Genomic DNA, 56,387 nt, shown 5'->3' with positions numbered 1-56,387 from the left:
GTATTTTTAAACCCCGCATCAGTAAAGTGTTATTTGCGGTCAGTAAAGCCGACCATGTCACACCGGATCAGCATCAGGCGCTGACATTATTATTGCAGCAGCTGTTGCTGCAGCATCTGCAGAGCGTGAAATTTCAGCTTTGTCCGTACGAAGTGATGGCGATAGCCGCTATCAAGGCCAGCGAAGCAGGTTTTGTGAAACAAAATGGTCAGCAACAGCCCTGTTTACGGGGTATCAGTGCAGCAACAGGTGAAGCCTTGACTTATTATCCGGGCGACGTGCCACGCTACTGGCCGGATCATCAGCTTTTTACCGAACATCATTTTGAGTTTCAGTCATTGGCACCTTTGCCATGGCCTAAACAGCAAGTGCTGCAACATATCCGCTTGGATCATCTGCTTGAGTACCTGTTAGGAGATAAACTGACATGACCGATTTAAAACAAGCGAAAAGCTTTAAAGAGGCCGATTTTATTAGTTCAGATCTGGTTTCAGAACTGCCGTTGACCAAAGCACAGCAGTTTGAACAGACGGATTTTGTGGTCGAGCCACACGTCGAGCCGGAACCACCAAAACGCAAGCCTGTGTCTGCTTTGCTATGGGCTGGCGTCAGCAGTGTTGTGCTATTAGTGGCAGTGGCTTTATACAGCGCAGTAACTACTATCCAGCAGGCTTTTACAGCACCTGGTATCAGTACTGTGCTGGAAGCCTTATTTTGTGTTGCTTTATTTACCTTAGGCAGCTTGCTGCTGCTGCGTGAATGGCGTTTATGGCGGCGTTTAGCAAAAACCAGAAAGTGGCAACAAGCGCATCAGCGTATTCATGCCAGCATCCAATACGGTGAAGCTGAACAGCTGTGTCTGGATATCGCCGCCGTTTTACCTGAATCCACACAACAGGATGTGGCCGACTGGAAAGCACAAAAACAAACAGAACACAGCGATCAGGAACTACTGGATTTGTTTGAACTAAAGGTGCTGAGTAAAGCCGATGCTCGTGTGCGACAACAAATTCATCAGGCTTCAGCTGATGCCGCTATGGCGGTTGCCGTCAGTCCTTTTGCTTTGGCCGATATGCTGTTGGTGCTCTGGCGCACCAGTAAATTGTTACGTCAAATGGCAGAAAGTTACGGTGCTTCATTAGGGCAATTGCGTAGTCTGCTTTTGATCAAACATTTATTTGCCGCTTTACTATGGGCGGGCAGTTCCGAGCTAGCGCTGGATTTAGGTTCAGATCTGATAGGAGCTGAACTGACCAGCAAATTGTCGATGCGGGCAGGGCAGGGGTTAATAGCAGGTATGTTGGTCGCCCGCTTAGGTTTAGCGGCGCAGGAGTTGTTACGGCCTTTGCCATTGGCGCAAAGCCAGAAGCTAAGTTTGCTGGATTTAAGCAAAGCCTTAGTGCGGCGTCTGCTGGGCAAAGCTGCTCCTTTGTCAACTTAACGCTACATCTCTCCTTGTTTTGGTGAAAACTGACGGTGCTGCTTCAGACCGTCAGATGTCTATATGCCTTGTTGCTGATCTGCCTGCTCGGTATAAAAAACTCATAAAAAATAAAACAATAGCAATGACAGGTGTTTTTATGAGTAAGCAGCAGTACAGTCATCCTGATACGGTATGTATCCATGCCGGAAAAACCGGTTTAAACCCACATGGCGCTTTAGCCACTCCTTTGTACCAAACCTCCACTTTTGTATTTGACAGTGCCGAACAAGGCGCCGCTCGTTTTGCTGGTGAAGAGCAAGGTTATATCTACACTCGTTTAGGTAACCCAACCACACGTGAGCTGGAGTTGAAAGTTGCAGCTTTGGAAGGTATGGAAGATGCCGCTGCAACAGCAACAGGCATGGGCGCTGTCGCTGCTGCCACTATGGCCTTTTTACAACAAGGTGATCATCTGATTGCCAGCAAAGCCATTTATGGCTGCAGTTTTGCGCTGTTTAATCATCAGTTTGCCCGCTATGGTATAGACGTTAGTTTTGTGGATATGACAGATCACAACGCCATCAAAAAAGCGCTTAAACCGAACACAAAAATGATTTTTGCCGAAACGCCCATCAACCCAACTTTAACAGTGCTGGATTTAGATTTTATTGGCCAGTTTGCCAAACAGCACCAACTGATTTCTGTGATCGACAACACTTTCCTTACGCCTTTACTGCAAAAACCGGCGGACTATGGCATAGACCTGATTTTGCACAGTGCCACCAAGTACCTGAACGGCCATGGCGATGTGGTAGCAGGCATTATCGTGGGCAGTGCTGAACGTATTACGCAAATTAAGCTGACTACCCTGAAAGATATGGGCGCAACTATCAGCCCGCATGATGCTTGGTTGATTATCCGTGGCTTAAAAACCTTGTCGGTGCGAATGGAACGGCATTGTCAGAATGCACAAAAAGTTGCGGAATATTTGGAATCACACCCGGCTATAGGCCAGGTCTATTACCCGGGCTTAAAATCGCATCCGGGTTACACATTTATCGGCAAACAAATGAAAGCTGCTGGTGGTGTGTTGGCCTTTGAGCTCAATGGCAGCCTGGATGATGGCCGCTATTTTATTAATCAGTGCGAATTACTGAGCCTTGCGGTCAGTCTTGGCGATGCAGAGTCGCTTATTCAGCACCCGGCTTCAATGACTCATAGTCCTTACACGTCAGAAGAACGCCAAATGGCCGGTATCAGTGATGGCTTAATTCGTATTTCTGTCGGGCTTGAGCATGTCGAAGATATTATTGCCGACTTGGAGCAAGCCCTCGCCTTGATGCGCAAACGGCAGCAAAGCTAAGTACTTTGTTGTAACCATAGCTTTACAAAACCAGCAGAGTTGACGTGAACGTCAACTCTGCAATGGGTTAACAGCCGTTGTCCAATCCTCTAGTATCGGCCGCAACTAAAAGGTTGATAAAACCACTATAAGATCGAAACAACAGGGTTCTATGAGCAAATCAAGTAAATACATATCGCACCAGTCGGATGAAGATGGATTTATTCACTGGTCGGCTGAAGAAAATCAAATCTGGGCTGAGTTAATGCAGCGCCAGCTCTCCTGTATTGAGGGCAAAGCCTGCGATGAATACCTGGATGGACTGAAAAAACTTAATTTGCCACTGGATCGTATTCCGCAGCTGGCAGAAATTAATGCAGTATTAGAGCCTGCTACAGGCTGGAAAGTGACTGAAGTACCAGCACTCATTAGTTTTGACCGCTTTTTCCAGCTATTAGCCAATAAAGAATTTCCGGTTGCCACTTTTATCCGCAGCAGGGAAGAGTTTGATTACCTGCAAGAACCCGATGTGTTTCATGAAATATTTGGTCATTGCGCCATGCTGACTCATCCTGCTTTTGCCCAGTTTACCCATACTTATGGCAAATTGGGCTTAGCAGCCAGCAAAGAGGACCGGGTCTATCTGGCACGTTTGTATTGGTTTACCATCGAATTTGGACTGTTAAGCAGCAAAGATGGTTTGCGGATTTATGGCGGCGGTATTTTATCCTCACCTGGTGAAACGTTATACGCCATCAGCTCAGAAGTGCCGGAGCGTAAAGCTTTTGATGTGGTCGATGTACTGCGTACGCCTTACCGTATCGACATTATGCAGCCTGTGTATTTTATGATTAATTCGATTAACGATTTATTTGATGTATCCCAATTGGATTTGATGGCTAGGGTCCAACAGGCTCGCTCCTTGGGTTTACATGCACCTAAATTTCCGCCTAAAGAAAAAAAGGCAAGCTAAGCTCTGCCGATAACTGAGAACACACTGATGTCTGAATTAAAACAAGCTAAATGTGAAGCCTGCCGTGCTGATGCTCCCAAGGTATCGGATGAAGAATTAGCCCAACTGATGCACCAGATCCCGGACTGGACCCCAGTGGCCCGCGATGGCATTTTGCAACTGGAACGTGAATTTAAATTTAAAAACTTTAAGCTGGCCTGGGCTTTTCATCAGAAAGTGGCGCAGCTGGCTGAAGATGAAGGTCACCATCCGGCCTTGTTGCTGGAGTGGGGCAAGTTAACCGTGACCTGGTGGTCGCACTCCATTAAAGGCCTGCATAAAAACGATTTTATTTGTGCTGCCAAAACAGATGCGTTGTTAGCTTCTTAATATCTGCTGTTGTAGGGGGTGGGCTTGTCCCATCCCGTCTTATCCGTAACTCAGAGTTCTAACGGTTCGATCCCTGCCAGTCGTGACTCCCCATGCTCCGTAGATAGTTCAAAGGGGTTGTGCATATTTCTTTACAAATAATACTGGTCTGCCCGAGCCTCTTTACCGTATGATTAAAGCTAAGCACAAGCTTGAGGTGGTTTTTTATCATGAGGTTAGAAATTCATTGCCAGGACCGACTGGGGATTACCCAGGAAGTGTTAAATATCCTGGTCAGTTATCAGTTGGATTTACGTGGTATTGAAGTGGATCCTACTCTTGGGCGGATTTTTGTATCATTCCCTACCGTTGAGTTTGAAAAGTTTCAGGAACTGATGGCGAAAATTCGCCGTATTCCTGGTGTTGACGATGTCAAAACCACAGCTTTTATGCCATCCGAACGAGAACACAACGAGCTGAGCACTTTGTTACGCACTTTGCCTGATGGCATTATTGCGATAGATACCCGTGCCAATGTCACCATTATTAACGAAGCCGCGCTTGAAGCTTTATCTATGGAGCGTAGCGCTATTGAAGGTCAATCGCTGACTGCCATGGTCAAGGGTTTTAATTTAAGCCGTTGGCTGGAAAGTGATGATGTGCTGGCGCAAACCCGCAGGGTAGAAATTCAGAATAAGCGTTTTATAGCCGATTTATTGCCTGTGTTGGTGCCGGGTGATGCTGGCAACGATATTCTGGCCGGCGCTGTACTGAACCTGAAATCTGAAAGCCGTTTAGGCGAGCAGATGGTAGTGTTTAAAAAAGGTGATCAGGAGAGCTTTAATAACTTACATGCCCATAGCAACTTAATGCGCAAAGTGGTGCGTGAAGCGAAAAAAATGGCTCAGCTGGACGCCCCTATTTTGATTATGGGGGAAACCGGCACAGGTAAAGAAGTTCTGGCCCGCGCTTGCCATGCCGCCAGCAGCAGAACAGGCAAACCTTTTTTAGCGGTCAATGTGGCTGCTATGCCGGATTTAGTGGCTGAGTCAGAGCTTTTTGGCCATGGCCCCAATGCTTTTCCAGGGGCCAGTGAAGCGAAAAAAGGTATTTTTGAACAAGCCAACAAAGGCACAGTGTTTCTTGATGAAGTAGGTGAGATGTCGCGTGAGCTGCAAACCAAGCTTATTCGCTTTTTACAGGATGGTAGTTTCCGCCGTGTTGGTGACGAAAACGAAGTGAAAGTGGACGTGCGGGTGATTTGCACCACACAAAAAGACTTACCGGCCATGGTGCAGGAAGGCAAATTCCGTGAAGACTTATTCTACCGTTTAAACGTACTCACTCTGAATCTGCCACCACTGCGCGAACGTAAACAGGATGTGGTGCCTTTAGCCGAGTTTTTTATCGCCCGTTTTGCCGCCCGCTTGGGTCGTAAAGCACCCAAGATGACAGACTCCTGCGCGCATTTTCTGCAGCATTACCCATGGCCTGGCAATGTGCGTCAGCTGGAAAATGCCTTGTACCGTGCAGTGACGTTGCTCGAGGGCTATGAGCTGGATAAAGAGCATATGCAACTGCCAAGTTACACCAGTGACTTTGGTTATCTGGAAAAAGATTTTGATGGCACGCTGGATGAAGCGGTACGTAGTTTTGAAGCGGATTTATTACGCAAACTCTATCCGGCTTATCCAAGTTCACGTCAATTGGCGAAAAAACTGGGTTTAAGTCACACAGCTGTGGCGAATAAATTGCGCGAATATGGCATTAACCGTAAGAGCGTAAAAATTTAAATACGCTTTGTGTGATTTGAACTACAAATAACAGGCCCTAAAGCTGGTTTTAGGGCCTTTTTGTTGCTTATTTAATCAAAGTGGCGTTTTTGTCAGTTATTCTGTACAAAATCGACCTTTTTCCGAAATTCTGCCATCCGTTGAGCCTCTCTTCCTTTTTTTTCCGGCAAGCGCAAGATAAGCACAAACTTGCCTTATTTATGTCTGGAGACACTCTGATGTTTGACCCTATTAACCCTTTGGGTACCGATGGTTTTGAATTTGTTGAATACACTGCGGCTACAGAGCAAGGTATTACTGATCTGAAGCAACTGTTTAAGTCTTTAGGTTTTACTGAAGTGGCGAAACACCGCTCTAAAGAAGCCTGGTTATACAAACAAGGTGATGTGAATTTTATTGTGAACGGTCAGCCAAATTCTCAGGCGGAGCAGTTTGCAGCTGAACATGGCCCGAGCGTCTGTGCTATGGCCTTCCGTGTCAAAGATGCAGCCGAAGCTTTACAACATGCTGTGGCCAATGGTGCCAAACCTTACCAGAACCAGGTTGGCCCTATGGAGCTGAATATCCCAGCTGTATACGGCATTGGTAGCAGCCTGCTGTATTTTGTTGACCGTTATGGTCAGAATTCTGTCTATGACGTTGATTTTAAATTCTACGATAACTGGCAAGCTGAAATGGCAAAAAACCAGGTGGGTTTAGACGTCATCGATCACCTGACGCACAACGTCCGTCGTGGCAATATGGCTCTGTGGGCTGGTTTTTATGAGCGTATCGGCAATTTCCGCGAAATCCGTTATTTTGATATTGAAGGCAAGCTGACAGGCTTAGTCTCTAAAGCTATGACTGCGCCTTGTGGCAAAATCCGTATTCCAATCAATGAGTCTTCTGATGATAAATCTCAGATAGAAGAGTTTATCCGTGAGTACAAAGGCGAAGGCATTCAACATATTGCCATGACCACAGAGGATATTTATGAAACTGTGCGTACACTGCGTCAGCGTGGTATGGACTTTATGCCAACCCCTGATACCTATTACGAGCGTGTAAACGCCCGTGTTGAAGGCCATACTGAAGATCTGGACCAGTTAAAAGAGCTGCGTGTGCTGATTGACGGTGCACCGATGAAAGACGGTATTTTATTGCAGATCTTTACCAAAACTGTGATTGGCCCTGTATTCTTTGAAATCATTCAGCGCAAAGGCAATGAAGGTTTTGGCGAAGGCAACTTCAAAGCTTTGTTTGAATCCATTGAAGAAGATCAAATTCGTCGCGGAGTATTGTAACTATGCGTAAGTGGGCGTCTTTTCCGGTAAAAGAAGGCGAAATTTCCCGTCAGGCTCATGCTGATTTCCCAGACAGAGCGATTTATGAGCGTGAAGTGGGCCGCAGTGGCTTTTTTGGCCCTGCGACACATTTCCATCACACCCATGCCCCAACGGGCTGGAGTGACTGGGAAGGGCCGTTAAAACCACGTTTGTATAACTTTAACGACATAGCCGGTAATCAAAACGTGTCGCCATGGCAGGTGCCTACTTTATTGCACAACGCGCACTGTAAAATGCGGACCTGGCGTTTAACAGAGTCGATGGATTATCTGGTGCGCAATGCCGACGGTGATGAGCTGTTGTTTGTGCATGAAGGTGCGGCAGAACTGTATTGCGACTATGGCCATTTAAGCTTACGTGACGGTGATTATGTGGTGATCCCACGTTCCACCATGTGGCGTTTAGAAGTCACAGAGCCGCTGTTTTTATTGCTGATTGAAGCGACCAATGACTCCTTCCAGTTACCGGAAAAAGGTTTGGTGGGTAATCATGCTATTTTTGATGCGGCGATGATCGACACACCAAAAATTGATGATGCTTTTAAAGCGCAATACAGCGAGCAGCAGAGCAGGGTGCAGGTAAAACGTCACGATCAGGTGTCAGTTATTACTTATCCCTACAATCCACTGGATGCGATTGGCTGGCACGGTGATTTGGCGGTGATGCGGATCAACTGGCGTGACATACGCCCTTTAATGAGCCACAGATACCACTTACCGCCATCAGCGCACACCACTTTTGTCGCGCAGCGTTTTGTGGTTTGTACCTTTGTACCTCGTCCTATTGAGAGTGACCCGGGCGCGTTAAAAGTGCCGTTTTACCATAACAATGACGATTACGACGAAGTGCTGTTTTACCACGCAGGGGATTTTTTCAGCCGCGACAATATTGAACGTGGCATGGTGACTTTCCATCCTGCTGGTTTTACTCATGGCCCTCATCCTAAAGCTTTTCAGGCCGGTCGTGAGTACAAAAAGAAATTTACCGATGAAGTGGCTGTCATGCTGGATACCCGTGATGCACTTTTTGTGGGGGACGCGGCTTTAGCCACTGAAAACCCTGACTACGTAAATAGCTGGAAAATTAAACCGGCTGCGGTGTAAGGATCAAAAATGAAGTTAGCAAGTTTAAAAAACGGTCAGCGTGATGGCCAGTTGGTTGTTGTCAGCCGTGATTTATCCCGTTGTGTAGCGGTATCGCATATTGCAGCTACTATGCAACAGGCATTGGATCACTGGTCTGTGGCCGCTCCGCAGCTTTCAGAGGTTTATCAGGCGCTGAATAGCGGTTCTGTGCAAGGCGAACAAGCCTTTGAGCAGGCGCAGTGTGAATCGCCATTACCACGGGCTTATCAGTGGGCGGATGGCAGTGCTTATGTCAATCACGTCGAGTTGGTGCGTCGTGCCCGCAATTCCGAAATGCCACCGAGTTTCTGGACTGATCCTTTAATGTATCAGGGCGGCTCAGATGACTTTATTGGCCCATGCGATGCCATTGAAGTAGTCAGCGAAGACTACGGCATCGATTTTGAAGGTGAAGTGGCAGTGATCACCGACGACGTGCCTATGGCCATCAGTGCCGAAGAAGCCCGTCATAAAATCCGTCTGGTCATGCTGGTGAACGACGTGTCTCTGCGGGGTTTAATTCCAAACGAACTGGCTAAAGGCTTTGGTTTTTTCCAGTCTAAACCTGCGTCGGCCTTTAGTCCTGTGGCCGTGACTCCGGATGAATTAGGCACTGACTGGCAAGATGCCAAGCTGCATCTGCCTTTGGTATCGCATTTAAACGGTAAGCTGTTTGGCAAACCAAATGCCGGTGTTGATATGACCTTTGATTTTGGTCAACTGGTTGCTCATGCGGCGAAAACCCGCAATTTGGGCGCTGGAGCTGTGATTGGTTCTGGTACTGTGTCAAACAAACAAGGTACTGACTACGGTACTTCGATTGATGAAGGTGGTTTAGGTTACAGTTGTATCGCCGAAATCCGTATGATAGAAACCATTCGTGATGGCGCGCCTAAAACCTCATTTATGAAGTTTGGCGATAGTATTCGTCTCGAAATGCTGGATAAATCCGGCCATTCCATCTTTGGTGCTATTGAACAAAAAGTAGTGAAATACGGCGTTTAATTGACGTGATGAACAAAGCCGGTCGATTTCTCTGTCAGGGGGACGACTGGCTTTTTTGTATCTGCTTTACAGGGTAAATCACAACATGAAATTACATGGTTACTGGCGCTCCAGCGCAGCCTACAGGGTACGTATCGCGTTGAATATCAAAGGTCTGGAGGCAGAGCATTGTCCTGTGCATCTGGTTAATAATGGCGGAGAGCAGCATAGTGCGGGGTACCAGCTATTAAATCCGGCACAACTGGTGCCGACACTGGAAGATGGCGATCTCAGCTTGAATCAGTCACTGGCCATCATTCAGTATCTGGAAGACTGCTATCCTCAGGTTGCATTATACCCAGCGGACCCAGCGCTGAAGGAGGCTGTGATGGCTTTTGCGTTAGATATTGCCTGTGACATTCACCCTTTGAATAACCTGCGGGTGCTGCAGTATCTGACCGGGCCTTTGGCATTATCCGAAGCACAAAAAATACAGTGGATAAAACACTGGCTTGCTGTTGGTTTTACTGCATTGGAAAAACGTTTAGCGGCAACGGCTGGGCGTTATTGTTTTGGCGAGACTGTTACTGTCGCCGATCTGTGTTTAGTACCACAAGTGTATAACGCTTTGCGTTTTCAACTGGATATGACGGAGTATCCTTTAATCAGCGCTATTTATCAGCGTTGTAATGCATTGGAGGCTTTTCAAAAAGCAGCTCCGGAGCAACAGGCTGATGCTGTTTAAGTCGCATCAGGCCAGTGTATTTGCTAGGCTAGTGTTATTGAAGTAGTAAGAGAGTACAGCAGAATGAAACTGCCCAAAAAACCTGTAAATGCGGTGTTGTTTTATATTGGAACCATGGGATTGTTGACTCAGGTGCTGGTTAGTTTTTACTTACTGACTCAAGGCCGCACCATGGAGTGGCACTGGTGGTTTCACTGGCTGGCGCCAACACTTTGTTTGTTGTGGGGCCTGATCCCAAGACTGCAATTGCAAAAGGAAAATTAGAGGGCATGAAGCAAAAGTTGTTTAGCGTCCCGGTGTAAACATACCCTCAATACGCACTTCACTGACCCCGTCTTTGTCAAAATGAAATTTGATTTGCGCCATATTTTTGTGGAAAAAGTATGGCGTATTATCAAAAGTCAGCACATAACCACCACGGGCTTTATCTTTATATTTCGGATCGGTGTTTTTACTGAGTTTAAAATTGTGTTTTCCCAGTGACCATTCAAAACCTTGCAAAGGTTTGTTGATCCAATCTGTGACCCAGATTTGTTCATCCTGATGCAAAACCAAGGCTAAGGTATATTTGGATGGCAATTCAGCAACTTCAACCACCTGAATACCCGCCTGAAATACTTCAGTACCATTTTGCTGTTTAAAGGAAAAACCAAACTGCAGGCTTTGTTTTGTTCCGTCCAGCAAGGTCAGCTGGCCTTGTCCAGGCACAGTAAAATAGGCCCATGTGGTGGGAACCCATAGCAAAAAGAGCAACATCAGGCTCGTTTTAACCATACAACACCTCAAACTCCATGTGAGACTTCAGTCAGTTAGCTTGTCAAATACAAAGTGAGTTCTTGACCAGGCTGTAAGTACTTATTTGTTTTAATATTATTCCATTTCACGATATCAGCAACTTTTACCTTAAAGCGCTGAGCTATGCTGGCTAAGGAGTCACCAGGCCTGACTTTATAGGTCATGCTTTTTGCCGCAACTGTTGTTTGTGGCTTTGACTCACTGTGGTAGGTCAGCTTTTGGCCTGGTTTCAATTGAGCTTTGGTGTCCAGTTTATTCCAGTTGCTCAGTTGCTCAGTACTGACATTTAGCTTTTTGCCTATCTCCCATAAGCTATCGCCACTTTTAACGGTGTAAGTTTGACCCCCTGAAGCTGTTGTACTGGATTTGTTAGTCGAACGAGCGGTTACAACGGGTTCTTCAGGTTGTACTAAGCCTGGGATGGTCAACATCTGCCCAATCTTTAGCTGACTGGAACTTAAATTATTGGCGCGCTGCAGGGCTTTTACTGAGGTTTTATGAGCCGCTGCAATCTTACTTAAACTGTCACCTGATTTGACCTTGTAGCGACCAGTGGAAGCAACAGGAGCTACTTTTACTTTGGGTAAAGCGGCTATCTGCTGATCTATATCATCAGCACTGCGAAAAGGGACCACTAATGGGTAACTGGCACTGGGCACTGTAATGGTTTTAAAACCCGGATTCAGGCGTCTGAGTTCCGCGACTCTCAGGTTTAACAGGTCTGCAGCTTTGATTAAGTCCAAACCTCTGTTGATTTGGATCACTTTAGTTTGTGGCTGATTAGCCAGAACAGGCATAGGAATAGCATATTTTTCATGATTTTTTAACAGTTCTGCCAAGGCCAGTAGTTTAGGGATATAAGCGGTGGTCTGTTTTGGTAAATCTAAAGACCAAAAATCTATGGGTTTTCCTTTGGATCTGTTGCGTTCTATTGCTCTAAAGACCCGACCTTCACCAGCATTAAATGCAGCTACTGCACTTAACCAGTCCTGATCTACATTACTATACAGGTACTGCAAGTAATCCATAGCGGCGCGGCTGGACTCAATCACATCGCGGCGACCGTCATACCAGGCATTTTGTTTTAAACCAAAACTACGAGCTGTTCTTGGGGTAAATTGCCAAATTCCCAGTACTCCGGAAAATGAGCCAGCTTTAGGATTATAAGTACTTTCGACTATAGGTAGCAGTGCCAGCTCAAGCGGCATATTACGCCGCTCAAGTTCAGTCACTATGTGATACAAAAAGGGCTCTGCATTGTCCGAAGCTGTTTTTAACAACCTTTGATTACGGATAAAAAACCGTTTCTGGGTTTCAATATCATCATGCTCTGGTATGTCTAAAGTCATTTGAGCAGCAATACGCTGCCACAAATTATCGTATTGAGCTAACTTTGCATCAGGTTCTAAAGGGGAATTATGTTTCAATAAGGCGTTGGCAACTTGCTGTGCTGTGGCCGCTTTGTCCTGAATGGGAGCATCAGAAGCTGATGTCTGGTATTGATCCTCAGCAGAGCCTGCTGTTTTATCCTGTGAGGTTGGAACGGCACAACTGGCCAGCAGTGCAGCCGCTACAGCGACAGATAATTTTTTCAGCATTCACTTTTCCCAAAATCAAAAATCCGCCTTATGTTACCTGCTCAGCCTTCAAAAGCAAGGTTGTCGATCAAAATCGATCTTTGGCGGATCGTAACGCGGTGAACAGATCCACAGCATTGTGTTGTTGCCAGCGGTGTTGTAATGCGGCATCTTCAGCCCTTAAAAAAGGGTTAATTTGCCGCTGTACAGCTAAGGGGGTGGGCAAGGTGGCTTGCTGTTGTTCCCTTTGTTGTTGACACCAGTGTTGATAGTCCGCAAGTTTTGTATTGTCCGGATCGGCCCAGCGGGCAAAGTCCAGATTGGCCAGCGTATATTCGTGGGTGGCGTACACTAGAGTTTGATCGGGTAATGTCAGAATACGTGACAAACTCTGCCACATTTGCGCTGCTGACCCTTCAAACAGACGACCACAACCTGCGTTAAATAAAGTATCACCGCAAAACAGAACGGGCGCTGAATAGTAGGCTATATGACCTAGCGTATGACCAGGAAGTTGCATCACCTGAAAAGTTAAATCGAAATCGGGTAGTGCAATCTGATCGTTGTCCTGTAACCAGATATCTGCATAGGGGATTTTTTGTTGTTCTAACGCCGGAGCATAAACTACAGCATTGGGCCAAAGCTGCTTTAGTTCGTTGATGCCACCGGTATGATCAGGATGATGGTGGGTAATTAGGATCACCGCTAATTGCAGCTGCTGTTGTTGCAGGTAGTGCTGCACTACTGCGGCATCACCCGGATCGACAATCAAAGCCAACTCTGCTTGGCGCAGGCACCAAATGTAGTTATCCTTAAAAGCGGCTAGAGCGGTGATGTCTGGCATAAGTAATTTCCATAGCTGATGTTCTGATGAAGTGAAGTGTACCTGATGAAACCTGCGTTAAGTTACCACAGTACAACAGTACCCCGACAGTGGCAGCAATTGCCGCAGGGTGAACTGATGGCTAAAGCTTTAGAGCAGCAGCTAAGTCAGTGGTGGCCAAAAATTTTTGGTTATCATCTGCTCAAAGTTGGAAGTTTAAGTAGTGGCTTAGATACTTCCGACTGTAACATCAAGCACCAAATTTGTTTAAACGAGCACCTTGAGCAGGCTTCTGTAGTGGCTGACCCTGATGCTTTACCTTTTCTGGAACAATCAATAGACGCTGTCTTACTGGCGCATTGTCTGGAGTTTTATCCGGATCCTCACCATATAGTGCGTGAAGCTCACAGAGTGCTGATGCCGGATGGCTACTTATTATTAAGTGGTTACAATCCGTTAAGCAGTGCCGGATTACTGAAACTATGGCCTGGTGTGAAGCAGCAATTACCTTGGGCTGGCCGTTTTTTTACCCCGTCTCGCGTGAAAGACTGGTTGCATTTATTGGGTTTTGAAGTGATGTACGAGCAACGTTTTTTCTGGTCTAGTTTACTTGGACAGCACAATCCTGATAGCCGCTGGCAGAAATGGTGTGAAACTTATTTAGGGTATTTTGGCGCTTCTTATGTACTGGTTGCACGTAAAAGAGTACTGCCTTTAACTCCAATACGGCCGAAATGGCAACGAGCGCCAGCTTTTCAAACTGCGGTAAAAGGCATTAGTGCCCGGCAAGGGGTCAATCAGGATTAGGAGGTTTTGGGCTGTTTTTGCAGCCACTGATCCAACTGATTGGCAAATTGTTGTTTATCTTGCTGACCCAAAGGCGCCGGGCCAGATAGATGTACGCCACTGTTGCGCAGTTCTTCCTGCAAATTGCGCATGGTGAGTCTGTCGCTGATATTGTCCGGAGTCAGTAATCTGCCTTTACTGGTGATACAAAGCGCACCTTTAGCCACAGCAGCAGCTGCCAGCGGAATATCGTTGCTGATCAGCAAATCTCCTTCAGCTATACGTTCTTCGATATAACGGTCTGCTACATCAAAACCATGTTCAACCTGCACTGCTCTGATATAAGGGCTGCGTGGAATTTGAAAGCTATGATTCGCAACCAGATAGAGCTGGACTTGTCGGCGTTCTGCCGCCTTAAACAACATCTCTTTTAATACTTTGGGGCAGGAGTCTGCATCAACCCAGATTGGCATCCTGATGATCCTTTAATAGTTGTCTGGCTTGCTTGTGGCTTAATTTCATAAAAAACAGCAATGGGTCGGCAATACCAGGTTGTTCGGCTTCAACAAAACCTAACTGGCGATAACACTGCACCGCTATCTGGTTGTTCTGATAAACAAACAACGAAAAATCCCGTTGTGGCCGCTGTTGTAAACCTTGCGCAATCAAACCTTTAATCAGCGTTTTGCTATGGCCCTGACCTCGGCTATCTGGATGCACTAATAAACGGGCCAGATGATTGCAATCAAAACGATCACAAAGCTGGCCAAAGGCAACACGTTGTCTGTGCTGATACAACCAATAACTTTGTGTGCCCGGCAAATACAGTTGCTGTAAAAATTGCAAGGCTCTGATGGGAAACTGAAAGCCTTCGCCACCCCATTGATCCAAGTCTTGTTGTGAATCAAACCAGATGTGTAAATAAGCAGATTGTTCTGGTGTCACTGGACTTAATTGATAAGGGGCATGTTTCATAACTTATCCTCCAGCGGCGTGATCTGGTATCCCTGTTGAGTTAGTTGTTCAATTAAGCCCTGATCTCCGGCCAGGTGCAAAGCGCCGACCACAACAAAAAAAGGCTTAGTTTTAGGTTCTGCGACCAGCTGTTTCACCCATGCATTGTTCCTTTTAACAATAAGGGTCTGATAAATAGCTGGGTAGTTCTTTAAATCGTCCAGGTATAAGTGGTCTAACTGCTCCAGATCGCCGCTGCGCCAGGCTTTTCGCATTGCATCAAAGTCTTCGCTACTGTCTTTTAAATCATCCATGGTGCTTTTGATCAGTGTTTCAGCACCGCTGTTATTCAGCTCTGTAATCACATCCAAATGCTGTTGCATAGTTTCAAGGCCTGCCAATTTCTTACCGGATTTTTTGGCTTCATCTTGCAAAAAGGCGTCGACTCCCGGTGCATTGGCCCCTTGAGCTTGCAGTTGAGTGGTGGTCAGCATAATGGCGGCAAATGCAGGTCTAAAGCGGGTGATTTGCTCCAGTGGTATTTTATGTTGTCTGCAGTAATCAGCCAGTTGTTTTGCCAGGGACGCTGAGAGGTGTTGCAACAAGTTTTCGCCTGAAGGGTAGGAATTTAAACTGATCATTTGCTGTATGCCCGAGGGGCTTGATAATTGCTCTAGATCCGTTTCCAGCACTAAGGACTCACTCTGCTGCAGTGCCAACAGGTATTCAGGCGGTAAAGGGTAGTCCTGGGCGCTTAGCATATGAACTGAGCCGGCAAGATAAAAATGCTGTTTGCCTTTGCTGACTTTCCAGACGCCATCGGCTGATACGGTGCTGCTAAGCAGCAGTAGAATACAAGAGAGAAAAATACGGGTCACTGCACAAAACCTCTGGTGTAAAACATCTGACTAATCAAAAGAGCCTACTTTGCCTCGTAGTTTTTTGCGTTCTTTGTGCTGAGTTTTTTGCTTCAGCCTGTCCATTCGAGCGCCAAAAGTGGGTTTGGTTGCACGCCGCTTTTTGGCTTCAAAACTGGCACTTTGCAGCAGTTGCATTAATTTAGCCACCGCATCTTCTTTATTCATATCCTGACTGCGGTAAGCTTGAGCTTTAATCACTATCACGCCACTTTTACTGATCCTGTCATCCGGATACTGCAGCAGCTTTTGTTTAAACTCATCCGGCAAGCTGCTGCGTTCTATATCAAAACGCAGTTGTACCGCTGTAGATACCTTATTGACATGCTGACCGCCGCTGCCCTGAGCCCGGACAAAACTGAATTCCAGTTCATCCAGATCAAGCTCAAGGCCAGCTTTGATTTCAACTAAAGTTACCACATCAAATCATCCGGAATTTGATAAGCAGCGTACGGATCATCTTCCGCCTGCACTTCGGCACTTTGTCCTGTGTTGTGCAGTACTATGATGGTTTCAGCCAAACGTTGCTGGATTTTCTCCGCCACTTTCACCGGGATCACATAATACTGGTCTGCAAGTTTTGCTATGGCTGCCTGGCCTTTGGTTAATTCAGCATGGATACGGTTACTGACATATAAACGTTTGACCAAACTGCCATCGGTGAAGTTAAAGGCGGTTTCACCTTTATGCGTGATGGTATTAAGCTCGACCAGCTGTTTAACCTGTGCTGCTAATGCTTTTTTATCCTGTTCAGCTTTGCGTTGGCGGTTTAATTCCTGATCGCGCTGCAGTTGTTGCTGTCGGCTTTGCTCAGCGAGCACTGAAGCTTCATTGACGACTGATCCATTTTTTCCAGCTTGCACCCGCTCTTTATGCTTTTCTTTTTTGATGGCTTTTAATTTTTTCTCATTGCCAAAACCGGCTTTGAGCAATTGTTCCTGCAGTGATTTACTCATACAAAAGTCCTGTCAGTTCGATGGCGCTATTGTTTCATGTTAAAGCCGCGCTGCAAAGAGCAGAAGGCCAGACTAACTGCCTATGCTAAAAATGCGTTATGATAAGGCACTTTTATTGAATTTGTCCGGGACCTTATCTTGTTATTTCACGATCTTGCGTTAGACCCTCGTTTAGTCCGTTCTATCCAGCATCTTGGCTTTGCGAAACCAACGCCAATTCAGCAGGAGGCTGTGCCTGCCGCTATGACGGGCAAAGACTTAATGGTTTCTTCGCAAACCGGTTCAGGAAAAACTCTGGCTTATTTACTGCCAATGATGCAGCGCTTGTTACGCAGCAGACCTTTATCCAAACAAGATGCCCGGGCTTTAATTCTGGTGCCCACCCGTGAACTGGCGCATCAGGTCTATGCCAAATTACGTTTGTTTGTCGCCAATACGCCTTTAACCAGCGCTTTGATTGTCGGTGGTGAAAACTTTAATGAGCAGGAAAAAATCCTGAAGCGTCAGCCAACTATTATAGTGGCAACACCTGGCCGTTTTATTGATCACCTGCAGCACAAGACCTTCTTTATTCAGGGCCTGGAAATGCTGATTTTAGATGAAGCAGACCGGATGCTGGATTTAGGCTTTATGCCACAACTAAATGAAATCAATAAAGCGGCTGATCACCGCTTACGTCAGACGCTGATGTTCTCAGCCACTTTAGATCACGCCGAAGTGAATGAACTGGCGATGTCCTTGTTAAAGTCGCCGCACAGAGTTTCAGTGGGCGCTTCTTATCAACAGCATGAAGATATAGAACAGCGTTGTTATTTTGCCGATCATTTATCCCACAAAGAGGCCTTATTGGCTTATTTGTTAAAGCAGGAACAAATCAGCCAGCTGATTATTTTTACTGCGACCCGCGAAGATACCGATCGTCTGGCAAAACTATGCGACTCTTTAGGTTATCCGGCTGTAGGTTTAAGTGGCAAGTTAACTCAAGGTCAGCGTAACGCTGTGATGCAGGGGTTTTCCGCCAATAAACATCAGGTTCTGGTCACCACTGATGTCGCGTCACGTGGACTGGATTTATTGCAAGTCAGCCATGTGGTGAACTTTGATTTACCTAAACATGCAGAAGAGTATGTGCACCGTATAGGTCGTACCGGTAGAGCTGGTGCTAAAGGTATTGCGATCTCTTTGGTAGGTCCAAAAGACTGGGTTGCTTTTTGTGCCATTGAAAGTTTTTTACGCCGTCCTTTACCTATGGAGAAAGTGGAGTCTTTACCGGCAAAATTTAAAGGAGTGGATCTGCATGCACCGGTAAAAGCCGTGAAGAAAACTAAGCCAGTGGTCAGAAAAGCTAAACCAAAATCAGCAGATACAACCACCCAAACCAAGCCAGCAGCAAAACCTAATTTTTATCAGGCGGGCGATGATGGCATGACTCCAGTGAAGAAAAAGATCAAATAATTTACAGTAGTATGTTTTTTATTCGGAAAATAGTGCTACACTCAGGTTGTTACTTTGTAGATTTGTTCGACAGTTTTTATTGCAAGCAATTGTTTTGGCTGAAGAATTATTTAGAGTAACTGGAACGGCCAAAACCAGAAAAACTATTTTTCTGTCGGATCAGTAATAGCTATTGACCACTTTGTCGGGTTCACTGATAATGGGGTCGTAATATGTACTAGCTCGAACACGGCCGGTAATATTTAAGTCGCCAAACAATTGGCAAATTTAGTTAAAGTAAGAGAATGTTATGTCACAATTAATTTCCGGTACCGTTAAGTGGTTCAACGAAGATAAAGGTTTTGGTTTCATCGAGCGTGAAGGCGGCAAAGACGTATTCGTACATTTCCGCGCTATCAATGGCACAGGCCGCAGAACTTTAGTTGAAGGTCAACGCGTAACTTTCGAAGTTACTGAAGGCCAAAAAGGTCCTCAGGCTGAGAACGTAACTGTTACCGGTTAATAGTTTTCTGAAAAAGAGCCAACTTTAAGTTGGCTTTTTTTATGTCTGAAATTCAGTAGAGTTTAACTCTAACCAATTGTTTTTACTTAGTAATTTTTATTTTGTTATTGAGCAATGCTTAAAGCTCTAACGATAACTGGGCCTGAGCTTCCTGCGCTTTTAATCCAACATGAATACCCACCAGCCGTACTTTTTTACCATGACCTCTATGCCAGGCTTGTTCCAGTAACTGTTTTAAGCTGGCCATATCCAATTCGGGTTGTTGTTTCTCTACTGTGGTTTGTTGAAAATCAGCAAATTTCAGTTTAATGCCTATTTTCTGAATATGAGCTGTTGCTTCACAGCGCTCAATACGGCGCCGAAGTTTAGGTAAAAGCTCTGACAGACTTTGTTGGCCTGCATTCAGATCGGGTAAATCTTCCGTATAAGTATGCTCAACAGCTACAGACTTTCGTGGGTAGTCATTTTGTACATCACGGCTGTCGCGGCCGAAACTGCGTTCTATCAAGGTTTCAGCAAAACTACCAAAGTGTTTCACCAGCGTATGCAAAGGCGCATTTTGTATATCGACGCATTTATAGAAACCTAAGGTTGCCAGTCGTTCAGCAGTTTTTTTCCCAACACCTGGGATTTTATGCAAAGGCAGGAATTTGACGAAATCGCTGACTTTGTCAGGCGGTAACACAAATAACCCATCAGGTTTATTTTCATCACTGGCAATTTTGGCGAGAAACTTATTCGGCGCTACACCAGCTGAAGCTGTTAAACCAGTTTCTGCAAAAATGACCCGGCGAATTTCTTCAGCAATGCGGGTCGCGCTGCCAGAAAACAAAGTGCTGTCGCTGACATCCAGATAAGCCTCATCTAAAGACAGTGGCTCTACCTTGTCAGTATACCGATGAAAAATGGCTTGAATTTGTAAACTGGCTTCCTTGTATTTTTCCATATTACCGGGTAATAACAGCAGATGAGGGCAGAGCTTTAGGGCTTGTCCTGTGGGCATAGCAGAACGCACACCATAAACACGGGCAGGGTAGTTGCAGGTGCTGATCACACCTCGTTCGGTGCGACTACCACCTATTGCCAGCGGAATGGTACGCCAGTCTGGTCTGTCCCGCATTTCTACCGCGGCGAAAAAACAGTCCATGTCGATATGAATGATTTTTTTCATTTACAAAGCACTGTTGGTTTATACAGTTGTATGATTGACCAGTTTTTGCATTTTGTAAAGGTGAGCACTGTTTATATTTACAGTTAATCATCTGACTCAACCGACCACTGCTTAGATATTGAGGTTTGGATGTTTAGATGGCTATTTAATAGCTGCATCTTTAGTAGATTCCATGTAGAATGCTGCGCAGTTTTTTGTAAATAGTCTGGCCCTTTTGGCCCACTGGGAGCAAGCATGTTAAAGCGCGAAATGAACATTGCCGATTTTGATCCGGAATTATGGCAATCCATTACCAACGAAACCCAACGTCAGGAAGATCACATCGAGCTGATCGCTTCTGAAAACTATGCCAGCCCACGTGTATTGCAGGCTCAGGGTTCTCAGTTAACCAACAAATACGCTGAAGGTTACCCGCATAAACGTTATTACGGTGGTTGTGAGTACGTGGACGTGGCTGAAGATTTAGCTATCGCCCGTGCCAAAGAATTGTTTGGTGCAGATTACGCAAACGTGCAACCGCATTCCGGTTCTCAGGCCAACTCAGCGGTATTTTTAGCTTTATTAAATGCAGGCGATACTATTTTAGGTATGAGTCTGGCGCACGGTGGCCACTTGACGCACGGTGCTTCAGTCAGCTCTTCAGGTAAATTGTACAAAGCTGTGCAATACGGTCTGCATCCTGAAACTGGTGTGATTGATTATGCTCAGGCTGAAGCTTTAGCTTTGGAACACAAACCAAAACTGATCATTGCTGGTTTCTCTGCCTATTCAGGCATCATCGACTGGCAGAAATTCCGTGAAATCGCTGACAAAGTGGGCGCTTACCTGATGGTAGATATGGCGCACGTAGCTGGTTTAGTGGCTGCTGGTTTATATCCAAACCCTGTGCCAGTGGCTGATGTAGTCACTACCACCACTCATAAAACTTTAGCTGGCCCTCGCGGCGGTTTAATTCTGGCCCGTAAAAATGAAGAGATCGAAAAGAAACTGAACTCTGCTGTTTTCCCTGGTGGTCAGGGTGGTCCTTTGATGCATGTGATCGCTGCTAAAGCCGTTGCGTTCAAAGAAGCGCTGCAACCAGAATTTAAAGTCTATCAGCAGCAAGTGCTGAAAAACGCTGTGGCTATGTGTGATGAAATGATCAAACGTGGCTACAAAATTGTGTCTGGTGGCACCCAAAACCACTTATTCCTGATGGATTTAATCGACAAAAACATCACGGGTAAAGAAGCGGATGCTTGGTTAGGCCTGGCTCATATCACTGTAAATAAAAACTCAGTGCCAAATGATCCTCGTTCTCCATTTGTCACCAGTGGTTTACGTATCGGTACTCCTGCTATTACCCGTCGTGGTTTTAAAGAAGCAGAAGCCCGTTTAGTCGCCAGCCTGATCTGTGATGTGCTGGACAGCCGCGGTGACGCTGGTGTGATCGACAAAGTACGTGCCCAAGTGTCTGAAGTCTGTGGCCGTCTGCCGGTTTATGCCTGATTGCCAGCTATGACTGAACAAAGATAGAGTGTTATGATGGCCGCCTAATGCGGCCATTTTTTTCGGAGAAATTCCGTGTTTTGTCCTTTTTGTCGTGCCGACGATACCAAAGTTATAGACTCCCGCTTAGTGGCGGAGGGATCTCAAGTAAAAAGACGACGTGAGTGTGGCGCCTGCCATGAACGTTTCACCACTTTTGAAGCTGCCGAACTGGTGATGCCCCGTATCGTGAAACGCGATGGCTCCCGCGAGCCTTATAATGAGGCCAAATTACGTAGCGGTGTAATGCGTTCACTGGAAAAACGTCCTGTACCGACTGAGCAGATTGAATCTCTTATCAGCAAAGTGGAAAGCTTATTACGAGCCACAGGCGAGCGTGAAGTACCAAGCCAGTTACTGGGCACACTGATTATGGATGAGTTGGTGAAACTCGATAAAGTGGCTTATGTGCGCTTTGCGTCCGTCTACCGCTCCTTTAAAGATATCCGCGAGTTTGGCGAAGAAATTGCCCGGCTTGGAGACAACTAAGTGAGTTTTACTGAACTCGATCATCATTATATGGCCCTAGCCATAGAACTCGCCTCTAAAGGCCGTTTTACCACTGCACCTAACCCCAATGTAGGTTCTGTCATTGTGCGCGACGGCGAAGTTGTAGGAGAAGGTTATCATCGTCAGGCCGGTGGCCCACATGCTGAGGTATTCGCCTTGCGTCAGGCGGAGCATCTCGCTTTAGGCGCCACCTGTTATGTTACCTTAGAGCCTTGCAGTCATTATGGCCGCACTGGTCCTTGTGCTTTGGCGCTGGTGAACGCCGGTGTAAAAAAAGTCATAGTGGCAATGCTGGACCCTAATCCTTTAGTGGCTGGTCGTGGTATTCAAATACTAAAAGACGCTGGCATTGAAGTGCAGGTTGGTCTGTTAGAAGAGCAAGCCCGCGCCTTAAATCCTGGTTTTTTAAGCCGGATGGAGCGGAAAAAACCTTATATCCGGCTTAAACTTGCCACCAGTCTGGATGGGCGTATTGCGCTTGCCAATGGCAAAAGCCAGTGGATAAGCTCGTCTGAATCCCGTTCTGATGTGCAGCTGATGCGAGCTCAAGCTCATGCCATTTTGTCGACTGCTACTACTGTGCTTGCTGACAATGCCCGTTTAACGGTGCGCTCTGAAGGCCTGGCTATACCCTCTTTAGAAGATGGCTCTGTGCGTCAGCCGATACGGGTTATTTTAGACCGCAGCCTTAAATTAACGGGTCAGGAGCTTTTGTTTTCACAAAATGGCCCCATAGTGCTGGTGCATGATAAGCAATTCAAACCTGCATTTGAGCACCCGCAAGTCCGTTTTATTGCGCTCGATGCTGATGAGTCAGGACTGAATTTAAACGAATTAATGCCTGTACTAGCGGCAGAAAACTTCAATGACCTGTGGGTTGAAGCTGGTGCTGTGCTGGCTGGGTCGTTGTGGCAGGCGGGGTTAGTGGATGAACTCATCGTCTATCAGGCGCCCGTGCTGTTAGGTGATAAAGCCAAAGCCATGCTGCAGTTACCAAACTACAATGAGCTTTGCGAAGCTCAGCATTTTGTATGGACTTCAGTCGAAACACTGGGGCCTGATTTAAAATTAACAGCAAGGTTAGAACCATGTTTACCGGAATAATCGAAGCGACTGGACGGGTGAGTGCCATTAAAGCGTCAGGTGTGGATTTAAAGCTGACTATTGAATCCGACAGCCTGGACTTTTCTGATGTCAAACTCGGCGACAGTATTTCCAGTAATGGCGTCTGTCTGACTGTCACAGCTTTGCGTGGTAAAAGTTTTGATGCCGATGTGTCTGGTGAAACCGTCAAACGCACTTTATTTGGCCAGTACAAAGCAGGGCAGTTACTGAACCTGGAAAAAGCCTTGCTGGCGACAGGTCGCTTAGGTGGTCACCTAGTCAGCGGTCATGTCGACGGGATCAGCAGCGTTGAAAAAATTGAGAAATTTGGTGAAGCCTGGCAAGTCTGGGTAAAAATGCCAAAAGATTTAGCACATTACATCGCTGAAAAAGGTTCGATTACGGTGGATGGCATCAGCCTGACCGTCAATGAATTAAGTTCTAGCGCTTTTCGTTTAACCATAGTGCCTCATACGGCACGGGAAACCACTTTGATGAGCCTTAAAGCGGGCAGTCAAGTGCATCTGGAAGTGGATTTAATAGCGCGTTATTTAGAACGTTTGCTGCAAGGCCGCCAAGGCGCTGGTAGCAAAGGCGTGACTATAGATTTATTGCAACAACGTGGTTTTTTATAACGCAGTAAGGCCCGGGGCCTGAGGTGAAGTATGCAACTGAATACACCAGCAGAAATTATTGAAGATATTCGTCAGGGTAAAATGGTTATTCTGATGGATGACGAAGACCGCGAAAACGAAGGCGATTTAGTGATGGCGGCCGAATACGTCACGCCTGATGCAGTGAATTTTATGGCCACTCATGGCCGTGGTTTAATTTGTTTAACGCTGACTAAAAAACGCTGTGAACAATTAAAACTGCCTCTGATGGTGGATAAGAATTTATCGCCATTCTCAACTGCTTTTACTTTATCTATTGAAGCTGCTGAAGGCGTGACTACTGGCATATCAGCAGCCGACCGCGCCCGCACTGTCAAAGCGGCAGTCGCGCGTGATGCCAAGCCTACAGATATTGTTTATCCAGGCCATATCTTCCCTTTAATGGCACAGGATGGCGGTGTGTTAGTGCGTGCCGGTCATACGGAAGCGGGCTGCGACTTAGCCCGGATGGCGGGTTTAGAGCCTGCTGCTGTCATTGTTGAAATTTTAAATGAGGACGGCACTATGGCGCGTCGTCCGGATTTAGAAATTTTTGGCAAAAAACACGGCATTAAAATTGGCACCATCGCCGATTTAATCGAATACCGTAACCTGCATGAAACCACTATAGAGCAGGTGGCGAGTTGTCAGTTACCTACTGAATTTGGTGAATTTAATCTGGTCACTTTCCGTGACACCATCGACAATCAAATTCATTTTGCTTTGGTCAAAGGTGTGGTCGAAGCAGAACAAGCGACTTTAGTCCGTGTGCATTTACATAATACCTTCAGTGATTTGTTGTTATCTGACCGTGGCGCCAATCGCAGCTTCTCTTTGCACTGTGCCATGAAGCGTATTGCAGATGAAGGTGGTGTGCTGGTGCTTTTAGGCAAAAATGAAAGCAGTGCAGAACTTGTGCAGATGGTACAAAACTTTGAAGCCGAAGATAAAGGCGAAAAAGCCAAGACCGATCTTTGGAAAGGCACCTCCCGTAATGTGGGTGTGGGTTCACAAATTCTGGCCAGTTTAGGCGTGAAAAAAATGCGTTTGTTAAGTGCACCGAAAAAATACCACGCACTTTCTGGTTTTGGCTTAGAAGTTGTCGACTACGTTTCGGAATAGTTACATAAATGGCGTCGCCACAGCCCAAGATTTACTAGCTGAGATTTGGCATTGTTGTGTTATCATGGCGCCCGTTTTTTTGAATTCTGGTTTTTTAAAACCATTTTTTGCAGCTAAATTGCAATAAGGACCTCCAATGCAGGTGATTGAAGCAGGGTTAACCGCTAAAGGTAAAAAATTTGCCATCGTTGTGGCCAGATTCAACAGCTTTATTGTCGAAAGTTTATTAGACGGTGCTGTAGATACCTTAAAGCGTGTTGGTGACGTCGCTGATCAAGACATCACTGTGGTTCGTATCCCAGGCGCTTTTGAAATGCCATTAGCTGTACAAAAAGTTGCAGCCAGTGGTAAGTATGACGCGATCATCGCCTTAGGTGCTGTGATCCGCGGTGGTACACCTCATTTTGAATACGTGGCTGGCGAATGCACTAAGGGCCTGGCTCAGGTGATGATGCAGCACAGTATTCCTGTTGCTTTTGGCGTATTGACTGTAGACAGTATCGAGCAGGCTGTTGAGCGTGCTGGTACCAAAATGGGCAATAAAGGCGCAGAAGCAGCGATGTCCTCGCTGGAAATGGTAAACGTTCTCTCTCAGTTGTAGGATTTGTTGATGAAACCTAATGCACGTCGTTTGGCCCGTTCTTTGGCCGTTCAGGGAGTTTATAGCTGGCAGGTCAGCAAGAACCCTATTGGTGATATTGAACAGCAGTTATTGCTGGAACAAAACACCAAACATCTGGACGTGGGCTATTTCCAGGATATTTTGCGTGGTGTGGCTGTGAATCATCCTGTATTGGATGAAGCTGTAAAGCCGTTTTTAGACCGTCCATTTGAAGAAATTGATCTGGTCGAAAAAGCCATACTACGAGTATCAGCTTACGAGCTGAAATACCGTCTGGATGTGCCTTACAAGGTGGTGATTAACGAAGCCATCGAACTGGCGAAAGCTTTTGCGGCCGATGACAGCCACAAGTTTGTCAACGGCATACTTGATAAAGCCGTCAAACGCCTGCGAACCGAATAAAAAATGGAGAGCCGGCGTAAGTCGGCTTTTTTATGGGTGAATTTGAGTTAATTCAACGTTGTTTTGCCGAGGCGGGCCGTAAACGCACTGACGTTGCCATTGGTATTGGCGATGATGGTGCTGTTGTGCAGGTGCGTGACGGCTGTGATCTTGTGATCACCACCGACAGCATGGTCGAAGGCATCCATTTTTTCCCGGACGTCGATCCGCGTTCGCTTGGGCATAAGTTGGTGGCAGTCAATGTCAGCGATTTAGCCGCTATGGGCGCTGAACCCTGCTGGCTATCATTAGCTTTAACTTTGCCTAAAGTCGATGAAGACTGGCTGGTGGCTTTTGCTGAAGGTTTAAGTGAAACGGCGGATTATTACAATTGCCAGCTGATAGGTGGCGATACCACCCGTGGTCCTTTAAGCTTAACTATGATAGCCAAAGGCCTGGTGCCTAAGGGCAAAGCTATTACCCGTGCCGGGGCTCAAAACGGTGACTATCTGTATGTCACAGGCACTTTGGGAGATGCGGCTTTAGGTTTACAGCTGGTACAAAACAAAGTTGAGATCAGCAAAAAACACCGGGCTCATATACTGCAACGTTTTCACTATCCAACAGCCCGTGTGGCTTTAGGTCAGGCACTGCGTAATATTGCCAGTTCTGCTATGGATGTTTCCGACGGTCTTGCAGGCGATTTACCTCATATTTTACGTCGCTCCAAAGTAGGGGCTGTGGTCGATGTCAGCAAACTGCCTATGTCGCAGGCGTTAAAAGACAGCTGCAGCGCAGAACAGGCATTGCAATATGCCTTGTCCGGTGGTGAAGACTACGAACTGTTGTTCACCGTACCGGAAAATCGCCGTGGTTCGCTGGAAGTGTTGTTATCTCCTTATGGCGTGCCTGTAACCTGCATTGGCCGTATTACCGGTGCTGTGGGTAAACTGGAGTTTAAACAGGGCGAATTGCCCTTTATCTACCAGCATCAAGGCTTTGAGCACTTTTAATGACATCTCCTCAAAAATCCGACCCTAAATTTGACTTGAGAAAGTGGACGCATTTTCTCGCTTTGGGTTTTGGTTCTGGTCTGGCGCCAAAAGCACCCGGTACTTTTGGTACTTTGGCGGCTTTACCTTTAATTTATCTGCAGTCTTTATTGAGCCCTCAGCTTGCGTTGGTTTGGGTGTTGTTCGCTTTTGTGCTGGGCTGTTATGTTTGTGGTCAGACAGCCAAAGATATTGGTGAACATGATCACGGTGCCATCGTCTGGGATGAAGTGGCAGGTTATAGTTTGGCCATGTGGTGTATTCCGTTTGAATGGCAATACCTGTTGGCTGGTTTTTTACTCTTCCGCTTTTTTGATATCGTCAAACCCTGGCCTATTCGTTTGCTGGATAAAAAAATCCATGGCGGTTTTGGCATTATGATTGACGATATGCTGGCTGGTTTCTTTAGCTGGCTGATCCTCTTCGCGCTGGTGCAGTGGCAAGCTTTTAGTTAATATAAATTTTTCCCTGCAAAGCGGTGATCTTTGTGCGTTTTTCGCTTCTGGTTTTTTTAGCCTTTTTTTCTGTAGCCGCAGTCGGCCAGAGCCAGTCCGGTTCTATTTATGATTTTGATATCAAGCACTGGAACAGTGCCGACGGCCTGTCGTCGAATTCCGTTCGGGCGATCAGCCAGGATCAATTGGGTTATTTGTGGGTGGGCACTTTATACGGTTTAAATCGTTTTGACGGCCATCGCTTCACCCAGTTCAGTACTAAAACCAGCCGCCAGCTTGCCAGCAACTCCATCAATAAACTCGTGTTGGATCAACAAGGTTATATGTGGGTGGGCACTAAAGCTGGTTTATCTGGTTTTAATCCACAAACCTTGAAGTTTGATCGATACCCTATCTTGGCTGAAGTGACCTCTATAGTGCAGGTAGCTCCGGATGAAATATGGGTGGCAGCCGAAAATTTATTTAAAGTAAAACAAGGCAAAGTCAGTCGTATCCGTAGCATTAAAGAATCAGTGGTACAGATGGAAATGGCTGGTGATTCAGTATTAATCAGCACGACCAGGTATTTATATAAACTGAGTCCACAGGGTGAAATCCAACAGATCCCCTTACCTGATGAACTGCAACAACACCCCTTATACGATTTAAGCTGGTTTAACGATACCTTGCATTTCGCCAGTGAGTCAGGATATTTCCATCTGGATAAAACGCAACAGGTGGTTCGCTGTGATATTCATGGTGTGGATAATTCAGCCATTTATAAATTGTTCAGAGACAGCTCTGGTAATGACTGGATATCAGGCTACAACAAGTTGTATCACCGTCATGCCGGACAAAAGTGGCAACACATCAGTGCAGAGGAACTGGGCAGCTCGCCCTGGTTCAGTGATATTTTTGAAGACAGAGACAATAACATCTGGCTGGCGAGTTTCAGCGAGGGTTTATACCGGGCTTCTCCGGGGAAAATGCGCCGTGTGGTCGGTGTAGGCCAGCAGGATATGGTCGTGCGTAGCGTGCGCTATTCTGCTCGTTTAAACAGTCTTTTGGTGGCAACCCAAACCAATGTCGGATTGTTAAAAGCCGATCAGCATTTTGTCGAGCTGGTGGATCATCAGTCGCTGGGTCAAAGTACAGTTTATGATTTTTACGACAGGAGTAATCAGCTGTGGCTGGGTACTGACAACGGTTTACTGCTGTATAACTTTGACGATGCCAAAGTCAGCCGACCTTTTAAAGAGTTGGCCACAGCCTCTATTCGTGTGGTGCAGCCTCACGCCGAGTCCGGCTTATGGTTTGGTGGTGCCAGTGGCTTATACCATTATGATGGTGAAACACTGAAAGCCGCTCCTTTTAATTCGGATCTGGAATCGGCTTTTGTCACCGTTATCGAAAATCAGGGCCAGGATTTATTGATCGGAACGACCAGCGGTTTGTATTGGTATCAGCAGGAAAAACTCAACAGGGTAGGATTAGGCACTCCTTTATTCGGTGCTTATATCACCAGTGTTTTAACGCTGGCTGATCAACAAATGCTGGTGGCTACGCTGGACGATGGTTTGTTTATCAAAAACCCACAAGGGCAATGGCGGCAGTATGACAGCAGCAATGGTTTGCCTTTGGATCCGGTGATCAGTTTATGGTACGACAGAGATACTGATTATCTGTGGGCCAGCAGCTTAAAAGGTGTGTTCAGATTTAAGCCACGGTCGGAGAAAAATGGTAATCAGCCACTTAACTTTGAACTGATTTTGTCACCTTATGACAGGCAATTGGGCACTGCACCAGGCCGCTGCTGTAATGGAGCTGGTCACAGCAAAGTGGCGAAATGGCAGGATCAGCTATGGTATCCAAGCTTAAAAGGTCTGGTAGCAGTGCCTTTACAATTGGCTATGGCACCAGACAGGCTGTTGCAACCTTTATTGCAGGATGTTGTCGGTCAAAACTCATACCGCTTGTTGCCCGATCAGAATCAGTTGGTGTTGGACACCTCAGACCGTAATATTAGTATCCGCTACAGTGCGCTGGAGTTTATTAAAGCCAATGCCATTGAGTTCCGCTATCAGCTTAAGGGCTTTGATCAGGAATGGCAGCAGGTTGGTCAGCGACGTGAGGCTATTTATACCAACTTGCCACCTGGCGGTTATCAGTTTGTCGTGCAGGCCCGCTATTCCAGCCAGGGCTGGACGGATCAGCAGCAATTAAAACTGGATTTGGTGGTGCCGAGATTATTCACTGAAACTGTGGTGTACCAAGGCTTGTGGGCCTTGTTAGTGATCCTCGCTTTGTATGGTCTGGCTTGGCTATGGCGCCGCAATGCGGTGATGCAACAGCAAGAGCTGAGTAAACTGGTGCGTCTGCGTACTGCTGAGCTGGAAAACAGCAACTCACGTTTGAGTGAGCTGAATGAACAGCTGTCGCAACTGACTCACAAAGACACTTTAACCGGCCTTAGAAACCGCCGCTTTTTGTTTGAGCAATTACCCAAAGATGTGGAGCAGTATCAGCACAACAGAGACGCCATGCTGCAACAGGGCAAGTGTATAGCACTGCTGCAACTGGATATGGATAATTTTAAATCCATCAATGATTTATACGGCAATAGCGCAGGGGACAGTGTACTGCAGCAAATCAGTGGTTTGTTGTTACGTGAAAGCCGTGGAGCCGACTATGTAGTGCGATATGCCGGTGAGCAGTTTGTTCTGGTGCTGCGGGACGTTGAATTTGCCACAGTGCGTGATTTTGCATTGCAGTTGAATCAGTTGGTGGCACAAGCTCATTTTCAGATCCCTGACGGGCGAACCGCATCTTTGACCTGTTCCATTGGCTACAGTTGCTTCCCGCTGGAGTTGTTAGGCGGGCAACTGATTTCGTGGGAGATTTCATTACAGCTGGCAGAAATTGCCTTGAGTAAAGTCAAAGAATCAGGCCGCAATGGCTGTGCTACTTTGGGTTTTGACCCGCAAGTAGACGCCTTTGAATTTGAGGATTCAGGTCTTATTGATATGCAGATTGAAAAATTACTGGCTGATGGTCTGGCATGGTTTGAAGTGAAAAATTACTTCGGTTAACAGCTGTAGTTCTTGAAGCCACAGCGTTGTTGTTTGCGCTTTAGCGTAAATTGGAATGTGAGACGGGCGGGTATAAGACCCGCCCCTACAGCAGAACAGAATTAGCGGCTAAGAAAAGCTGCTATTTTGGCCTGAATACCGACACAGTTTAAACCCAGTTCGGCGTAGATTTGCTCCTGAGTACCATGCTTGATAAAAATATCAGGCAAACCGATATTCAAAAGCTTCACAGGCAACTGCTCTGCAATGCAGTATTCATTCACCGCAGAACCTGCGCCACCCATCAAGGCATTGTCTTCAATAGTGACAAAATGACTATGAGTTTTGCTTAGTTCTGTCAGCAACTGCTGATCCAGAGGTTTAACAAAACGCATATCCACCAAAGTGGCGTTTAATTGTTCTGCTACTGTATGGCAAGCCTGCAATAAAGGGCCAAAAGCCAGTAAGGCCACTTTTTCACCCTGACGGCGAACCAGACCCTTACCTAAAGCCAATTCGCTCATGACGGTCTCTGGTGCTTCACCATTGCCGCTGCCCCGAGGATAACGCACTGCGGCAGGACCTTTGTGCTGATAGCCGGTATACAACATCTGGCGGCATTCATTTTCGTCCGAAGGCACCATAATCAGCATATTCGGAATACAGCGCATAAAACTTAAATCGAATGAGCCCTGGTGAGTAGGGCCATCAGCTCCAACCACACCAGCACGGTCTATGGCAAATAACACATCCAGGTTCTGGATCGCAATGTCGTGAATAAGCTGATCGTAACCACGTTGCAGGAAGCTGGAATAGATAGCCACTACAGGTTTTAAGCCTTCAATTGCCATACCAGCAGCTAAAGTCACGGCATGTTGTTCTGCAATAGCCACGTCAAAATAGCGATCGGGATAGCTTTTTGAGAACTGGACTAAATCTGAGCCCTCGCGCATGGCTGGTGTAATGCCCTGCAGCTTCGGATCAACAGCTGCCATATCGCAAATCCACTGGCCAAAAATATTAGAAAACGTGGCTTTTCCGGCTTTTTTCGCAGGCTGACACTGGGCCGCAGGGTCAAATTTACTGACCGCATGATAACCAATAGGGTCTTGCTCTGCCGGTAAATAGCCTTTGCCTTTTTTGGTCACTACATGCAGTAATTGCGGGCCTTTGAGGTTGCGCATATTACGAATGGTATCTGCCAGGCCTGTGACATCATGGCCATCAATAGGCCCTATGTAGTTAAAGCCCAGCTCTTCAAAAAAAGTACCAGGGGTGACCATGCCTTTAAAATGTTCTTCAGCGCGGCTGGCTAATTGATGCAAAGGCGGAACGCCACTTAAAATCTTTTTGCCGCCTTCACGCAGGCTGGTATAAAAGTTACCGGATAAAATGCGGGCAAAGTAACGATTCAGCGCTCCGACATTTTCAGAAATCGACATTTCGTTGTCGTTTAAAATCACCAGCATGTCAGGCTTGACTTCACCTGCATGGTTCAGCGCTTCAAAGGCCATACCTGCAGTAATAGCGCCATCGCCAATCACTGCTACTACTTTACGGTTTTTCTGTTCAGCTCGGGCCGCTATCGCCATGCCCAAAGCGGCACTGATGGATGTGCTGGAATGGCCCACACTTAAGGTGTCGTATTCACTTTCTTCCCGCCATGGAAAAGGGTGCAAGCCATCTTTCTGGCGAATACTGTGCATTTGATCACGGCGGCCTGTCAGAATTTTATGCGGATAAGCCTGATGACCCACATCCCAAATCAGCCGATCAAAAGGGGTGTTATAGACATAATGCAAAGCAACAGTCAGCTCAATGGTGCCAAGACCTGAGGCGAAATGGCCACTGCTTTGGCTGACGGTTTTTAATAAAAATGCTCTTAATTCGTCGCTGAGCGCAGGCAGTTGGTCCTGCGGTAACTGGCGCAGTTCTGCTGGCCAGTTGGCTTTTTGCAGCAGAGGGAAATCGTGACTAGCTCGTGTCATGAGAATGCCTGTATTAAAACTGTCGGGCAATAACGTACCGGGCCAACGCCACCAGTTCGTCCGTTGCATAAGGGAGTTCGCGCAAAGCGGCTAAAGCCTCTTCAACCAATAATTGTGCTTTTTGTCTGGCTTGTTCCAGGCCTAATAGCGCCGGGTAAGTGGCTTTATTGGCTTTTTGATCTGAGCCAGCGGTTTTACCCAGCACTTGAGTGTCGCCTTCAATGTCCAGAATGTCGTCCTGCACCTGAAAGGCTAATCCTATGGCTCTGCTGTAGCGCACCAATGCGTCTAAATGAGCAGTATTATCTACTGGACTGGCCAGATAAGCAAAACGCACTGAACATTCAATTAAAGCGCCAGTTTTTAACTGATGCATCTGTTCCAAAGCTTCAACCGACATTTTCTGATTGGTATGAGCCAAATCAATAGCCTGACCACCGCACATACCGTTGTAGCCTGCATGCAGAGCTAATTGTTGCACCATTGCAAGAACACGTTGTGCCGGAACCTGTTGGTAGTCATGACTACTTAATAGTTCAAAAGCGAAGGTCTGCAGCGCATCGCCAGCCAAAATAGCGCTAGCTTCATCAAAAGCTCTGTGACAGGTCGCTTTACCACGACGTAAATCGTCATTATCCATGGCTGGTAAATCGTCATGGATTAAAGAATAGGTATGCAAGGCTTCAATAGCGCCAGCCGGACCGTCCAAATCGGCCAAAGAGGCGCCTAACATCTGACCGCAGCTATAAACTAAAAAAGGCCGCATGCGTTTGCCACCCAGCAGCAAACTGTAGGCCATGGCCTGATGCAGGCGTGGGTCGGTCAGAGGTTTTTTTTCTAATTGGTGTTGCAGCACCTGTTCCAGCCGTTGCTGGTGAGAGGTTAAAGAAACTAACGTCAAGTCATTCACCTTCACTTGTCACAAAAGGCTCTAGTTGGTCCTGACCTGCATCCTGGACTAATAACTGAACTTTTTGTTGTGCAGCCTGTAATTGCTGCTGACTGGTACGGGAGAGTTCGATACCACGTTCAAATTGTTGCAAAGCTTGATCAAGACTTAAGTCGCCCTGTTCCAGTTGCTGTACTATCTGTTCCAGCTCGGCAATGCTCTGCTCAAAATGGCTGAAATCTGTTTTCTTTTTTGTCATATTTTCGCCTGATAATGGATGTCTGACCAAGCCCAGCGCGCTATTATGAGCAATCAGGACCGCATTGGGAAAGGATAAATTTGTTCGAGGCCAGAATTTATAGTTAACTATCCCATACTTTTGCCGATAACTCACTATAAGCTAAGATAAAACCAGCTCAATGCTGGTACAAAACCAAATATTTGCATTCAGTTTTCCGGGAGATACGCAGTGGATTTAGCAACCGTCATAGGATTAGTCGCGGTCATGGGCATGATGGGCTGGGCGATGTTTTTAAGCTCCAGCGGCAACATTGGCATGTTTTACGATTTTGTTTCTATCGTTATCGTGTTTGGTGGCAGTCTGACTGCTGTCGTCATAAAGTTCACTTTTACTCAGTTGGCTGATGCAATGAAAGCCATTGGGAAAGCCTTTATGTTTAAAATTGAATCGGCAGAGGAGCTGATTGAAAAAGCGGTGCAATTGGCCGATGCGGCTCGGAAAGGCGGTTTTCTGGCATTAGAAGAAGCGGAAATCCCCAATGCCTTTATGCAAAAAGGCATCAACATGCTGGTGGATGGCCATGATGCTGATGTGGTTCGGGGCACTTTAGAAAAAGACATCGAATTAACCTATTCCCGTCATAACAACGCTATCAATGTGTTTAAACAGTTAGGCGACTTAGGCCCGGCTATGGGCATGATAGGAACTTTGATTGGTCTGGTTGCCATGCTCTCCAACATGTCCGATCCAAAGGCGATAGGGCCAGCTATGGCGGTTGCGTTGTTGACAACTATGTACGGTGCTATTCAGGCTAACTGTATCTTTTTGCCATTGTCAGAAAAAATGGCGGTGCGTAACGAAGAAGAAAAAACCAATAACGAGCTTATTCTGGACGCCATCATGGGCATACAGGACGGTCAGAATCCTAAGGTTATTGAAGGCATTTTGCGTAATTACCTTGCCGCCAAAAAACGTGAACCTGCAGCGCCTGCAGCAGAGTAGGAGTTTGTATGGCAAAGTGTAAAAAGTGTCCACCACCGGGTTTACCAGCGTACATGGGAACCTTTGCTGATCTGATGGCGCTGCTAATGTGCTTCTTTGTTTTGTTACTGTCCTTTTCTGAAATGGACGTGCTGAAATTTAAGCAAATTGCAGGTTCAATGCAGTTTGCTTTTGGTGTGCAAAATAAAATTGAAGTTAAAGACATCCCCAAAGGCACCAGTGTGATTGCGATGGAGTTTCGCCCTGGTCGCCCTGATCCAACCCCTATCGATACCATTCAGCAACAAACGGTAGAAATGACTCAGCAAATGCTGAATTTCCAGGCAGGTAAAGAAGACGAAGCCGGGGGCAGGCAAGAACAGCGGGAAGATAAAACCGGTGGTCAGTCTACCAGCACTGAAGAAGAGCCGATGGATACGGTTGCAGCAGCTGCTGAGTTACAGGAACAGACCAATGAGCTGCTGAAAAAAATTGCCGAGCAACTGGAAAAACAAATTATGGATGGCGCTATAGAACTGGAATCTTTAGGCCAGCAAATTATTATCCGTATTCGTGAAAATGGCTCTTTCCCATCAGGATCTTCGTTTTTACAGCCGAGGTTTAAACCTATTATTCAGAACATCGGTGCATTATTAAAAGATGTACCTGGTGAGATCACAGTGTCAGGCCATACGGATGCCGAGCAGGTGTCAGATGAATTGCATAGTAATAACTGGGATTTATCGGCTCAGCGCGCGGTGTCTGTGGCGTCTGAAATGATTAAAGCCCCGGGGTTTGATAAGAACCGTCTGGTGGTGATGGGACATGCGGAAACCCGGCCTTTGGTGCCCAATGACAGTGAAAGCAATAAAAGGCGAAACCGCCGGGTAGAAATTTCTATTATGCAGGGCAAACCGAAAGAGTCAGAGCCTATTAGCCTGGAACCTGCGGCTCAAGGCACACCTAATCAATAAAGGCCTGGTCAATAAAAACTAAACTGTTGATGCAAGGCGCGGTATAATCCGCGCCTTTATTTTTTGTAGCGAGTTTATTGATGGAATTTTTAGTCAAACTGCACCCGGAAATATCGATTAAAAGTAAATCGGTCCGGAAACGTCAGACCATGCTTTTAGAGCAAAATCTGAAGACCATTTTGTTGCGGTTAGACCCATCCGTTACTGTTAAAAATAATTACGATCATTTACTGGTGCAAACAGCGTCCGACAGTCCTAAATTGCGTCAGCAAATGATTGACCATTTGGCCTGCATTCCCGGCATAGTGCAGTTTATGGAAATGCAGTCCGGCACTTATAGCTCTTTGCACGACATTTTTGAGCAAGTCAAAACTGTGTTTAGCCAAAGATTGGAAGGCAAAAGCTTTTGTGTGCGGGTAAAACGCACTGGTGATCATGAATTCAGCTCCCTCGAAGCCGAGCGTTATATTGGTGGCGGCTTAAATCAGCATATTCCTTCGGCTCGTGTGCAACTGAAGAACCCTGCGGAAGTCGTTCGTGTTGAAATTAAACGTGAGCAGTTGATTATCGTCAGTCAGGTATTTGAAGGCATGGGCGGTTTTCCTTTGCCAAGCCAAACGGATGTGTTGTCTTTAATTTCAGGTGGTTTTGACTCAGCTGTAGCGAGCTATTTGATGATCCGCAAAGGTTTACGAACCCATTATCTGTTTTTTAATTTGGGTGGTGCAGCACATGAAACCGGTGTGCGGCAGATGGCGTTTTATCTGTGGCAAAAGTTCAGCTTGTCGCACAAGGTCAAATTTATCAGTGTTGATTTTGCGCCTGTGGTGACTGAAATTCTGGAAAAAGTCGACAATGGTCTGATGGGCGTCATACTCAAGCGCCAGATGATGCGCGCTGCTGCTATTGTGGCTGAGCGTTTAGGCGTTCAGGCTATAGTGACAGGGGAGAGTGTGGGCCAGGTAGCCAGCCAGACTATTGCCAATTTAAGTGTGATAGATAAAGCGACAGATACCTTAGTTCTGCGTCCGCTGATTTATCAGGATAAGCAAGAAATCATTGATTTAGCGCGGAAAATTGGCGCTGAAGATATGGCCAAAACTATGCCGGAGTACTGTGGTGTTATTTCGAATAACCCTACGGTCAATGCAGACTTAAACAAGGTACTCTTGGCTGAACAACAATTGGATCTGACGGCTTTAGAAAAGCTTGCTCAGGACGCTAATGTATTGGATATTCGCACTGTTGAATTTCAGGCAGAGCAGCAAATCAGCACAGTGCTGGATGAAAATGCGATGGCTGCTGATGCTGTTATTCTGGATATTCGCGCCCCGGATGAAGTGGATCTGAAGCCTTTGGTTGGTGCCCATCATCAGGTGCAGCTCTTACCTTTCTACAAACTAGCCAGTCAGTTTAGCCAGTTGGATCAGACACAACAGTATTATTTGTACTGTGAGCGCGGCGTGATGAGTCGTTTGCAGGCGTTATTGCTGGCTGAACAGGGTTATACAAACGTGGGCGTTTATCGCGGCGACTTTTGAAGTAGCAACTGATAAATCGCCTGATGGGCAGGCAGTTGCAGTTGATGCTGCTCTGCCTGTTTCAGTAAGAATCCAGTGATATAGTCAAGCTCACTGCGGCGGCCTTTGGCAAAATCCTGCTGCATCGAGGAATAATTATCAGCGGTTTGCCTGGTCACCTGCGCTACTCTGCTTTGAATTGCCTCAATGCTAAAATCTTGCGCTGATGCTTTTGCTACAAGCACAAACTCTTCAATCAATAGTTCTATAGCTGCGGTATATTTGCTGTTGCTCAACTCACCATTTTTACATTGATGCAAAGCGGTGAGTGGATTAATCACTGCATTTACTGCCAGTTTCTGCCAGAGTGCCGGCCAGATATCCTCCAACACCACAAGCGGACCCAACGCAGCTTGCATGGCTTGTTCCACTGCTGTTTGTTGAGCGAAAGCTGCCTGATTTAATGCACCTAACACCGATTGCCCCACGCCACTGTGGATCACTGTCGCATCTTCAGGTTTAAAAGCGCCATGGCTGGTGCTTAAGAACCACAAGCCTTGCTCTGGTTTAAGTAGTGGCAATATTTGCTCTATAGTACCCATGCCATTGTGGCTAAGCACCAATTGAGCATTATCCGCCAGTAAAGGGAATAGCTGCTTTATTGCATCCAACACTGCATAAGCTTTTACGGGCAGAAGGATATAAGAGTAAGGGAGCTGTATCTGACTGGGCAAAGAAAGCTGCTGAGAATGAGCAGCGGACTGAAAAGCGAAATTAAATATACCTGGATTACGGCGATGCAGTTGCACCCTATAGCCTGCCAGATGCAAACGGGCTGCCGAGAGAAGGCCAATGGCACCTTCACCTACGACAGTCCACAACGCTTGGGTTATTGCGTGCGGTTGCGCCATTTTTTGACAGCAAAATAGCACAAATAAAATACGGCTACACCAACCAGATCGGCGACCCAATCTAACAATTCTGCACGGCGATAGCTGGTTAAATAATTTTGCAGGAACTCGATGGCAACGCCATAACCGGCCATAATCAACGCCGCTTGCCATAGCTTAGGTTTATAGCTCCATTGCAGCATAGCGGTCAGACAGAAAAAGACTAAAAAATGCAGTGCTTTGTCGTATTGGTTTAAGCTGATACCACTACTTTTTACTTCAGTCAGAAAACCAAAAGTGGCTGCGATAAACACCAGCAAACAAATCGCATGGTAAAGATGACGCTTCACAAGATACTCTTCTTTAAAAGACCTGGCCGGATTGTATCAGTTTTACGATTACAATCTCTAGCCTGAAACAACGAGACCTTTATTCCTTCATTCGACCTGGTGTCAAACCTTGCTCAACAAGACGTGCGGAATGCGGTCGATACCCCGAACCGAGAATTGGCTGGCCGCTTTGATTTTCGTGCTGTACAGGCTGGTGATGAATAAAAAAGACCCACAAGTCAGTATGGCTGTTGGCGCTGATTTTCAGTTACAACAAATGATCGATATTTTTCTGTTCAAAGCGGTAAAATCTGGCTTGGCTTTTATCTGACAGACCATAATCAGGGCTTTTGAAGTCTTGGGAGGAGTTGCCGTTTTTGTGATTCGGCGTCTCCTCCTGTTTAGGGGGCAGATCAAACCTATGGAGAACGGAATTAGTCTCTGAAGTTCTTAAATTGAAAAGGCTGACCCAAGTCGCTTGTTCTGACTAACTGCATAACTGCTTGCAAGTCATCGCGCTTTTTACCTGTGACACGCAGCTCTTCTCCCTGAATGGCCACTTGTACTTTAATACTACTGTCTTTGATCAGTTTAATGACCTTTTTTGCTATCTCTTTGTCGATGCCTTGCTTGATGGTGACATGGCGCGTGATGTATTTGCCGTGACGATCTTCTTTTTCAATTTTGAAACTACTGACGTCCAACTGAAGCTTACTTGCCTTGGTGGCAAAAATATCAAACAGCTGCATGACCTGCTGATCCGCTTCTGCAGTAAGTTCTATGTGCTCTTTATTCATCTCAATTTTGGCATCAACGCCCCGAAAATCGAATCGGGTTTCAAGCTCGCGTTTTGCGTTCTCAACTGCGTTTTTTGCTTGGTTCATATCAATTTCTGAAACAATATCAAATGAAGGCATGGTGTTCTCTTTTTTCCATTGAAATTTATGGAGCCATTATAAGCTAAAGAATCCAAGGAGCGAACCCATCTGCAGCTAATTACAAGTTGTTTGCAGGCAGAGTTTAACGAAGAGCCAAAGCGTCAGGATGTTCACATTGATTGACTGACGCAGACGTCTGGATTTCTGTTGACTTTAATGTTGCGGCCGCTACACTGAGGCCGCGTTTTTCAGGTGCCCATAAAATGTTATCCACATTTGAGGGTGAAACGGGAATCTGGTGAAAATCCAGAGCTGCCCCCGCAACGGTAAAACAACAGAGAGCGTTGCTCTGGCTTTAATCAAACCACTGTCTTGGGATTGGATGGGAAGGGATTAAAGCTACTATTGAAAATAGTCTGCTGTCAGCCCGGAGACCGGCCTGAAAAGTTCATTCACTATTCAGGACGCGGTGGGCGTCTTTGGGAGACATCATGTTTAAAAAATCTATGCTGGCGACAGTAGTCGTTGGCCTGCCTGCTTTTATATTTACCGCCCAAGCTGACGACAGCTCAGACGATCCACTGGAACATATCAGTGTCTATGCAACCCGTCAGGCCCAGCCTGTGCATCAGATTTTATCCTCTGTCACCGTATTAGACCGTGAGCAAATTGAGCAGGCTCAGGTGTCCGATCTGCCCGCTTTGCTGCGCCAGGTGGCTGGTGTGCAAATTAGTCGTTCTGGTGGTAAAGGCCAGACCAATACCGTATTTCTCCGTGGGGGCGCGGCAGGTCATACACTAGTGTTGATCGATGGCGTTCGTGCTGGTTCTGCCACTTTGGGCTATGCCTCTTTAGCTGAACTATCTTTGCAGCAGATTGAGCAAATTGAAGTAATTAAAGGGCCAAAAGCTGCCTTATATGGTTCAGATGCTTTAGCCGGTGTGATTGCCATTACGACCCGTAAAGCGGACAACACTTCAGTGCAATTAAAAACCGGTCGTTATCAAAGCCATGAAGCCGACATTGCGACCAGCCAGACTTATGGCGCGTTAAAAGTTCGCAGTAATTTAGGCTGGTCGGATAGTGATGGTTTTGATGTCAGGCCAGGTACTCAAGCGGACCAAGATGGTTTTGATCAGCGCTACGGTAAATTGGGCGCAGACTACAACACAACTTATGGTGTATGGTCAGCGGATCATCATGTGCTCCGAAGCCGTGCCCACTATGATTTTGATCCAGCATGGGGGCCAGGTGCTGATCAGGTTGAAACAAGAACCAATCAAAGTCGTTTGGGCTGGGCTTTAGACAGTGATAAATCAAACCAGAAGCTAAGTCTGTCCCAGAATCAGACCGAAGATCTAAACTGGGGAGAAGACAGCCCGCTCAGCCTGTTTGAAACAAAGCGGCGGGAGCTTGACTACCAATATAGTCGTCAGTTGACTCAAAGCTTAACGGCGTTAACTGGTGTGAATTGGTATCAGGAAGATGTGTCAGGCAGCGATTTGAACTATGAGGTAGATTCTCGTATCAATAAAGCTATTTTTGCCGGTGTCAGTTATCAGTCCGGAGCCTGGTTGGCTAATGTAACTGGCCGTCATGATAAACAAAGTCAGTATGGTCATGCCGACACTTATGAAGTGGGTTTGGGTTATCAGTTAACTAACGAGCTATTGGTTCGTGCCAGCAGAAGCAGTGCGTTTAAAGCGCCGAGTTTTAACGACTTGTATTATCCTTTGAGTGGTAACGCTGAGTTAGCACCTGAAACTGCAACTTCAGATGAAGTGGGTCTTCGCTACCGCACTGGCGATTTACAGATTGAAAGCTCTGTCTATCAGCAAAATGTCACTAACCTGATCCAATGGGCTCCAGTGGCTGATGGCAACTGGGTACCACAAAACGTCGGTGAAGCTAAAATAAAGGGCGCTGAGCTGAGCGTCAGTCACAACTGGCAGCAACTGCATCAGCAACTGGCTTACAGCTATACGGACGCAAAAGATAAAACCACAGGCGCAGTTCTGATTAAACGCTCTAAGCACACAGTGCATTGGCAGGGCGCTTATCAATGGCAGGACTGGCGGGTATTTGTCACCTTTGACTATCAGAGCGACTTCCAGACAGGTGATTTTACCACTCCACAACTGGGTGGTTACACCTTGTGGGGCGCTGGTGTTAGTTATGAGTTAAGTCATACTTTGCAAGTTGCAGCCAAAGCAGACAACCTGACCAATAAAGATTATCTGTACCTGCCAGGTTACGCCACTGCAGGTGCTGAATGGTCGCTGCGTTTAAACTGGACCCCTGATATTTAATATCCTGTTTTAATGGGAAGGGCAAAGTCCTGGCTTTGCCCTTTTTTATTTCTGATTAAGCCTTCAATAAAGTCACAAAAGTCTGGCGGAATTTAGCCAGTTTGGGTGTGATTAAAAACTGACAGTAGGGCTGGTTGGTGTTCTGCCAATAATAGCCTTGATGATAGGCCTCCGCCGGATAAAAAGTACTGGCTGGGCTGACCTCTGTCACTATAGGTAAATCAAATAGTGGCTGTGCTGCGTTGATAGATGCAAGCGCCTGTTGCCGTTGCAGTTCTGAGTGATAAAACACAGCTGAACGGTACTGAGTGCCGATGTCGTTGCCTTGTCTGTTGAGCTGAGTCGGGTCGTGCAAAAACCACAACACCTGCAACAACTGCTCAAAACTCACTAGCGCAGGGTCGAACTCCAACTGTACTACTTCGGCATGACCGCTGGTTCCTGTGCAAACCTGACGATAATCCGGGTTTAATGTCTGGCCGCCCATATACCCGCTGACTGCCTTTTGTACTCCGTGCAGTTGATTGAACGCTGATTCAATACACCAAAAACAACCTGCGCCAAAGGTCGCAATTTCAGTTTGACTCATGGGGTGATGCTCCGTCATTGATCTTAAGCTTATGATACAGCGTAAATCTGTTACCAGTTCAAAAGAAAAGCGACGATGAAAAAAATAGCAGTTATAGGGGCGGGGCTGACAGGTGCAGCAGCGGCAAGAACACTGGTACAGCAAGGATTCCTGGTTACAGTCTTTGATAAAGGCCGTTCAGCCGGTGGCCGCATGAGTAGCAAAAGAACAGATCAGGGTTATCTGGATCTGGGAGCGCAGTATTTTACTGCCCGAAGTGATGTTTTTAAGCAACAAGTACAGTTGTGGCTTGAGGGCGGGCAAGCAGAAGTCTGGCCCTGCACTACTGTGCTTTTGGCTCATGAGGATGGGCTTTCATCGCTGAAAAGCTCACGGGACGAGCAAACTCGTTTTATTGGCGTACCTTCGATGCAAAGCCCGGTGAAAGCTTTATTGCAAGACATAGCATTGATCACAGCTTGTCGAATACAAAAGCTTAGCTATCAACAGCAAAGCTGGAGCTTGTTGAGTGACGAAGGGCAGATCTATGCAGGTTTTGATGCGGTACTTTTAACTCTGCCTCCTGCTCAAGCACAGCAGTTAATGGCACAAAGCTCGCTGCCAGTGCGGTTTGAAAATACAGCTGATGTTCTTGAACCTTGTTGGGCTGTCGCCATGCAGGCTGAAGCTTCGCCAGCAGGTGATGCTATTTTTTGTCAGCATCCCAAATTAAGGTTCATCAGCCATCAGCAACACAAAACAGGGCGAAATTCCTGTTATATCCTGCATTTTAATGCTGCTTTCAGTGCTGAACACCTGCACAAGCCACCGGAGTTCTGGTTTGCTGAAGCGAGAGTCATTTTGAGTGAAGAACTGAAAATACAGCAAAGTATTGAGCCTCTTGTGGCGCATCGTTGGCTTTATGCAAGCCAAAATGACCAGGTTCCAGCGCCAGGTTTAATTACTTTACCTGATCAACAACTCTGGGCTGGTGGCGACTGGAGTTATGGCGGGCGTTTAGAAAATGCTTACTTGGCTGGTTTAAAGCTGGCGCAGGCAGTGATTCACAGCTATAAGCTGCAGCAGGAGACTGTATGAGTGCAGTACTGATCATTGGCGCCAGCAGTGCTATAGGTACTGCTTTGGCACAACACTATCTGCAGCAGGGCGAACAGGTGATTTGGTTATCCCGCTATGCCGCAGATTTTAGTGATCCTAAGCTTCTGGTGATGACAGCGCCTGATTTGACGGAAGCCACGGACTGGGCCAGACATCAGGACTTTTTCAGTTCGGTGATCAACACATTGCAGCAGCATCAGGTGAGTCTTATGTTTAACTGTATTGGGTGGTTGCATCAGGGCGGCGAAGCCAAACTCTTGCCAGAAAAAAGCTTAAGCCAAAGCTCAGCGCTGTTATTGCGTAAAACGTTGTTGCTGAATCTGGAGCTGCCAGTGTTTTATTTGCAAGGGCTCTGGCCCTATTTAACAAAAACGCCTCAGCTTCGTTATCTGCAATTGAGCGCTAAAGTGGGTAGTATCAGTGATAACCAACTGGGAGGCTGGTACAGTTACCGCTCTGCAAAAGCAGCATTAAATCAATGGATTAAAACAGCAAGCATAGAGTTGAAGCGCAGTAATAAAACGGCGGCCCTGGTTACTTTGCACCCTGGCACTACTGATTCTGCTTTATCTGCGCCTTTTCAGCGTAATTTACCGCAAGGGCAGCTGAAAACTCCGGCCCAGACTGCTGCATACCTGACTGCGGTTGCACAACAGCTTCACTCAGAGCAAAGCGGCCTGTTGCTGAATTGGGATGGCAGTGTTTTGAGTTTTTAACCCTTGCTGTTGGTTCAAGGCAGGGATAAGCTCAAGCATACAGGCTTTGATGATGTGCTTTAACAAGGAATAAAAATGGGACTTTTTAGTGGTTTATTAGGCAACGCAGGTCAAATTGATTTAGCTGACGTTGAAGAGGAGTTCAGTCAGATTTTGTTACCGGACGAAAAATTGCAGCAAGCCTATAAAGTGATACGCGACCTTATTGTCTTTACTGACAAACGTTTGATACTGGTAGATAAACAAGGGATCACTGGCTCTAAAAAAGAATTTATGTCGATACCTTATCGCTCTGTAGTGCGGTTCAGCGCTGAAACCAAAGGCCACTTTGATCTGGAATCCGATTTACATATCTGGTTAAGCAGTACAGATACGCCTATTACTAAAACCTTTAACAAAGACGGCTCCATTTTAGATGTACAAAAAGCGCTGGCTTTGTACTGCTGTCGTTAACTGCTTTATGAAATTCTTCAGAGTGCTCCGACGGGCTGTTGTGCTGCTGCTTGCGCTAAGCCTGTTTGCCTGTGCCTCAGCACCAAAACCAGAATTTACAGCTGTGGACCTGCCGGCAGAGCTGTCCGAAAGCTCAGGGCTACTTTGTGTGGGCGATGAATTTGTCAGCTTTAATGATTCCGGTGGTTTACCAGTGTTGTATCGTTTTAATGCTGCAGGGAAAATTCAGCAGCAACTGGAATTGTCGGTAAAAAATATCGACTGGGAAGCCATTACATCGGATAGTCAATTTTTGTATCTGGCTGATACCGGCAATAATGCAGGTAAACGTACCAGTGTATTGATCCACAAAATACCGCTGGACTGGCGCATGTTAAAGCAGCCTTATCAGCCTGTGACTCTGGAAATCAGCTTGCCACAACAAGCTGCGCTAAAAGCATACCAGCACGATCTGGATTTTGAAGCTCTGGTCTACCAGCAGGGGGCTTTATGGCTCATTAGTAAAAGCTGGGCCAGCCAGCACCCTCTGCGTTATCGGCTTGACCCCAGTTTAACGCATCAAACTTTAGCTCTGGCTTTACCTTTACAATCACCTGATTTTTTAGTCACAGACGCCAGCTTCAACAGCAGCACTGATCAATGGTGGTTGGTGGGCTATACCAATCCTTATAAAGCCATCTGGGCTTATATCACCAACTCAGGGTTTCAGGCACAAATAGCCCGCTATGACGCACAGTTTCAATTACTGGAAGTGCAAACACTGCCAACTCAAGGTCAGGTAGAAGGGCTTTGTATTGACCAGTGGCAACAGATCTGGATCAGCGAAGAAGCGGGTAAACAAAAACCTGCGCGTTTGATGAAAACCGGCTTAAGCAGTCGATAGAGCTGTTTTTATAATCAGACGAGCTTGGCTTTTGATAAAACGCACAGAAAAAAACTGGTCTTCACCAAGTAAGACCAGTGTATAAACGGCTGGCTTCAAGGCTTAACTGAAACCAGCTTATCAGGAGTAGTTACAACAGCAAATAAACTTACACTTTCACCGAAAATCGCAGTTCGCTGCCCGTATTGGCGGCAACGGACTCAGTCATATCCTGATCTTCGGTAGTTTTATCAGGGTTTAAAATCATTTCACGGAATTTGGCAAAACCGTCCTGGATCAAGGAGTAGGTACTGTCGATGTCGTCAGAAACTTTACCTTCCAGTACACCCAGGCCATCGAGAATGCCGCGGGCATCTTCAAAACCTTTATCGACGCCACCGCCCACTAAGGCAAGGAACTTATCCAGACGTTCTTCTTCTGGCATATCCGGGTTTTGCTCAGAAAACTTTTGGTAAAAGGCGGTGGCAAAACCAACAATACGATCCGCAGTCGCTTGTGGTGAAGTATCCACACCGCTGCTTTTAATTTTTTCAGCCGCATTAGGGCCAAACTCGGCTTCCAGTTCGCTGTTAATGCCTTCAAGCGCCGTTTTATACAATAATCTCATGGAGTTATCGTCATCACCTGTGCTTAGCTTCAGCTGATTTTCCATAATAGTGGCATTCAGCTTTTGTTTGTTCATCTGTGATGATTCATAGCCTGAAAGTTTTTTCTCTTCGGTCGTTTCACTGGTTTCAGTAGCTTTGCTGGCTTGAGCCTGGGCTGCTGTATTTGACGAGCCGACACCGTTAACAGATGACATAACACACTCCCTTTGGGTGTTTGTAAGGTTCAGTATAGTTCTGACTAATCAGGCTATCGGCTTGTGCTTGAATAACTTTAGGACTTTTTGGCAAAAAATTGCCGGGTTTTATCGATGTCGGCGCAAAGTTGCCGCACGCCTTGTAGCATTCTGCTTGTAGTGCGGTGTACCAAATCTGAGTCAGGTTGGCTAAACTGTTGATATTTAACAGCAGGAACAGCAGGCCAACGGCTCCAGTCGAGTAAAGCTCGTGGCTCATTGACCGAAACTGGCTGAATAATCAGTTGCGGCTGACTGGCAACTACATGCTCTAAACTCACCTGCGGATAATCCCCTATGGCAGTGGCAAAAGGGTTTGAGGCACCACAAAGCTCCAGTTGCTGCTGTGGCCAGGCTTTTTGCGCCACGGTCGACAATGGCTGTTGCCATAACTCATAAAACACCACAACTTTTGTTTTAGTGCTGTAGTTCTGACGCAGCTCGGTCAGGCCTTGTTCCATCAGTTGAGCTTGCTGTTCGGCAGCTTCCACAGCACCTGTAAGTTGCCCTAACACACGCAGCTCTTTGGCTATGTCTGTCAATTGCAGCGGGTTAGAGTCCACCACATTTAAACCAAACTGACGCAGTTTATTTAAATCGGCCGGCGGATTGCCGTCAGTCCATGCCAAAATCAGATCCGGTTTTAACGCCAGAATTTTCTCCACCTGCAATTGGTTATAGTTGCCAACCCGAGGGATGTTTTTCGCTTGCTGCGGATAGTCAGCATGGTCTGTAGTGCCTACTATCTTGTCACCAACGCCAATGCTATACAGCTGCTCTACTAAATGTGGGGAGAGCGCAATAATACGTTGAGCGGGTTCGGCTTGTGCTGTTACTACGAATAGCGCGCAGCAGCACAATACAATACGTAGTACATACATTACCAATCTACTCCTTTCTGCACTTGAATGCCTGCATCAAAGGCATGTTTGATGGACTGCACTTCACTGACTGTGTCGGCCATCTCTATTAAAGTGCGATGAGCGGCGCGGCCTGTGATCACTACATGCTGGGTTGAGGGTCTGTTATTCAGTGCTTTGACCACTCTGTCCAAATCAATGTAATGGTAACTGACCATATAGGTCAGCTCGTCCAGCAGTACCAGTTGAATACTGTCGTCCTGTAAAAACTGTTCGGCTTTAGCCCAAACCAGTTCTGCGGCGGCAATATCGGCGGCTCTGTCCTGAGTATCCCAGGTAAAACCAGTGTTCATTACGGCAAACTCAACACCGTGTTGCTGTAATAAGTTGCGTTCGCCGCAGTCCCATGTGCCTTTAATAAACTGCGCTACGGCAGCTTTTAAACCATGTCCTACAGCGCGGGCCACAGTGCCAAAACCTGCGGTAGATTTACCTTTGCCATTGCCGGTGATCACTAACAATAACGCTTTGTCAGTGTTGGCTGCGGCGATTCGGCTATCAACTTGCTCTTTCAGTTTTTGCTGACGCTTTTTATGGTTTTGCTGTTTTACATCTGTTTTTTGTTCAGTCATGTTGTTTCTCTTTTGAAAAAATTAAAAGCCAGCGCTGCCAATACAGTGGATGTGCCATGGGCTTTGTTCGTTATAACGGCTGATCCGGCTGACGCTGCCATAAGCTATGGACAATTGCTGTAACCAGCGGCTTTGTTGTAAGTCGATGTTTAATAAGGACGCCAGCAGCAGGCGGATCACTCCGCCATGCACTAACCATAAAGCCTGTTGCTGTTGATAGCGGCTGTGTAATTCAAAAGCCTTGAAAACCCGTTGCTGAAAAGCGGCTAAAGATTCACCCTGAGGCGGTGTTATCGCAAAAGGCTGTTGCCAGAATAGTTGTTGTTCTGGCCAATGCTGACTGTGTTCATCAAAAGGCACTCCGTCCCAAAGACCAAAGTTCATCTCTTTTAAATCGGGCTCAATGCTCAGTTTCAGCTGTAAGCGCTTTGCCTGTGCTTCAGCACTGATAAGGCAGCGTTGTAGTGGAGAGCTCAGGATATGCTGATAAGACTGCGCACAGAGCCAATCAAGACAAGCAGGGGACTGCTGCTGAAGTTGCACATCAGTCCAGCCGTATAACGCAGCTGGGCCTGCAACAGGGCCATGGCGCACTAAATCAATCTGCTGCATCAGTGCCTCGCTTTAAATAAAGCGGTAAGCCGGCTGCAACAAAAATCACCTCATCACAAACTCTGGCCAGCTGTTGGTTCAGCCAGCCTTGTTGGTCAACAAACATACGATTGAGCTCGCCCATAGGCACCAGCCCCATACCCACTTCATTGCTGACCAGTATAAGTTTGTCTTCAAACTGACTAACAGTATCTGCTAACTGCTGGCGCGCCAGGGCAAAATCCTGTTCTGGTTGGTGATATAGCTGATTATTCAGCCATAAGGTTAAGCAATCAACCAGTACGGTCTGGCCTGAACCAGAAAGCTGGTCTAAGGCTTCACGGAGCAATAATGGACATTCGATTAATAGCCAGCTGTTGGGTCTTTGCTGCTGGTGCAGCTGTATTCTTTGGCTCATTTCGATGTCAAAAGCTGTGGCTGTGGCTATAYAAGTGACTTGCTCTGATGTTTTAGCAAGAGTTTCCGCCAGGCTGGATTTACCACTACGTGCACCGCCTAAAATCAGTGTTTTTGTCATCACTGCTGTCTCCACCAGATCAGCCACACCAGATACAAACTCAGTTCTGTGACTTGCTGTGCTGCGCCTAACAAATCGCCGGTATAGCCTTGTAGTTGGCTGCGGTAATAAAAAAACAACAAAGCAAAACAGATCAATAAGGTAGCGAGAAGAGACAAGGCCAAAGACAAAGGGACAAAATATAAAAGGGGTAACACAAAAAGCCAGATCCAAACTAAAGCAGGTTTTTGTAATGAGGTTGCTATAGGTTTGGTTTTACTGACGGCATCAAGCTGCTGATAAGGTAATACAAAAGTGACGCTGACTGCAGTGGCACGCGATAATCCTGCCACCAGTACGAAAGCCCAGATGGCTTCTGTCTCTAAGGCTTGCAGGCTTTGCCATTTAATAAGAAAAACTGTTAACAGCGCCACCAGACCATAAGTGCCCACTCTGCTGTCTTTCATGATCTCCAGCTTACGTTCAAGACTTAAACCACCGCCTAAGCCATCAGCAGTGTCGGCCAAACCATCTTCATGAAAAGCACCGGTCAGCACCAGCCCTGCCATTAAGGCCAGTAATACAGCAAGAGAAAAAGGCAGCAGTTGAGCTGTTCCAGCCAGCACCAAAGCTTGCAGAGCACCCAGTACTAACCCCACTAAACTTAAATAGCGGCTGCTTTGATTCAACAGCTCCGGGCTGTAGGGTGTGGATGCGGGCACAGGAATACGGCTGAAAAATGACAAGGCCAGACAAAACAATTGCCATTGCTTGTGTGGCCACTTCAGCAATTGAATGATCACTCTGGTGCTCCATCTTCCACCACTTGAGTGACTCCAGCGTCGGCAAAACTGGCCATATCGTTGTAAAAACTGATAGCAGCTTTTAATAGTGGCACAGCCAAAGCAGCACCTGTGCCTTCGCCTAAACGTAAACCTAAATCCAGTAACACAGTGGCGTTTAAAGCTTTTAGCACCGCCTGATGGCCAGCTTCAGCGCCTTGGTGAGCAAAAATTAAATRATCACGKCAATGTGGGGCGATCTGACAAGCTAATAAAGCAGCCACCGAGACTATAAAACCATCAATCAGCACAGGTTTTTTCATCGCAGCCGCACCTAAAATAGCACCACAAAGCTGGACTATTTCAAAGCCGCCAAATTCAGCGAGTATCGACAGCGGCTCTTTCGTATAAGGCCGCTGCAACGCTTGCTTAATCAAAGCCTGTTTTAGTTCAAATTGTGCATCGCTGATGCCAGTGCCACGACCGACACAAGTTTCAACCGGCAAATCAGTGGCCGCCGCCAATAAAGCCGCAGCACTGCTGGTATTGGCGATACCCATTTCACCTAATAGCAATAAATCACAGCCTGCCAGGATTTGTTGCCGCGCAACATGACGACCTAAAGTTAAACCTGCTTCGACCTGCGCCAGACTCATGGCTTGGCCTTGGCTGAAATCTGCGGTGCCGCAGCCTAAAGAGTGTTGAATTAAGCCTGCAGCATCCGGCAGTGGCAGTAATATTCCTGCATCGACCACAAAAAGCTCAATGTCATTAGCACGGCAGAAACAGTTCGCTGCTGCGCCGCCTGCTAAAAAGTTCGACACCATCTGCTGGGTCACTGCGCTTGGCGCTATGCTAACGCCGTGGCTATTGATGCCATGATCAGCGGCAAATATCAGTAGCACGGGCTTATTCAGTGACAAGCGGCTATGAGGGCTCTGGAGCAGCGCCAGTTGCAATGCCAGCGTCTCCAGCAGACCCAAAGCTCCGGCAGGTTTAGTTTTTAAATTAATACGCTGCTGTATAGCTGGCGTCGCCGTTTTATCTAAAGCAGGTATTTCAAATAACATAACTAGCGACTCCGTTTAACCGCGGCGGTATTTAAATAACATCGATAAAAAGAACAGGCTGCCGATGGCTGACGTAACCACTCCTATGGGCAATTCCTGCTCGGGTAGTATGCTGCGGGATAAAGTATCCACACCTGTTAAAAACACTGCGCCCAGCCAGACTGATCCCAGTAACAAAGCCACGCTGGATAAGCCAAATAAAGAGCGCACCAGATGAGGGATCATCAAACCGACAAAGGCGATACCACCACAAAAAGCCACAATAGCAGCACTGACCGCAGCACAAAGCAGCAAAATCACTAAACGCAAAGGCTGCACATTGACCCCTAAACTACGGGCGCTTTCGTCGCTTAATACCAAAGCGTCCAGTTGGCGACGATACAACAAACCCAGCAGCAAGGTGATAAACACCAAAGGGCTGATAAAAGCGACATGAGTCAGACTGGCCTGACTTAAACTGCCCATCAGCCAGAACATCACGCGGTTGGCAGCAAAAGGTTCAGATAAATACAACAAGGCCGTAGTGATGGCACTGAGCATAAAGCTGACAGCCACGCCACAAAGCAACAAACTTTCCAGCCGCTGCCAGCGACTACTGGCACCTATCACCAACACTAGAAAAACTGCCAGCAAAGCACCAAAAAAGGCGAACAGTGGCGTGAGCAATTGCCATTCTGGCAGCACTATAGTGGCAATGGTCGCGCCTAATGCAGCTCCTGACACTATGCCAAATAAATAAGGATCAGCCAGTGGGTTACGGCTGGCATTTTGCAGTAAAGCCCCACAAAGAGCTAAACCTGAACCTGCCAGTAAGGCGAGTAGTAAACGAGGGAAACGCAGCTGCCACAGCACAGTCGATTGCATTTCATCTAAAGGGGATAAACCAAATAATCCGCTGATAGAAATAGGCACAGCCCCTGTGCTTAATGCACAAAAGCACACCAGCAACAACAGCACGAGCGCAAGCAACAGACGCAAGGGCACAGGCAAAGCAGCCAATAACACTTTGCTCATAAGTCGTCCTTATAACCAAAGCTAACCCGGGGACAATCACCAAAAGGGTTTTGATCGATTAAACAAGGAATACAGAATACCTCTGTCAGCAGCTCTTGAGTGAGCACCTCTTCTGCGGTGCCATCAGCCACCAGTTGGCCTTTGTTCAGCAGCAACAAGCGGTCGCAGTACCGTGAAGCCAGGTTTAAATCATGAATACTGGCGATCACTGTAATAGAGAGCGCTTTGGCAATACGCAACACCTGATGCTGATAATACAAATCCAGATGGTTGGTGGGCTCGTCTAACAATAACAACAGAGGTTTTTGCATCACAGCGCGGGCCAATAACACCCGTTGTTGTTCACCGCCTGATAAATGGGCAAAGGAGTGACGCTCTTTATCGGCCAGCCCCACCAATTCCAGGCTTTGCTTTAACTGAAGCAGGTCGTGTTCTGTATTGGTTTGCCACAAGGCTTTATGCGGAATCAACCCCATCAGCACCACATCAGCCACTGTTAAATCAAATAAAGGGCCGGATAACTGACTGACTAAGGCTACTTTGGCCGCAAGTTCAGACTGACTAAAACTGCCAAGAGGCTGATTTTTAAACTTAATCTGGCCGGAAGATGGGTGATATTCTTTTTGCAGCAGTCGTAACAGACTGGTTTTTCCTGCGCCATTGGGGCCAAGCAAGCCAACAAATTGACCCTGCTCAATAGCAAACGTCAGCTCAGTTAAAATCTGCTGCTGATCTATATGCAACTGCACCTGCAAAAATTCGACAACCAGGGTATGGCCCACTGAAACGCTCCATTAAAAAACGGGCAGGGACCAGGACAAGCAGCAACAAAGCCACAGAGTTCCGGCACAGTGTAAGCCCGCACTGTGTGCTGCAAAAAGTTGCAACGCCTGAGGTTTGTAAAGGCAGGACATCTGACTTGCCAGCTTGTTGACAGGGCAGCAGCGGCTTACAGTTGCGGGTACAGTACAGGATTTACACCTGTTTCCCTCTTCGGTTCGTTGCACTAGTTATTCACTGTTGCAGAACACCTTAAACAAAACCAGCGCAGTGTAGCAGAGCAGGGAGCCAAACGTCAGCAGAAAAGTCTGGCTGTCTGGAAGGCTTAATTGAAGTATGCAGAGCCGAAAAGGCTATTCTGCGATCACAGTTTTTGTCAGTTCAGTACCATCGGCTTGTTTGATCAACAAAGTAACGGACTCACCCCGGCGCTTTTTCATCAGGGTTTTGGCATCATCCGCAGGGCAGCCTGGAATGTTGCAGTCAGCGATCTTCAGGATCTGATCGCCAACCAGCACCCCGGCTTTTTCCGCCGCGCCACCGGCAACAACTCCTTTCACTTTAGCACTGGCCAGAGTGGGATTAAAAAAGCCACCTTCGACATCAATATCCAGCGCCAGGCCCATTTTGCCTTTTTCGGCAGCCAGKGCTGAACCACAAAAAACAGAGCAACAAAATCCAACAGATAGCAGCAGTAGTTTTTTATTCACGCTTATAATTTCCTATCTTTAACTTAACGAATAAAACTAACCGTTTACATCACTGACAATAAAACGAATGCAAGGCGGAAACAAGCAGAGCCTGAACAAATTCATCAAAGCCATACCCTGGATTCTGGTAAAGCGGTTTCGGCCGTGCAATAGTAGAGTTGTCTGATCTGAGCGATGGGATAGTAAATGCTGAAACACCTCTTGTCTGCTGTTGTGCCTGCACTGTTGTTTTACTGCGGCCTGAGCCATGCGTGTGTCTTGCGGATGGCGGCGGAAACTGACTTTCCCCCTCATCTGGTGTTTAAAGATCAACGCTGGCAAGGACAAAGTATAGAACTGCTGCAATTGCTGGCAAAAGAAGTTGGCTGCGAGTTGCAATTTATCAATAGCCCCTGGCTGCGATCTTTGGCGCAAATTAAGTCCGGCGAGCTGGATTTAGTCAGTCATCTGTCCTACAGCGAAGGGCGAAGACGTGATTTTGCTTTTATCGGCCCCCATCATATTGAATCCATCTGGCTGATTGGTGATCCGGATAAACTACCTAAAGTATCAAACTTAAAAGACTTAACCCGTGATGTGGATCTGGGCCGCATCGCTGAATTAAATGGCGCTTATTACGGTGAAGAATTTGCGCTGCTTAAGCAGAATCCTTTTTTTGCCCGGCAATTAGTCAGCATAAGCAGCATTCAGGACAAGCTGGCGTTATTGGAGGCCGGCAGGGTGAATGCGATATTAGAAGATGACACTGTACTGCACTACTGGCAAAACAATAAGTATAAAAATGCTAAAAAATACCACCCTTTAGTACTGGTGTACCAAAGCCCGGTGTATTTTGGCTTCAGTAAAAAGACCTTGTCCAAACCTATGTTAATCAAACTGCAAAAAGCCTGGCAGAAATTGTATGAGCAGGGTGATATAACAACAGTGGTGCAGCGTTATCAGACAAAACGTGCTGATGCACTGACTCCTGCTGCTAAGTTATAAAGCCTGAAATCATCACTGCAACACTGCTTGCCAGCAAACAATACAGCGCCATAGGGATCAGAGTGAAGCGCATAATTTCACCTTCCTGACCTGTTAATCTGACCACTGAAGCTGCAGCAACTACGTTAACTACACACAGCATATTGCCTGCATTGGCTCCCAACATTTGCAATGCCAGTACCAATTGCAGCGGCAGTTCTGAGTCTGTCGCCAGTTGTTGCTGCATACTGGCAAACATCAGATTAGAAAAGGTTGCAGAACCAGCAATAAAGGAACCCAAAGCCCCGACCCATGGCGCACACCATAACCAGATATCTGCCAGATGTTCGCTGGCAATGGCGGCCAGATACATAGGCATAGCAGGCAATTCAGCGCTGTTCAGGTCTGAATGTAAAAACAATCGCACCATAGGCACAGCGCTTGCCAGAGTAATAGCTGCAGGCCAGATCCTGCTTAAACTTTCAGTCGTCGCTTTGTACAGCAGCTGGCGACGCTCTGTTTGCCATGGCAGCAGCACTAAGACGGTCAGTACAAATAAGGTTCCTGGCAAATACAAAGGTTGCACAGTGGCTGATAAGGTCGAACCAAAAATGTCTGCCCACTGCAATTCGACAGCCTGCAGCATTGCTTTAAAAGGCAAAAACTCCAGCCGGCTGAGGATCAACAAGGTTGCCAGCAACACATAAGCGCTCCAGGCTTTGAATACACTGAGTTTGCTCAGTGTTGCACTGTTTTCCGTTGCTGTTTCCTGCGCTTCAGGCTGGCAACGCCACACCACAGCGGGTACAGCTATACCAAACCGTACCAACAGGCTCAGTAACATCAAGCCAGACAAAGCTCCCAACAAAGACGGAAACTCAGGTCCAAGATAACGGGCCACCAAAAAGGCAGGCAGGCTGTAACAAAGACCTGATAAAAAAGCCAGTGGTGCAATAGCCAAACCCGAACGCCAGCTTGGGCTATCGCTGAAATAACGGCATAACAACAGACACATCAATACCGGAATTAAACTGGCACAAAACAAATCAATACTGGCCGCCATCACTGCACTTTGTTGAATAAACTCTGGCGAAACACCAGGTAAACCATTAGTCAGCCCCACCAACACCGGAGTGCCAATAGCGCCAAAAGATACAGGCACAGAATCTGCGATTAAGGTCAGTACCACAGCAGCCAGAGGCTTGAAGCCCAAAGCAATCAACAAAGGTGCGGCTATAGCAGCCGGAGTACCAAAACCTGCAGCCCCTTCTAGAAATGCCACCAGTAACCAGCCAACAAACAATAACTGAATACGCTGATCGCTGGAGATGCTGGCAAAACCACGGCGGATCAGTAAAAAGCTGCCATTGTTTTCCAGCAGGTTCAGCAGCAATAAAGCACCAAACACCACCCACAACACAGTGGCCGCGATCACCAGACCTTCAGCTACACTGGCTGCAATGTGTAAAGCTGGTACAGCCCATAAAGTGGCACTGAGAACCGCAGTACCCAGCAGACACAAGGGCATAGCTTTACGGGCAGGCCAGCGTAAGATCACCAGAAAAAGAAACACACTCAGCACAGGAAAAAGTGCGCATACCAGCAGCCAGTAATCCATTGTCCTTTGTTCCCTTCAGCAGCATTTGTCTGTGGCTAAGGTAGCTGATTTTTAACTGAATAAACCAGATCTATAACAAAGACTAATGAATTGTGTTGGTAAAGAACATAAACAGGAGGGTATCAACCGGATAAAGAACAGCCTCTGCAGCACTGTTAAGAGTGCAGAGGCTGTGATGAAGAGCTTAGTGAGGCTGTTCTGATTTGGCTGGCGCTTCAGAGTCCAGTTGTTCCAATTGCTTACTGATGGCTTGTGGTGAGCCTGTATTACGGGCCAATACCATATAAGCCACTGGTACTACATAAATCGTCAGCAAAGTGGCGACACCCACGCCCGCGAAAATCACCATCCCTATCACCATCCGGCTTTCTGAGCCCGGGCCAGTCGTGACAATCAACGGAATAGCGCTGAATACAGTGGTAAAAGCTGTCATCACAATAGGACGTAAACGTAAGGCGGAAGCGCGTTTAATGGCTTCTTCAAACTCTACTCCGGCGTCACGCAGCTGATTGGCAAATTCGACTATTAAAATACCGTTTTTCGCCACCAAACCTATCAGCATCACCAAGCCTATCTGACTGTATATATTCAGCGTCATACCAGCTAAATACAGACCAGCCAAAGCACCGACTAAACCCAGCGGTACTGTCAGCATGATCACAAAAGGATGGATAAAACTTTCAAACTGAGCGGCCAGTACCAGGTAGGTGATCAAAAGCGCCAGTGCAAAAATAAGTACTGTTGATTCGCCACTTTCCTGAAACAACAGGGATTCACCTTTGTAGTCTATCCCCACCGGCGCTTC

62 protein-coding genes and 2 riboswitches (2 of these 64 running past the window's edge) are annotated in these 56,387 nt (G+C 46.7%); of the genes, 34 read left to right on the top strand and 28 right to left on the bottom strand.

Annotated features, from left to right (window positions below):
• The 11 genes from P3C17_RS14305 to P3C17_RS14255 form a co-directional block, all read left to right on the top strand.
• Nucleotides 1-431 carry the 3' end of a YcjX family protein gene (locus P3C17_RS14305; RefSeq protein ID WP_300930075.1) on the top strand. Its footprint begins 949 nt before the window's first position, so only the last 431 of its 1,380 coding nucleotides appear in the window; its start codon lies off the left edge, out of view; the stop codon is at nt 429-431.
• Nucleotides 428-1,441 carry a TIGR01620 family protein gene (locus P3C17_RS14300; protein ID WP_300930074.1) on the top strand — a complete coding sequence of 338 codons (1,014 nt, stop codon included), beginning with the start codon at nt 428-430 and terminating at the stop codon, nt 1,439-1,441. The genes P3C17_RS14305 and P3C17_RS14300 overlap by 4 nt, the downstream gene beginning before the upstream one ends.
• Before the next feature lie 139 nt (nt 1,442-1,580).
• Nucleotides 1,581-2,786, top strand: coding sequence for a methionine gamma-lyase (gene megL, locus P3C17_RS14295; RefSeq protein ID WP_300930073.1), 1,206 nt, complete (start codon nt 1,581-1,583; stop codon nt 2,784-2,786).
• Nucleotides 2,787-2,937: 151 nt separating this feature from the next.
• Entirely contained in the window at nt 2,938-3,738 is an 801-nt protein-coding gene (gene phhA, locus P3C17_RS14290; RefSeq protein ID WP_300930072.1) for a phenylalanine 4-monooxygenase, read from the top strand.
• 27 nt (nt 3,739-3,765) lie between these two features.
• Nucleotides 3,766-4,107: a 4a-hydroxytetrahydrobiopterin dehydratase gene (locus P3C17_RS14285; protein WP_300930071.1), complete on the top strand. Its 342-nt coding sequence runs from the start codon at nt 3,766-3,768 to the stop codon at nt 4,105-4,107.
• Between the two features lie 209 nt (nt 4,108-4,316).
• Nucleotides 4,317-5,879, top strand: a complete 1,563-nt coding sequence (gene tyrR, locus P3C17_RS14280; protein WP_300930070.1) for a transcriptional regulator TyrR — start codon at nt 4,317-4,319, stop codon at nt 5,877-5,879.
• A 218-nt stretch (nt 5,880-6,097) separates the two neighbouring features.
• Complete coding sequence (gene hppD, locus P3C17_RS14275; protein ID WP_300930069.1) at nt 6,098-7,162, top strand: 4-hydroxyphenylpyruvate dioxygenase; 1,065 nt, start codon at nt 6,098-6,100, stop codon at nt 7,160-7,162.
• 2 nt (nt 7,163-7,164) lie between these two features.
• The gene (locus tag P3C17_RS14270; protein ID WP_300930068.1) at nt 7,165-8,307 is read left to right on the top strand and encodes a homogentisate 1,2-dioxygenase; all 1,143 of its coding nucleotides are present in this window, start codon (nt 7,165-7,167) and stop codon (nt 8,305-8,307) included.
• A 9-nt stretch (nt 8,308-8,316) separates the two neighbouring features.
• The gene (locus tag P3C17_RS14265) at nt 8,317-9,333 is read left to right on the top strand and encodes a fumarylacetoacetate hydrolase family protein (protein ID WP_300930067.1); all 1,017 of its coding nucleotides are present in this window, start codon (nt 8,317-8,319) and stop codon (nt 9,331-9,333) included.
• Between the two features lie 85 nt (nt 9,334-9,418).
• Nucleotides 9,419-10,057: a maleylacetoacetate isomerase gene (gene maiA / locus P3C17_RS14260; protein WP_300930066.1), complete on the top strand. Its 639-nt coding sequence runs from the start codon at nt 9,419-9,421 to the stop codon at nt 10,055-10,057.
• A gap of 63 nt (nt 10,058-10,120) precedes the next feature.
• A complete protein-coding gene (locus tag P3C17_RS14255; protein ID WP_300930065.1) occupies nt 10,121-10,321 on the top strand; it encodes a hypothetical protein in 201 nt (66 codons plus the stop codon).
• A gap of 21 nt (nt 10,322-10,342) precedes the next feature.
• On the opposite strand, the gene P3C17_RS14250 is transcribed toward P3C17_RS14255, so the two are convergent.
• From P3C17_RS14250 to gloB, 3 genes are all read right to left on the bottom strand, one after another.
• Nucleotides 10,343-10,831, bottom strand: a complete 489-nt coding sequence (locus P3C17_RS14250; protein ID WP_300930064.1) for a hypothetical protein — start codon at nt 10,829-10,831, stop codon at nt 10,343-10,345.
• 35 nt (nt 10,832-10,866) lie between these two features.
• A complete protein-coding gene (locus tag P3C17_RS14245; RefSeq protein ID WP_300930063.1) occupies nt 10,867-12,450 on the bottom strand; it encodes a LysM peptidoglycan-binding domain-containing protein in 1,584 nt (527 codons plus the stop codon).
• 67 nt (nt 12,451-12,517) lie between these two features.
• Complete coding sequence (gene gloB, locus P3C17_RS14240; protein ID WP_300930062.1) at nt 12,518-13,273, bottom strand: hydroxyacylglutathione hydrolase; 756 nt, start codon at nt 13,271-13,273, stop codon at nt 12,518-12,520.
• Between the two features lie 45 nt (nt 13,274-13,318).
• Between gloB and P3C17_RS14235 the strand changes: the two genes are divergently transcribed.
• On the top strand, nt 13,319-14,059 hold the full coding sequence (locus P3C17_RS14235) for a class I SAM-dependent methyltransferase (protein ID WP_300930061.1): 741 nt from the start codon (nt 13,319-13,321) through the stop codon (nt 14,057-14,059).
• On the opposite strand, the gene P3C17_RS14230 is transcribed toward P3C17_RS14235, so the two are convergent.
• From P3C17_RS14230 to P3C17_RS14210, 5 genes are read right to left on the bottom strand one after another with little or no spacing between them, the layout of a single operon-like run.
• On the bottom strand, nt 14,056-14,511 hold the full coding sequence (locus P3C17_RS14230; protein ID WP_300930060.1) for a YaiI/YqxD family protein: 456 nt from the start codon (nt 14,509-14,511) through the stop codon (nt 14,056-14,058). The genes P3C17_RS14235 and P3C17_RS14230 overlap by 4 nt on opposite strands.
• Nucleotides 14,495-15,013 carry a GNAT family N-acetyltransferase gene (locus tag P3C17_RS14225; RefSeq protein WP_300930059.1) on the bottom strand — a complete coding sequence of 173 codons (519 nt, stop codon included), beginning with the start codon at nt 15,011-15,013 and terminating at the stop codon, nt 14,495-14,497. Before P3C17_RS14225 ends, P3C17_RS14230 begins: the two co-directional genes overlap by 17 nt.
• The gene (locus P3C17_RS14220) at nt 15,010-15,870 is read right to left on the bottom strand and encodes a TraB/GumN family protein (protein ID WP_300930058.1); all 861 of its coding nucleotides are present in this window, start codon (nt 15,868-15,870) and stop codon (nt 15,010-15,012) included. Before P3C17_RS14220 ends, P3C17_RS14225 begins: the two co-directional genes overlap by 4 nt.
• Nucleotides 15,871-15,900: 30 nt before the next feature.
• A complete protein-coding gene (arfB, locus tag P3C17_RS14215) occupies nt 15,901-16,329 on the bottom strand; it encodes an alternative ribosome rescue aminoacyl-tRNA hydrolase ArfB (protein WP_300930057.1) in 429 nt (142 codons plus the stop codon).
• Nucleotides 16,323-16,865, bottom strand: coding sequence for a DUF2058 domain-containing protein (locus tag P3C17_RS14210; protein ID WP_300930056.1), 543 nt, complete (start codon nt 16,863-16,865; stop codon nt 16,323-16,325). The genes arfB and P3C17_RS14210 overlap by 7 nt, the downstream gene beginning before the upstream one ends.
• Nucleotides 16,866-17,003: 138 nt before the next feature.
• Here P3C17_RS14210 and P3C17_RS14205 point away from each other — a divergent pair, with 138 nt between their 5' ends.
• Nucleotides 17,004-18,320 carry a DEAD/DEAH box helicase gene (locus P3C17_RS14205; RefSeq protein WP_300930055.1) on the top strand — a complete coding sequence of 439 codons (1,317 nt, stop codon included), beginning with the start codon at nt 17,004-17,006 and terminating at the stop codon, nt 18,318-18,320.
• A gap of 289 nt (nt 18,321-18,609) precedes the next feature.
• On the top strand, nt 18,610-18,822 hold the full coding sequence (locus P3C17_RS14200; RefSeq protein WP_008898286.1) for a cold-shock protein: 213 nt from the start codon (nt 18,610-18,612) through the stop codon (nt 18,820-18,822).
• Between the two features lie 118 nt (nt 18,823-18,940).
• Here the strand turns inward: P3C17_RS14200 and dinB are convergent, their stop codons facing one another.
• The gene (gene dinB / locus P3C17_RS14195; protein WP_300930054.1) at nt 18,941-19,993 is read right to left on the bottom strand and encodes a DNA polymerase IV; all 1,053 of its coding nucleotides are present in this window, start codon (nt 19,991-19,993) and stop codon (nt 18,941-18,943) included.
• A 234-nt stretch (nt 19,994-20,227) separates the two neighbouring features.
• Between dinB and glyA the strand changes: the two genes are divergently transcribed.
• The 10 genes from glyA (at nt 20,228) to P3C17_RS14145 (ending at nt 30,487) form a co-directional block, all read left to right on the top strand.
• Nucleotides 20,228-21,481, top strand: coding sequence for a serine hydroxymethyltransferase (gene glyA / locus P3C17_RS14190; protein ID WP_300930053.1), 1,254 nt, complete (start codon nt 20,228-20,230; stop codon nt 21,479-21,481).
• Nucleotides 21,482-21,556: 75 nt separating this feature from the next.
• Nucleotides 21,557-22,009 (top strand): transcriptional regulator NrdR, encoded by a 453-nt coding sequence (nrdR, locus tag P3C17_RS14185; RefSeq protein ID WP_233078364.1) that lies wholly within the window; start codon nt 21,557-21,559, stop codon nt 22,007-22,009.
• Complete coding sequence (ribD, locus tag P3C17_RS14180; RefSeq protein WP_300930052.1) at nt 22,010-23,134, top strand: bifunctional diaminohydroxyphosphoribosylaminopyrimidine deaminase/5-amino-6-(5-phosphoribosylamino)uracil reductase RibD; 1,125 nt, start codon at nt 22,010-22,012, stop codon at nt 23,132-23,134.
• Nucleotides 23,119-23,769, top strand: a complete 651-nt coding sequence (locus P3C17_RS14175) for a riboflavin synthase (protein ID WP_300930051.1) — start codon at nt 23,119-23,121, stop codon at nt 23,767-23,769. Before ribD ends, P3C17_RS14175 begins: the two co-directional genes overlap by 16 nt.
• 30 nt (nt 23,770-23,799) lie before the next feature.
• Nucleotides 23,800-24,909 carry a bifunctional 3,4-dihydroxy-2-butanone-4-phosphate synthase/GTP cyclohydrolase II gene (gene ribBA / locus P3C17_RS14170; RefSeq protein WP_300930050.1) on the top strand — a complete coding sequence of 370 codons (1,110 nt, stop codon included), beginning with the start codon at nt 23,800-23,802 and terminating at the stop codon, nt 24,907-24,909.
• 136 nt (nt 24,910-25,045) lie between these two features.
• Complete coding sequence (gene ribE / locus P3C17_RS14165; RefSeq protein WP_233078360.1) at nt 25,046-25,510, top strand: 6,7-dimethyl-8-ribityllumazine synthase; 465 nt, start codon at nt 25,046-25,048, stop codon at nt 25,508-25,510.
• 9 nt (nt 25,511-25,519) lie between these two features.
• Nucleotides 25,520-25,933 (top strand): transcription antitermination factor NusB, encoded by a 414-nt coding sequence (gene nusB / locus P3C17_RS14160; protein ID WP_008898294.1) that lies wholly within the window; start codon nt 25,520-25,522, stop codon nt 25,931-25,933.
• A 32-nt stretch (nt 25,934-25,965) separates the two neighbouring features.
• A complete protein-coding gene (thiL, locus tag P3C17_RS14155) occupies nt 25,966-26,925 on the top strand; it encodes a thiamine-phosphate kinase (RefSeq protein ID WP_300930049.1) in 960 nt (319 codons plus the stop codon).
• A complete protein-coding gene (locus tag P3C17_RS14150) occupies nt 26,925-27,419 on the top strand; it encodes a phosphatidylglycerophosphatase A (protein WP_300930048.1) in 495 nt (164 codons plus the stop codon). Before thiL ends, P3C17_RS14150 begins: the two co-directional genes overlap by 1 nt.
• 32 nt (nt 27,420-27,451) lie before the next feature.
• Nucleotides 27,452-30,487 (top strand): diguanylate cyclase, encoded by a 3,036-nt coding sequence (locus P3C17_RS14145; RefSeq protein WP_300930047.1) that lies wholly within the window; start codon nt 27,452-27,454, stop codon nt 30,485-30,487.
• Nucleotides 30,488-30,588: 101 nt separating this feature from the next.
• Here the strand turns inward: P3C17_RS14145 and dxs are convergent, their stop codons facing one another.
• Genes dxs through P3C17_RS14130 form a run of 3 tightly spaced genes read right to left on the bottom strand, consistent with a single transcriptional unit; the run spans nt 30,589 to nt 33,602 of the window.
• Nucleotides 30,589-32,454: a 1-deoxy-D-xylulose-5-phosphate synthase gene (gene dxs / locus P3C17_RS14140; RefSeq protein ID WP_300930046.1), complete on the bottom strand. Its 1,866-nt coding sequence runs from the start codon at nt 32,452-32,454 to the stop codon at nt 30,589-30,591.
• A 13-nt stretch (nt 32,455-32,467) separates the two neighbouring features.
• Nucleotides 32,468-33,355: a (2E,6E)-farnesyl diphosphate synthase gene (gene ispA, locus P3C17_RS14135; RefSeq protein WP_300930045.1), complete on the bottom strand. Its 888-nt coding sequence runs from the start codon at nt 33,353-33,355 to the stop codon at nt 32,468-32,470.
• Between the two features lies 1 nt (nt 33,356).
• Entirely contained in the window at nt 33,357-33,602 is a 246-nt protein-coding gene (locus P3C17_RS14130) for an exodeoxyribonuclease VII small subunit (RefSeq protein ID WP_008898300.1), read from the bottom strand.
• A gap of 210 nt (nt 33,603-33,812) precedes the next feature.
• Here P3C17_RS14130 and pomA point away from each other — a divergent pair, with 210 nt between their 5' ends.
• From pomA to thiI, 3 genes are all read left to right on the top strand, one after another.
• A complete protein-coding gene (pomA, locus tag P3C17_RS14125) occupies nt 33,813-34,586 on the top strand; it encodes a flagellar motor protein PomA (RefSeq protein ID WP_300930044.1) in 774 nt (257 codons plus the stop codon).
• Nucleotides 34,587-34,594: 8 nt separating this feature from the next.
• On the top strand, nt 34,595-35,539 hold the full coding sequence (locus tag P3C17_RS14120) for a flagellar motor protein MotB (protein WP_300930043.1): 945 nt from the start codon (nt 34,595-34,597) through the stop codon (nt 35,537-35,539).
• An 80-nt stretch (nt 35,540-35,619) separates the two neighbouring features.
• Nucleotides 35,620-37,080, top strand: coding sequence for a tRNA uracil 4-sulfurtransferase ThiI (gene thiI / locus P3C17_RS14115; protein WP_300930042.1), 1,461 nt, complete (start codon nt 35,620-35,622; stop codon nt 37,078-37,080).
• Here the strand turns inward: thiI and P3C17_RS14110 are convergent.
• Together P3C17_RS14110 and P3C17_RS14105 are read right to left on the bottom strand one after the other, a co-directional pair.
• Nucleotides 37,062-37,970 carry a 2-dehydropantoate 2-reductase gene (locus P3C17_RS14110; protein WP_300930041.1) on the bottom strand — a complete coding sequence of 303 codons (909 nt, stop codon included), beginning with the start codon at nt 37,968-37,970 and terminating at the stop codon, nt 37,062-37,064. The two genes, thiI and P3C17_RS14110, sit on opposite strands and share 19 nt — an antisense overlap.
• Nucleotides 37,949-38,299 carry a VanZ family protein gene (locus P3C17_RS14105; protein ID WP_300930040.1) on the bottom strand — a complete coding sequence of 117 codons (351 nt, stop codon included), beginning with the start codon at nt 38,297-38,299 and terminating at the stop codon, nt 37,949-37,951. Before P3C17_RS14105 ends, P3C17_RS14110 begins: the two co-directional genes overlap by 22 nt.
• 130 nt (nt 38,300-38,429) lie before the next feature.
• On the opposite strand from P3C17_RS14105, the gene P3C17_RS14100 reads away from it, so the two are divergent.
• On the top strand, nt 38,430-38,609 hold the full coding sequence (locus P3C17_RS14100; RefSeq protein ID WP_300930039.1) for a hypothetical protein: 180 nt from the start codon (nt 38,430-38,432) through the stop codon (nt 38,607-38,609).
• Nucleotides 38,610-38,712: 103 nt separating this feature from the next.
• On the opposite strand, the gene P3C17_RS14095 is transcribed toward P3C17_RS14100, so the two are convergent.
• Nucleotides 38,713-39,195: a YajQ family cyclic di-GMP-binding protein gene (locus P3C17_RS14095; protein ID WP_300930038.1), complete on the bottom strand. Its 483-nt coding sequence runs from the start codon at nt 39,193-39,195 to the stop codon at nt 38,713-38,715.
• Nucleotides 39,196-39,389: 194 nt separating this feature from the next.
• Nucleotides 39,390-39,614, top strand: a riboswitch (cobalamin riboswitch).
• 33 nt (nt 39,615-39,647) lie between these two features.
• Here P3C17_RS14095 and P3C17_RS14090 point away from each other — a divergent pair.
• Nucleotides 39,648-41,465, top strand: a complete 1,818-nt coding sequence (locus P3C17_RS14090; protein ID WP_300930037.1) for a TonB-dependent receptor — start codon at nt 39,648-39,650, stop codon at nt 41,463-41,465.
• A 55-nt stretch (nt 41,466-41,520) separates the two neighbouring features.
• Here P3C17_RS14090 and msrA read toward each other — a convergent pair whose 3' ends face one another.
• Nucleotides 41,521-42,054, bottom strand: a complete 534-nt coding sequence (gene msrA, locus P3C17_RS14085; RefSeq protein WP_300930036.1) for a peptide-methionine (S)-S-oxide reductase MsrA — start codon at nt 42,052-42,054, stop codon at nt 41,521-41,523.
• 75 nt (nt 42,055-42,129) lie between these two features.
• Between msrA and P3C17_RS14080 the strand changes: the two genes are divergently transcribed.
• The 4 genes from P3C17_RS14080 (at nt 42,130) to P3C17_RS14065 (ending at nt 45,204) form a co-directional block, all read left to right on the top strand.
• Nucleotides 42,130-43,131: an FAD-dependent oxidoreductase gene (locus tag P3C17_RS14080; RefSeq protein ID WP_300930035.1), complete on the top strand. Its 1,002-nt coding sequence runs from the start codon at nt 42,130-42,132 to the stop codon at nt 43,129-43,131.
• Nucleotides 43,128-43,868, top strand: coding sequence for an SDR family NAD(P)-dependent oxidoreductase (locus P3C17_RS14075; RefSeq protein ID WP_300930034.1), 741 nt, complete (start codon nt 43,128-43,130; stop codon nt 43,866-43,868). The genes P3C17_RS14080 and P3C17_RS14075 overlap by 4 nt, the downstream gene beginning before the upstream one ends.
• A gap of 75 nt (nt 43,869-43,943) precedes the next feature.
• Nucleotides 43,944-44,321 carry a PH domain-containing protein gene (locus P3C17_RS14070; protein ID WP_300930033.1) on the top strand — a complete coding sequence of 126 codons (378 nt, stop codon included), beginning with the start codon at nt 43,944-43,946 and terminating at the stop codon, nt 44,319-44,321.
• A 7-nt stretch (nt 44,322-44,328) separates the two neighbouring features.
• Nucleotides 44,329-45,204 (top strand): hypothetical protein, encoded by an 876-nt coding sequence (locus P3C17_RS14065; RefSeq protein WP_300930032.1) that lies wholly within the window; start codon nt 44,329-44,331, stop codon nt 45,202-45,204.
• A gap of 148 nt (nt 45,205-45,352) precedes the next feature.
• Here P3C17_RS14065 and P3C17_RS14060 read toward each other — a convergent pair whose 3' ends face one another.
• The 10 genes from P3C17_RS14060 to P3C17_RS14015 all read right to left on the bottom strand — a co-directional run bounded on the left by P3C17_RS14060 (nt 45,353) and on the right by P3C17_RS14015 (nt 53,001).
• The gene (locus tag P3C17_RS14060) at nt 45,353-46,006 is read right to left on the bottom strand and encodes a DUF5610 domain-containing protein (protein ID WP_300930031.1); all 654 of its coding nucleotides are present in this window, start codon (nt 46,004-46,006) and stop codon (nt 45,353-45,355) included.
• 77 nt (nt 46,007-46,083) lie between these two features.
• Nucleotides 46,084-46,926, bottom strand: coding sequence for a cobalamin-binding protein (locus P3C17_RS14055; protein WP_300930030.1), 843 nt, complete (start codon nt 46,924-46,926; stop codon nt 46,084-46,086).
• A complete protein-coding gene (gene cobO / locus P3C17_RS14050) occupies nt 46,926-47,537 on the bottom strand; it encodes a cob(I)yrinic acid a,c-diamide adenosyltransferase (protein WP_300930029.1) in 612 nt (203 codons plus the stop codon). The genes P3C17_RS14055 and cobO overlap by 1 nt, the downstream gene beginning before the upstream one ends.
• 21 nt (nt 47,538-47,558) lie before the next feature.
• Nucleotides 47,559-48,149 carry a histidine phosphatase family protein gene (locus P3C17_RS14045; protein WP_300930028.1) on the bottom strand — a complete coding sequence of 197 codons (591 nt, stop codon included), beginning with the start codon at nt 48,147-48,149 and terminating at the stop codon, nt 47,559-47,561.
• On the bottom strand, nt 48,136-48,666 hold the full coding sequence (gene cobU / locus P3C17_RS14040) for a bifunctional adenosylcobinamide kinase/adenosylcobinamide-phosphate guanylyltransferase (protein ID WP_300930027.1): 531 nt from the start codon (nt 48,664-48,666) through the stop codon (nt 48,136-48,138). Before cobU ends, P3C17_RS14045 begins: the two co-directional genes overlap by 14 nt.
• Nucleotides 48,666-49,448 carry an adenosylcobinamide-GDP ribazoletransferase gene (locus tag P3C17_RS14035; protein WP_300930026.1) on the bottom strand — a complete coding sequence of 261 codons (783 nt, stop codon included), beginning with the start codon at nt 49,446-49,448 and terminating at the stop codon, nt 48,666-48,668. The genes cobU and P3C17_RS14035 overlap by 1 nt, the downstream gene beginning before the upstream one ends.
• On the bottom strand, nt 49,445-50,497 hold the full coding sequence (gene cobT, locus P3C17_RS14030) for a nicotinate-nucleotide--dimethylbenzimidazole phosphoribosyltransferase (RefSeq protein WP_300930025.1): 1,053 nt from the start codon (nt 50,495-50,497) through the stop codon (nt 49,445-49,447). Before cobT ends, P3C17_RS14035 begins: the two co-directional genes overlap by 4 nt.
• Before the next feature lie 15 nt (nt 50,498-50,512).
• Complete coding sequence (locus P3C17_RS14025) at nt 50,513-51,511, bottom strand: iron ABC transporter permease (protein ID WP_300930024.1); 999 nt, start codon at nt 51,509-51,511, stop codon at nt 50,513-50,515.
• Nucleotides 51,508-52,293, bottom strand: a complete 786-nt coding sequence (locus P3C17_RS14020) for an ABC transporter ATP-binding protein (RefSeq protein ID WP_300930023.1) — start codon at nt 52,291-52,293, stop codon at nt 51,508-51,510. Before P3C17_RS14020 ends, P3C17_RS14025 begins: the two co-directional genes overlap by 4 nt.
• 104 nt (nt 52,294-52,397) lie before the next feature.
• Nucleotides 52,398-52,561: riboswitch (cobalamin riboswitch) on the bottom strand.
• An 83-nt stretch (nt 52,562-52,644) separates the two neighbouring features.
• A complete protein-coding gene (locus P3C17_RS14015; RefSeq protein WP_300930022.1) occupies nt 52,645-53,001 on the bottom strand; it encodes a PDZ domain-containing protein in 357 nt (118 codons plus the stop codon).
• Between the two features lie 186 nt (nt 53,002-53,187).
• Here P3C17_RS14015 and P3C17_RS14010 point away from each other — a divergent pair, with 186 nt between their 5' ends.
• Nucleotides 53,188-53,985: a transporter substrate-binding domain-containing protein gene (locus tag P3C17_RS14010; RefSeq protein WP_300930021.1), complete on the top strand. Its 798-nt coding sequence runs from the start codon at nt 53,188-53,190 to the stop codon at nt 53,983-53,985.
• Here P3C17_RS14010 and P3C17_RS14005 read toward each other — a convergent pair.
• Both P3C17_RS14005 and P3C17_RS14000 read right to left on the bottom strand, forming a co-directional pair.
• Nucleotides 53,975-55,582 carry an L-lactate permease gene (locus tag P3C17_RS14005; RefSeq protein ID WP_300930020.1) on the bottom strand — a complete coding sequence of 536 codons (1,608 nt, stop codon included), beginning with the start codon at nt 55,580-55,582 and terminating at the stop codon, nt 53,975-53,977. The genes P3C17_RS14010 and P3C17_RS14005 overlap by 11 nt on opposite strands.
• A 184-nt stretch (nt 55,583-55,766) precedes the next feature.
• Nucleotides 55,767-56,387, bottom strand: partial view of an efflux RND transporter permease subunit gene (locus P3C17_RS14000; protein WP_300930019.1) — the 3' end only. 2,493 nt of this gene lie beyond the right edge of the window; 621 of the gene's 3,114 nt are visible here — the last part of the coding sequence; its start codon lies off the right edge, out of view; the stop codon is at nt 55,767-55,769.

The sequence above is a fragment of the Rheinheimera sp. 1928-s genome, from assembly GCF_029269265.1.
GTDB lineage: Bacteria > Pseudomonadota > Gammaproteobacteria > Enterobacterales > Alteromonadaceae > Pararheinheimera.
This window is presented reverse-complemented; position numbering and strand designations above follow the sequence as displayed.

Coding starts and splice junctions, on each gene's coding strand:
- P3C17_RS14045 (WP_300930028.1), bottom strand. CDS start 48,149: ATGCAGCAGATTGATTTAGTGCGCCATGGCCCTGTTGCAGGCCCAGCT.
- P3C17_RS14025 (WP_300930024.1), bottom strand. CDS start 51,511: ATGAGCAAAGTGTTATTGGCTGCTTTGCCTGTGCCCTTGCGTCTGTTG.
- P3C17_RS14110 (WP_300930041.1), bottom strand. CDS start 37,970: ATGGCGCAACCGCACGCAATAACCCAAGCGTTGTGGACTGTCGTAGGT.
- P3C17_RS14055 (WP_300930030.1), bottom strand. CDS start 46,926: ATGTATGTACTACGTATTGTATTGTGCTGCTGCGCGCTATTCGTAGTA.
- megL (WP_300930073.1), top strand. CDS start 1,581: ATGAGTAAGCAGCAGTACAGTCATCCTGATACGGTATGTATCCATGCC.
- ribE (WP_233078360.1), top strand. CDS start 25,046: ATGCAGGTGATTGAAGCAGGGTTAACCGCTAAAGGTAAAAAATTTGCC.
- P3C17_RS14060 (WP_300930031.1), bottom strand. CDS start 46,006: ATGTCATCTGTTAACGGTGTCGGCTCGTCAAATACAGCAGCCCAGGCT.
- P3C17_RS14080 (WP_300930035.1), top strand. CDS start 42,130: ATGAAAAAAATAGCAGTTATAGGGGCGGGGCTGACAGGTGCAGCAGCG.
- P3C17_RS14200 (WP_008898286.1), top strand. CDS start 18,610: ATGTCACAATTAATTTCCGGTACCGTTAAGTGGTTCAACGAAGATAAA.
- P3C17_RS14250 (WP_300930064.1), bottom strand. CDS start 10,831: ATGGTTAAAACGAGCCTGATGTTGCTCTTTTTGCTATGGGTTCCCACC.
- P3C17_RS14175 (WP_300930051.1), top strand. CDS start 23,119: ATGTTTACCGGAATAATCGAAGCGACTGGACGGGTGAGTGCCATTAAA.
- P3C17_RS14285 (WP_300930071.1), top strand. CDS start 3,766: ATGTCTGAATTAAAACAAGCTAAATGTGAAGCCTGCCGTGCTGATGCT.
- thiL (WP_300930049.1), top strand. CDS start 25,966: ATGGGTGAATTTGAGTTAATTCAACGTTGTTTTGCCGAGGCGGGCCGT.
- P3C17_RS14095 (WP_300930038.1), bottom strand. CDS start 39,195: ATGCCTTCATTTGATATTGTTTCAGAAATTGATATGAACCAAGCAAAA.
- glyA (WP_300930053.1), top strand. CDS start 20,228: ATGTTAAAGCGCGAAATGAACATTGCCGATTTTGATCCGGAATTATGG.
- P3C17_RS14130 (WP_008898300.1), bottom strand. CDS start 33,602: ATGACAAAAAAGAAAACAGATTTCAGCCATTTTGAGCAGAGCATTGCC.
- P3C17_RS14245 (WP_300930063.1), bottom strand. CDS start 12,450: ATGCTGAAAAAATTATCTGTCGCTGTAGCGGCTGCACTGCTGGCCAGT.
- P3C17_RS14300 (WP_300930074.1), top strand. CDS start 428: ATGACCGATTTAAAACAAGCGAAAAGCTTTAAAGAGGCCGATTTTATT.
- msrA (WP_300930036.1), bottom strand. CDS start 42,054: ATGAGTCAAACTGAAATTGCGACCTTTGGCGCAGGTTGTTTTTGGTGT.
- P3C17_RS14210 (WP_300930056.1), bottom strand. CDS start 16,865: ATGAGTAAATCACTGCAGGAACAATTGCTCAAAGCCGGTTTTGGCAAT.
- cobO (WP_300930029.1), bottom strand. CDS start 47,537: ATGACTGAACAAAAAACAGATGTAAAACAGCAAAACCATAAAAAGCGT.
- maiA (WP_300930066.1), top strand. CDS start 9,419: ATGAAATTACATGGTTACTGGCGCTCCAGCGCAGCCTACAGGGTACGT.
- phhA (WP_300930072.1), top strand. CDS start 2,938: ATGAGCAAATCAAGTAAATACATATCGCACCAGTCGGATGAAGATGGA.
- ribBA (WP_300930050.1), top strand. CDS start 23,800: ATGCAACTGAATACACCAGCAGAAATTATTGAAGATATTCGTCAGGGT.
- tyrR (WP_300930070.1), top strand. CDS start 4,317: ATGAGGTTAGAAATTCATTGCCAGGACCGACTGGGGATTACCCAGGAA.
- dxs (WP_300930046.1), bottom strand. CDS start 32,454: ATGACACGAGCTAGTCACGATTTCCCTCTGCTGCAAAAAGCCAACTGG.
- P3C17_RS14070 (WP_300930033.1), top strand. CDS start 43,944: ATGGGACTTTTTAGTGGTTTATTAGGCAACGCAGGTCAAATTGATTTA.
- gloB (WP_300930062.1), bottom strand. CDS start 13,273: ATGCCAGACATCACCGCTCTAGCCGCTTTTAAGGATAACTACATTTGG.
- P3C17_RS14120 (WP_300930043.1), top strand. CDS start 34,595: ATGGCAAAGTGTAAAAAGTGTCCACCACCGGGTTTACCAGCGTACATG.
- P3C17_RS14265 (WP_300930067.1), top strand. CDS start 8,317: ATGAAGTTAGCAAGTTTAAAAAACGGTCAGCGTGATGGCCAGTTGGTT.
- nusB (WP_008898294.1), top strand. CDS start 25,520: ATGAAACCTAATGCACGTCGTTTGGCCCGTTCTTTGGCCGTTCAGGGA.
- P3C17_RS14100 (WP_300930039.1), top strand. CDS start 38,430: ATGCGGTCGATACCCCGAACCGAGAATTGGCTGGCCGCTTTGATTTTC.
- P3C17_RS14270 (WP_300930068.1), top strand. CDS start 7,165: ATGCGTAAGTGGGCGTCTTTTCCGGTAAAAGAAGGCGAAATTTCCCGT.
- P3C17_RS14225 (WP_300930059.1), bottom strand. CDS start 15,013: ATGAAACATGCCCCTTATCAATTAAGTCCAGTGACACCAGAACAATCT.
- P3C17_RS14090 (WP_300930037.1), top strand. CDS start 39,648: ATGTTTAAAAAATCTATGCTGGCGACAGTAGTCGTTGGCCTGCCTGCT.
- P3C17_RS14065 (WP_300930032.1), top strand. CDS start 44,329: ATGAAATTCTTCAGAGTGCTCCGACGGGCTGTTGTGCTGCTGCTTGCG.
- thiI (WP_300930042.1), top strand. CDS start 35,620: ATGGAATTTTTAGTCAAACTGCACCCGGAAATATCGATTAAAAGTAAA.
- dinB (WP_300930054.1), bottom strand. CDS start 19,993: ATGAAAAAAATCATTCATATCGACATGGACTGTTTTTTCGCCGCGGTA.
- P3C17_RS14150 (WP_300930048.1), top strand. CDS start 26,925: ATGACATCTCCTCAAAAATCCGACCCTAAATTTGACTTGAGAAAGTGG.
- P3C17_RS14075 (WP_300930034.1), top strand. CDS start 43,128: ATGAGTGCAGTACTGATCATTGGCGCCAGCAGTGCTATAGGTACTGCT.
- P3C17_RS14235 (WP_300930061.1), top strand. CDS start 13,319: ATGAAACCTGCGTTAAGTTACCACAGTACAACAGTACCCCGACAGTGG.
- P3C17_RS14255 (WP_300930065.1), top strand. CDS start 10,121: ATGAAACTGCCCAAAAAACCTGTAAATGCGGTGTTGTTTTATATTGGA.
- hppD (WP_300930069.1), top strand. CDS start 6,098: ATGTTTGACCCTATTAACCCTTTGGGTACCGATGGTTTTGAATTTGTT.
- P3C17_RS14005 (WP_300930020.1), bottom strand. CDS start 55,582: ATGGATTACTGGCTGCTGGTATGCGCACTTTTTCCTGTGCTGAGTGTG.
- P3C17_RS14230 (WP_300930060.1), bottom strand. CDS start 14,511: ATGCCAATCTGGGTTGATGCAGACTCCTGCCCCAAAGTATTAAAAGAG.
- P3C17_RS14010 (WP_300930021.1), top strand. CDS start 53,188: ATGCTGAAACACCTCTTGTCTGCTGTTGTGCCTGCACTGTTGTTTTAC.